The organism is Paraburkholderia steynii (assembly GCF_900100565.1).
GTDB classification, from domain to species: domain Bacteria; phylum Pseudomonadota; class Gammaproteobacteria; order Burkholderiales; family Burkholderiaceae; genus Paraburkholderia; species Paraburkholderia terrae.
This window is the reverse complement of record NZ_FNDI01000003.1, coordinates 472828-515730: the sequence shown is the minus strand read 5'-3', so window position 1 is coordinate 515730 and position 42903 is coordinate 472828. Positions and strand designations below refer to the sequence as shown.

Sequence of the window (42903 nt, the reverse complement as noted above, 5' to 3'; positions counted from 1 at the left end):
CCACCGCCGAATGCGGCGTTCACGTTGCCGACGTTGTAGTTGCTGCCGCCACGCACGGAGGCGAGTGCTTCGACGGAAAGTTCTTCGTTATGCGAAAGGTCTTTGATGGTCAGCGTAGCCATGGTCAATCTCCTGGATCAGTTGCTTCGGGTTGGAAGAGCACGATTTGTTTGCGCTCGCTGCTACATATGCACAGGGTGTGCCAGTCATGTGCGGAGCTCCGAAATAGCAAGATAACCATATGAAACTAAAGGAGATTTAATCTTGTAGATTTTTTGAACGCGGATTTTCAGGCGACCAGACGACAAATGAACGTCTGCTGCTGGCAAACAGATAATCGCGCAGCTGTCCGCTTTAACCGAACAGCACGCAATGCCGCCATCTCAATGAGTTCTGCGACTGGCGCTCCGAGGCGCACTTGAGCAGATCATCTCGGCCGTAAGCGATGCGCGACGGTCCCGAACCACTCAGTGATCGCAGCGAGTTCGACTTCCTTGAAGTGCGTCAATTCTCCGGAATTGACCGTTCGCTGCCGAGGATGGAGGATGAGTGCCATGGCTTGGGACGACGAGATTCCGCGGCGTGACATTCGGGAGCGGCACAAAGCCGGGCTGCCGGGACTATCGAGAGAATCAGGTCAGTCCTTTGAAAGCCTGTACCTGATCGCCCGCTGGCGGGTTTAACGATGCCCGGCCTCGTTTGCTTCCCGAGGGAGTAACAGATGGACCAGACTTCCACTACACGTCGCCAGCGTTCAGTCCCTCTGCGTCTGACCCCCGAGTTGGTGTCACTGGTTGCGTGCAAGATGGAAGACAGCGGACCGGCCCCCGGCGTCATCGTCCACACGGATGAAGATTACGAGGCGTCACTGCAGGCGGTACTCCATACGGGTGCCTGGCAAGGAGAGGACATCTGGCTGTTCGCTTATGGTTCGTTGCTGTGGAATCGGCCCTTCGAAGTTGAAGAGCAGGTTGCAGCGGTATTACACGGCTGGCACCGTGCGTTCTGCATTCGGCTAACGCGCTTTCGCGGCACCCCCGACCAGCCGGGGTTGATGATGTCACTCGTTCCAGGTGGCAGCTGCCGTGGCGCCCTATATCGGATTGCTGGGCACCGGGTCCTCGCGGATCTGCACAAGCTATGGCGACGGGAAATGACCGTCAAGCCGCCGACCAGTCCGCCACGATGGGTTACCGCGAAAGCGGGGCAAGCCGCCGTGCGCGCCATTGCGTTTACCGCCGATCGCAAGGGGCGCAACTTTGTGGCCGGGTTGACCGACGAGGAGATCGCGTCCGTGTTGTACAAGGCGGTCGGCCACTGGGGATCGGGTGCCGAATACCTCATGCAGACGGTTGACCACCTTGAACGTCTTGGCATCCGGGACGCCAACCTATGGCGTTTGCAGCGGCTCGTTGCGCAGCGCCTGGTTGAGCTGAAAGCCGCCGGCAGGTAGCGTGGCCCGGCGCCCCGCGGCACCTATGCGGGCCTATGCGGCTCGCCGCGCTCGCCAGGCATGTTTGGGAGTCAGGGGCTGCGACGCCCGCACTTACATTGCGCCTTGAAAAGCACCCTCCCGCAAGGGAATAACCAGCGGCGTTCGCGCGTATACGACCGGTTGCCCATCGGCTGAACGCAGAAGTCTTAGCGAAGGCCATACCGTCAAGCACGGAAAGTTGGCGGAATAAAACAGACGGCCAGAGGGCAACAGGCAAACAGACGCGCGCGCGAACGCGTGCCGCAAGCCATCCGGCAAGCGGCACGTCAAGAGAAAGAAGCGACTGACGAATTCCTTAAAGGCAAGCGCTATTTGCGCAAAAGGCTCTGCGGGGGTATGCGTTCGTCGACAGGTTGGCGCGCAGCCGTAGGGAATCCCACGGGATAGTCGACGACGCGCGTCGCCGCCGGCAACGCCTGCGCGCTGACGCCGAAGAAGCGTCCGCCCGTTCGTGCGCCGCCGACGATAGCGGTCATCGCGGCGCGATCGAGTTCGACACTTTCGGGAAGATCTTTGATGAGTAGCTTGGACATGGCTGTTCCATAAGAAATGTCGCGTGGCGCCGTCGCGATGGCTGCGCGCTTCGGTCGATGACGGCAACGCGTATGTCTCGAACAACCAGTATAGGTAATTCAGGCTCGATGCGGTGTGCGCTGGCGAGCATTGCGGACGCTGTGAGGAGGTTCGGCACCTTGACGCGAGGCCCGACGACGCGTCGAGACGCTGAACAACAGCGTGGTCGGCAGATTTGAAACGAACGCGTTGTTGTCGTTGCTCACGTTGCTGATGTTCAGGCCTTGGTTTACAAGCTGCCGGGCATCGACCGTCTTGCTGTTGTCGAAGTCGAGCTTGATCATGTAGGCGAAGGGGAAAAAAAGACGCTGAGGCCTTCATGTACAGGGCTTCGCGCCAAATGGGGTGGACGGCGAGACGCTGTTGGGCCGGACAACGCGGCCAGGAGCCACACGACGCCCGTCGTGTCGCGGGCCAATCCTGGTTTGCGAAAGGCATACGTGCGGGCTACTATCGAACGAGCACATGTAATTGGTTACGACAGGGAAATCCTCAGACCATCGGGAGCTGCATCGCTTTGAACACATGGCTAGCCTTGCGCACGTGATTCGGGACTTTCAGAGCGGCGCGCTCACGCAGGACGCGTTCGTCGCTCAACTCGACAGCACGCTCACAACGGAAGGCGTCGGTTCGGCACGTCTGCTCGAAATACTCGGCGAAGCGCACATCAGGAAGCCGCTGCCTCCTGCCCTCTACGCGGAAGTGCGCCGCCGAATCGAACAGATGCCCGTTTCGAACCTTGCCGCGGCGGGCGGCGAGGAAACGCGCATGCAAACGGTGGCCGAGCCCCCACCGCCGCCGCCGCCCGCGCGTAGCAGCGATGCAGTTGGGTCCGGACTCGATCAGGTGAAAGGCACGGGCGACACGTTGAACAACCGCTTCGTGCTCGAAGAGTGTCTTGGCGTAGGCGGGATGGGCACCGTCTACAAGGCGCTCGATATGCGCAAGCTCGAAGCGTCGGACCGTAAGCCGTATCTCGCGATCAAGGTGCTGAACACGCAGTTCCGCGGCAACCCGAAGTCGCTGATCGCGTTGCAGCGCGAAGCGCGCAAGGCGCAGGTACTCGCGCACCGCAATATCGTCACCGTCTACGATTTCGACCGCGATGGCGCCATCGTCTATCTGACGATGGAATACCTGTCCGGCAAGCCGCTCAGCCAGATTTTGCGTACGCAGGATTTCAAGGGCATGCCCGTTCAGTCCGCATTGCCGATCGTGCGCGGCATGTCGAGCGCGCTGGCGTACGCGCATGAGCGCGGCTTCGTGCATTGCGACTTCAAACCCGCCAACGTGTTTCTGACCGATACGGGCGAAGTCAAGGTGATCGACTTCGGCATCGCGCGCGTCTTTCAGCGGCCTGAAGAAGAAAGCGACGCAACCGTGTTCGATCCCGGCAGCCTCGGCGCATTGACGCCAGCCTATGCAAGCCCGGAAATGCTCGAGCATCTCGAACCCGATCCACGCGACGACATCTACGCGCTAGGCTGCATCACCTACGAGCTTTTGACGGGCCGTCATCCGTTCGACCGTCAGTCGGCGACACAGGCGCGCGCGTCGAACCGGCAACCGCAGCGGCCCGAGAACCTGAGCAACCGACAATGGCGCGCGTTGCGTGCGACGCTCGCCTTCGACCGCAAGTCGCGCACGCCGACGGTGTCGCGCTTCGTCGAAGAATTCGGCGCGCAGGAACGCGCGTCGGCGTCGAAGTCGTCAGGGCGCAATGTCGATCGCACCGGCATGCTGATGAAGTCGGGTGTTGCGGGACTCGCGCTCGCTTGCGCGGCAGGCGGCGCGCTGTACTTCTATCGTGCTTCGCGGACTCTGGAGCAGGAGAATGCGGCGCTACAGGTGAGCCCGGCATCCGAGGCCAGCGCCGCCGCGCCCGTTCAGCCCATCACACCTGTTACCCCGTCGCCGCCTGCCGTTACATCCGCACCGCCAGCGCCCGTCACGCCAGCCCCGCCGACGCTCGCCGCCGTCACTTCGGCGCTCGCGACATTGCCGTGCTCGGCGCTTGCCGCTTCGATTCAGGATCGCGCGGTACAGGTGCGCGGATTCGTGCCGCAACACGGCGAGGCGCAGGTCAACGAGCGTCTTGCAACATTGCCCGGCGTGGCGTCGACCAAGGTCGACGTGCAGCACGTGAGCAGCGACAAATGCGAGGTGCTAAAGGAACTCGGTTCTTACTGGACGCGCAACTGGCAGGCGGGGCATATCGCGTCGCTGACCGCGCGTATGCCGAACGGCGTGTTGACGGAAGGCGATCCTCTCGTGGTCGACGTGCGAACGCCCGGCTTCGACTCGTATGTGAACATCGACTACTACGTGCTCGACGGCAGCGTCGTACACATGGTGCCGGGGCCGCGCGCGAAGGATAACCAGGCGCCCGCGCATTACTCGGCGACGATCGGCAGCGGCGGCGACTGGGTCGTCTCGAAGCCGTTCGGTCAGGAACTGGTCGTTCTGCTGATCACGCCCGCGCCGCTCTTCGATACGCCACGGCCCGAAAGCGAGTCGCGCACGGACTATCTGCGCGCGCTCGATACGCGGCTCAAGCAGCTTGCCTCCAAATATGGGCAAGACCGTATCGTCGCGGACTTCGCGCAGATCACGAGCAAGGCGCGCGCGCATTGAAGGGCGCGCGCTTTGCTGCATATCAGGTCACTTGAGTTCTTTCACCACCCGAAAGCCGTCTTGCGACTGGCGCACGCTTTGGCTGTACTTGAAGCGCGTCGAGCTAAGCATGTAGTCGTTGCCTTCCCGCCATGAGCCGCCGCGAATCACGCGCGTGTTGCAGGTGGGTGAATCCCACGCGTGTCCGTCGTTCGGGGCGCCCTGGTACGAGTTATGCCAGCAGTCGCTGACCCATTCCCAGACGCTGCCGTTCATGTCGTACAAGCCGTTCGGATTTGCTGCAAACGTGCCGACGGGCTCGGGCGCTTCCTTGTGATATGGATCGCCGCAGTCCTTGCAGTTCGCCATGCCTTTGCGCATCTGGTCGCCCCACCAGTATTTCGTCGTGGTGCCCGCGCGGTCTGCATATTCCCATTCGGCTTCCGTAGGCAGTCGATACGCTTTGCCCGTGACCTTGCTCAGCCACTTCACGTACGCCTGCGCATCGTCCCAACTGAGATCGCGTGCGGGTGCGTTCTTCACGGAATTGTTTTCGGGCGACAGCTTCGGGCATCCGTTGACGTCGGCGCATGCGTTCCATTGCTCGACCGTCACCTCGTATTTACCGATAGCGAATGGCGCTGAAATGGTCACGTGATGCGGCGGCTTTTCGGACGGGTCGAAATTGCTGCCCATCGTGAACGAGCCTGCGGGCAGTGAAATCATCGCCGGGCAGGCTGCGCAGTCCTTGGTCTCGCCGCCTGTCGCGGCGCGTGCTGGCGCAGGCGTGGGGGCAGGTGCAGGTGCGGGAGCAGGCGTTGCGGCCGCTTTCGGCGCCGGTGTGGGCGCGGGTGCAGGCGCAGGTTGTGGCGCAGGCGCGGCAGCCGCGGCAGGACGCGACGGCGCTGCTGGCGGCGCTGTGTGCGTGGTGGCGGGCGGAGCTGTTTGCCCGGAAGCCTTGATCCTGTCGATCCGAGCCTTCGCGAGCGTCGCAAAGCGGCCATTTGGATACGCCTTCAGGTATGCCTCGTAATCGCTCGCGTAATTGCTGTCCTTGATCGATTCCCAGAACGTCAGCTCGTATTGCTCGTTGCTATCCTTCGGCAGAATGCCGCGGCTATTCAATGCGACGACTGCGTTCGGCTCATCTTCAATATGTTCCGATGCATGACGTGAAGCGAAAAGCCGCACCGGTTCCGTCAACGACGACAAGCGCCACGGCCTTTGCGCGCCATGCGTTTCATCTGCGACTTGTCGCGCCACATGAGCGAACATCGAATCGACGAACGCATCGGGCGCGCGGTGCATCTCGCGCAGCCACGCGCCCGTGAAAATGCCATGACGGGTGCCGTCGGCGGCTTGCGCGCCTTGCGTCGTCGCATAGGCAATCAATGTTTGCGGGGGCAACGGCGTCGCGAGACGGGCCGCCTCGAACGGTTGCGTCAGGCATGCGTCCAGCACGACGAGATTGAGTGCGTTCTTGCGCGGCGCCGCGAGCGTGTCGAGCACCGTCGACAGGTCGATGCTCGCCGTCATCAAGGAAGCAGGCGCACCCGGATCGGCACCGGCGGAAGTGAGCAGCGTGGTGCCTCCCGCCTGCAGGCCGTGCCCTGCAAAATAGAACAGCGCCGTGCCGCCAGGCTGCAGGCGTCGGCCGAACTCGGCAAGCGCATCGCGCATCTGCGGCGCCGTTGCATCGGTGCGCAGGACGACATCGAAGCCTTGCGCGCGCAACAACCCGGCGACGCTTTGCGCATCGCGCGCGGCATTCGGCAGCGCGCCGGCCGGATAGCTGGCGTTGCCGATCACGAGCGCGACCTTGCGGTTGGCCGCATCGGCGGGAAATGCAAAGAGACTATTCGCGGCGGCTTGAGAAGTGGCATCGCTCGCGCCGCGCGGCATCGGTTGAGCGTCGGCTTCTCGCATCTGGAGTGCCCCGATCATGCATACCAGCAGGAGTTTTCGCCACATTTTCAGATCCTGGTTGTTCTGGAAGTTCTGATAGAACCTCGTCATCGGACAAACCGGCCCGAGCTGGACAGTCGCCGCCCGCCATGCCGCCCGATACCCACGTAACGTATTTACCTGGACCACCCTTACAAACGATAGCACGCAGTTAGAACGTCAGAACGTTAACGAGCGTGGCGTTTCTTTTTAACAAGTTACGTCCTAAGCTAAAACGGAAGCAAGCAGCACTGACCCTCCCTGGGAGAATGCGCAATGCAAAGAAGAATAAGGCTCGCGGCTATTGGCGCGCTCTTTCTGGCTTCCGCGCAGGTGTTCGCTGGACCGACGCCTGCGCCGCCTGGCGCCGAGGTCTACATCATCTGGCCGGCGGATGGCACCGTGATCACAGGCGGCAAGCTCTGGGTGCGAATGGGCTTGCGCAACATGGGCGTCTGCCCTAAAGGCGTCAATGTTCCGAACACAGGCCATCACCATCTGCTGATCGACACGGACCTGCCGTCGATGGATCAGGAAATTCCCTCTGACCGGAATCACCTGCATTTTGGCGCAGGCGAAACGGACGCGCGCATTGAGCTGCCGCCCGGCAAGCACACGCTGCAACTGCTGCTCGGCGACTACAACCATGTGCCGCACAATCCGCCCGTCTATTCGAAGAAGATCACCATCATCGTGAAGTGAGCACGCGCGAGCGTTGCGCCGGCGCAAGGGCGCACCAGACGCACGACGCAAGACGGAGAGCATCAGCCATGATCAGGATCGTTGTTGCCGCTGCGGCACTTGCCGCCCTCACCGCCCTCACTTCGATGAACGTGGCATTCGCCGGGCCGACGCCTGCGCCCAAGGATGCCTATGCGTACATCGGCTATCCGAACGACGGACAGGTCGTGCCCGCCAACAAGCCGTTTCGCGTGTGGTTCGGCTTGCGATACATGGGCGTCGCGCCCAAGGGCGTGAAGTATCCGAACACGGGCCATCATCATCTGCTGATCGACACCGACTTGCCGCCGGCGGATCAGGAGATTCCTTCCGACCGCCAGCATCTGCATTTCGGCGCGGGCGAAACGGAAACCATGGTCATCTTGCCGCCCGGCAAGCACACGCTGCAATTGCTGATGGGCGACGAGAACCACATTCCGCACAATCCCCCCGTCTATTCGAAGAAGATCACGGTAATCGCGAAGTGAGCGAACGGATGTGCTCAACATTCGTATTCAGTGCTGTCTTTTTCGAACCAACAGTTTTGAGTCGGATGTTGGCCACATAGCGGCACTAGAGAGCGGGATCGACGCGCATCGAATTCGTATGCGCAAATAGTCTCTGACACGTCGCCCAATGGCAGCAAGGTTTTGCAGGTTTTTCGCGGCGCTGGCAGTGCAACTGGCACAGCCCATGCGTTGTTAGGCCCGAGCAGACAAGATGCTTGAACCTGAACCGAAACACCCTGGCGAAGCCTCGCTTCCCTCTTAGGAGAACTGTCATGAGCGCACTGATGATCAAAGACCTGTCCGTTGCAGAAGAACTCGATTTCAAGGCTATGAAGGCCGTCCACGGCGGCTTCGCTGCCTATCCGAACTTCCCGGCCATCAATCTCGACTTCAGCAAGCGCATCGGCGATGTGCAGCAAATGATCCAGCAGCAAATGAACATCAGCAACGTGAGCGGCGGCAACGCGTTCGCGTCGGGCCTGACCACGACGATCACGCCGACGATGCTGGCCAACAACAACGTCTCCGTGAGCTAAGTACATGGCGATGCCCGCGGAGGTCTGGACCGGCCTCCGCGGGTTCCGGGAAAATCCCGAAGCTGGTCGCGAAGTTTGCTTCGTCACGCATCGTCAAAAAGATCCAGAAGCCAATCGTCCTGTCCACACGACCGCCGCGTCACCGCACGCACTCCACGCCGAACGAAATCCGCCGACATCGATAGAGATGCCGCGCTGGACGTGCTTTACTTGAAAGGCGCGCTCTGCACGTGCAGTACACCCGGAAATGATCGGAGAATATCGTGTCTGCGTTGCCTGATTCGTTTGTCGCCGTCGCTCGCGTCATCTCTGCCGCTGCTGTTTGCACAGCCATGCTGGCCGGTTGCGTCGACGTTCACATGGCTGACTACAAGCGCCCCGATACGCCCGCCAAGCCGTCGTGGTCCGACAAGACAGGCGCGCTCGTTTCACCCGCCGACACCATCGTGCCCGACTGGTGGAAAGGCTTCCAGGACCCGTATCTGAACACGCTGATCGCGAAAGCGATCGAAGGCAACTTCGACATCAAGGTGCTCGCCGCGCGCATCGACGTAGCGGGCGCGCAGATCGGCGAAGCGAAGGCGGGTGCATTGCCGACGGCCGATCTCGGCGCAGGCGCGAACTTCCAGAAAACCACGGGGCAGCCGTTCACTCGGCAGTACAACGTAGCCGCCCAGGTGAACTGGGACATCGACATCTGGGGCAAGGTCGAAAAGGGCGTGCAGGCGCAAAAGGCCGAGTTCCACGCGACGGAAGCCGACTGGCGCGCGGGTTATCTGGAACTCGTGTCGAACGTGGCGACCACGTATTTCCAGATTCTCCAGTTCGACGATCAGATCGACGCGCAACAGAGAATGGTCGACGAGAACAAGAAGATTCTCTCGATCTTCGAAGGCATGAGCCGCAATGGCCTCGTTCCGAAGACGCAGGTGATGCGTCAACAGGCGGAGGTCAATCGTCTAACGAAGGATCTGCTCGATCTGGGCCGTTCGCGGAAAATTGCGAACAACGCGCTGTGTACGCTGATCGGCGTGCCTGCCGGCGAATTCACCGTACCCGTCGGCCATCTGCAGCAGCGCGTGCAACAGCCGCCCGTGCCGGGCGGGCTGCCGTCGCAACTGCTGTCGCGCCGGCCAGATATCGTCGCATCGGAATTGCGCGTGCTCGAAGCGTATAACCTGGTCGGCGAAGCCAAGCTGGCGCAATTGCCGACCATCAGCCTGACGGGCCATGGCGGCACCGCGAGCTTCGCGCTGTCCGATCTTTTGAAGTCGTTCACGTTCGGCTTCATGCCGAGCATCAATATTCCGCTACTCGATCCTGGCGTGCGTGCCCACGTCAAGACCACCGAGGCGCAAACCACCGTCGCCGAGCAGCAGTACCGGCAAACCGTGATGGGCGCATTCGAGGAAGTGGAAAACGCACTCGTCAATCTGGACTCGCACAAGCAGCAGCGCGTCGAATTGCAACAGGAAGTGGAACGTCTGAGCGTCGTCAACGTGCAAATGCAGTCGCAATTGCGCGAAGGCGTGGTGTCTCAACTGGACGTGTTCGAAACGGACCGCACGCTGCTGCAGGCGCAACTCGATCTGCTGACGAATCACCAGCAAATACTGTCCGACACGGTACTGCTTTACAAGGCGCTCGGCGGCGGGTGGCCGGCTGTCGATGTGCAGAAACAAGTGAAGCAATGAGGTCGAGCAATGAAGCGGCAGTACTGCGTGCATGACGCGGGCGAATAGAGGAAAAGCTGGCACGGTTCTTAAAACGAAGTCTGTGAAAACCGTTGCCTGAATATAGACCGCATTAGCCGTACCCATAATTGACTAACACCATGCGTGACTTAAAATTCCTGATTAGCCGCTCATACGGTCAGCATGACGGCTGCGTCGAATATGCTTCAATCGCCGCGTCTGTCGAACGCTCCGTTCGTGTCCACGCTTAGTGATGCAAAGAGATGAATCCCGGCGAAGCTCCGATTGCTGAGATGCGGGCGGCTCTGGACAAGGAGTTCGACGTCCTGTTGCTGCCCGTCTCGCATCCTTCTCTCGGCCCCATTCGGATCGTCGACGATCTGTTTGCGATCGGCCGCAGCGAGGCGCCGTTTGCCGACTATCCGCGTGATCGGGTCATCAGACTTTCGCGGCGTCACGCGCGCATCTTTACTGAGCATGGTGCGGTGTATGTGGCGGATCTCGACAGCAAGAACGGCACGACCGTCAATGGCGTTGCCGTACGGATGACGCCGTCGCGTGTGCGTGCCGGCGATGAGCTGTGCTTCGGCGGTGATCTGACGTATCGCGTCGCAATCGAGCCGCGTCCATTCAGTTCGGCATCCGCGCGCGGCGTGCAGCATCTGACTGTCACGCTGAAGCCGGAGCGCGCGGATCTGGGGCTCGAACCCATCGACCTCATTGCGTTTCCGTTTCTCGTCAGCAAGACGGACGAACTGTTCTCGCGCTACAAGGACCGCTATCCGCATCAGGTCAACTACATCTCGCGGCGCCACGCTCATATCTTCATGAAGGGCGGCGAACCGTGGATCGAAGATCTCGGCAGCACGAACGGCACGTTCCTTAATTACAAGCGTCTCGGCGAATCGGCTGTCGCATTGCAAAACGGCGATGTCGTTGGATTCGGCGGCGATCATTTCGTCTATCAGGTAGCGCTGCAAAAGTCGTTCGAAATCGAGCCTACCGTGACCCAGATGGTGCCGCCCGCCGCCGCGCTGGGCGTTCCCGCAGCGGCTGCGCCCGCGGCTGCTTCACCCGCGGCAGCTGCGCCTGCGGCAGCTGCGCCTGCGGCAGCTGCGCCCGTGGCGGCGATGCCCGCGGAAGATCCCGACAAGACCACGTTTGTCGGCGCGGCGCATTCGTTTCTCGATATCTTCTGCGTCGATCGCGCATTGCAGCGCGAAGACGAAGTGAATGAAAACGCGCCGCCCTTGACGCCGGACGAAGGGACGGAAGCCCAGACACGCCGTCCGCGCCGACGCTGGCAACTGTTGCTGCGCGAACTGACGCGCACCTTCGCGGCCGGCGACCGCACGACGATGCGGCGTGTCGGATGGGGCGGACTGGTGGTGCTGGTTGTCGTTGCGGGACTGGCCGTCACGCTGTACCTGCGCGGCGCGGCGGAGCGCGATATCAAGAGCCTGCTTGCGGCGGGAGAGTACGAGGCGGCGGCGGAAGTTGGCACGTCGTCTTTGCAGCGTCACCCCGCGAGCGACCCGATCCGCGCGCTTGCGAGTGAGGCGCTGATGAAGGCGCGTGTGCCCGGCTGGCTGTCGGCGTTGCAGGTGAAACAGTTCGATCGTGCCGCGGCGTTGATCGAAGGCATGCGCGCGACGAGCCAGAACAATCCCGATGCGCTCGCGCTGATCAATCAGTTGAACTGGGTTGGAGATCTTGAACGTTTTGTCGTCGGCCGGGGCGGCCCGGATGCGCCGATTCGCATCTATAGCGACGAAGGGCGTATCGACAATCTGCTCAAGCGTTGGCAAGACGATGCAAAGGGGCATCAGCGGATTCTGGACCGAATTGCGTCGTACGTGCCTGAATTCACCGAGCCTTATGCGCTTGCGATGAGCCATCTGCGCAAGCTGCAAAGCGACGACTCCGTGTACCTCGCGGCGATCGACCGGCTCAACTCGACCGTGGCGACGGAACTGGGACGCGACAAGCCAGATGCGCTGCCCGCCGTGCTCGACGATTACGCGCAACGCTATCCACGGCTCGCCGGGCTGGATGCTCTGCGTGGCGATTTGCGCCAGTACACGGACATCTTCAACGAAATGACGGCGCGGCACCTCGTTCCGCTGCTCGCATTGATGAAAAAGGCGAACTTCAGGACGCCGCCATTCAAGTCGCAGTACGCGCAATTGAGCGCGAGCCGTCTGCCTTCTGCGGAAGTCGTGGCGAAGCATGACGCGGCGAGCGCCGCATGGCAAAGCGGCGACAGCCAGCAGGCGCTGGCCGGCTTGCAGGCGATACCCGCTGGCCCGTGGTCGGATGTGATCGCAGCGGAGTTCGCGCACAAGAAGGCGCTGCTCGACCAGTTCGCCGACGTGCAGAAAAGCCGTGGTGCGGGAGATCGCGACGACAAACTGCTGTCGTTTTACGCCAGTCTCGATCCCGTCGAAGACGTGTACTTCGTGCGCGCCGTTCAGGGCGACGTCAATGCGCTGCGCGACAAGGCGCTGGCGCGCGCGCAAGATCAGATAGATCGCGCACAGGGATTGTGGCGGCAGTATCGTGCGAATGGCTCGATCGGCGGCACACAGCGCCTGGAATCCGGCATCTCGGGGGGCTTTCGCAGTCAGGCGCTTCTGCTGGCGGGCGCCAATACGGCGGCGCAACAGGGCATGCGCGTTTATACGCAACTGAAGGCGCCGCATCCGGCAGGCTCGGATCAGTTGCTCGAAGACATCGAAGCGGAAACGCAATTGCAGCGCCGCTCGCTGCAGGAATTGCGGATGGTGCTCGAACCCGGCTTGCTGAAATCGAAGCTTGCGTTGATTGGAGGCAGTGACGAAAGTGAAGCGCGACAATCACCCTGAGCCGCTTTACAAAGCGCTCGAAGATCACAGCGCCGAAGGCGTTGCGATTCTCACGGCGGAACCCGTGCGCATCGCGCAGGCGCTCGTGCTGACCCTGGTCGCGCTCGTTGTCGCGGGCCTGATGTGGTCGTTCTTCGGACGCGCTGACGTGATCGTCACGGCGCAAGGCACGCTCGCACCGGAATCGGACGTGCGGCGCATTTATGCGCCGATCGACGGCGAACTCACTGATCTCTATATCGCCGAAGGGCAACCCGTATCGAAGGGCGATGTGCTCGCGCGGCTCAATGCACGCGGCGCAATCGAAGCGGCAACCAACGCGCTGCAGGCACAGTTGAAGCTCGACGACGCCGAGCGCGAATGGAAAGAGTTTCCGCAGAAGAAGGAATTGATGGAGCGCAAGGCGACCGCGCTCAAGGATCAGCTCGAAGTGGAAGAGCGTCTGCACGAGAATCGTATTTCGGAAGGCACGAGCAAGCTCGCGGAAGGCCAGAAAGCGCAACTCGAAGAAGCGCGCAGCACGCTCGACAATGCACGCCGCGCGCGCGATGCGTCGCGCCAGGAAGCGGACAAATACACGCGTCTGTTCGCGCAGCCAGGTGGCGGCGGCGTCGCCGAGTTGCAGGTTGAAGCGAAGCGCAACACCGCTCTGGAAGCGGAAAATGCGTACCGTGTCGCGCAATCGCGGCTCGCCGAACTCGACTTCAAGCTGAGTCACGAATACGCGGAGGCCAACGCGCAACTCGAAACGAGTGGCCAGCAGTCGACGAAGCTGCAGCTTGAATACGACGATCTGATCCGCGACATCACCAGCACTGAAGAGAAACTGCGCCTGCAATTGCAGACGGCACGCCTCGTCGCCGACGCGGCTGCGCGCATCCGCTTCGAGAACATCGACAAGGACAACTTTCTGCTGATACTCGCGCCGACTTCGGGTGTGATTACCGACGTGACGTCGACGCAAACGGGCGACAAGATCCAGGCGAATGCGCCGCTCGGCGGCATCGCGCCGAAGGACGCGCGCCCCGTGCTGAAGATCGAGATCGCCGAGCGCGACCGCGCGTTTCTACACGAAGGCATGGCCGTCAAGATGAAATTCAACGCGTTTCCGTATCAGCGGTATGGGCTGATCAACGGCACGCTCGCGTACATCTCGCCGGCAACCAAGCCATCGGCGCAGGACAAGCAGCCTGTCTACGAAGGCCGCGTCCAGCTCGACAGGAATTATTACCAGATCGCGGAAAACCGCTATCCGCTGCGATACGGCATGACGGCGAGCGCCGAAATCGTCGTGCGCGAGCGGCGGTTGATCGATCTTGGGCTGGACCCGTTCAGGCAACTGGCCGGATAGCTTCAAAAGAACTCACTGCAATGCAAGCGTAGCCGAAAGTACAACCGCCAGCCGCCCGTTCGTTCGGGCCGTCACTAGAGGAGCGGACGAGATGACCGCGATCGTACGAATCGATGATGAAGTCGTGGATGTCGGCGAATTCATACGTCTACTGAAACTCACGGGCCAGTTCGAAAGCCTGATCGAGCAGATGGTGCGCGACAAGCTGACCGTACACGCCGCGAAGAAGCATGGCGTGACCGTGAGCGCCGACGAGATACAGGAGCGCGCCGACCAGTTCCGGCGCGTGCGCGGGCTGCATCGCGCGGCGGATATGAACCAGTATCTCGACACGCTGAAGGTCGGTCTCGACGAGTTCGAGACGTTCGTCACCGACAGCCTGTATCAGGAGAAGATGCTCGACAAGGTGGGTAGCGAAGGCGAGATCGAAGAGTACTTTTCGATGAATTCGCCGAAGTTCGATGCCATCGAGGTCAGCCACATTCTGCTCGACGACGAAGGCAAGGCGAAGGAAATGATCTCCTATCTGCGCGACGATCCCGATGCGTTCGCGGAAATGGCGCGCGAGCATTCGATTGCCGATACGAAAGACTCGGGCGGCGTGATCGGCAAAGTACTGCGTGGGTCGCTGAAGCCCGATATCGAGGCGAAGATCTTCAACGCGGCAGTCGGCGATCTGCTCGGGCCGTTTGCGTCGCTGGACCGCTCGTGCTTCGAGATCTTTGCGGTGACGGCGAAATATCCGGCACAACTCGACGAGGATGTCGCGTCGGAAATCAAGCGGCTGTTGCGCGAACAATGGCTGATGACACGCGCGCAGGAACACATCATCGAAGCGCTCTGATCGACGCGCGCTGCTGACGGGGACCCCAAGCATCATGGATGCACCGCAAACCACGCCTTCCATCGCCGACTTTCTTTCGACGGTCGAGATTCTGTCGCCGTTCACGCGCGAAGAACTCGAACGCCTCGCGGAGCATGTGCAATCGCGCTTCTATTCGTTTGGCGAAACGGTGTGCAACGCGGGTGATCCCGCCGATGGCCTGTGTGTGATCAAGTCCGGCTCAGTGCGCATCTTCACCGAAGAGCACGGCAAAGAGATCAGCATGGGCGTGCGCAAAGCGGGCGAAGTATTCGCCGACATTGCGATGCTGCGCGCGTACTCGCATGAATCGTCGGTACGCTCTTCGGGGAAGACCGAGCTGCTGTTCATTCCGCGCGCCGCGATGGAGCCGATCATCGCCGGCAATCAGGCGGCGCTGGCGTTCGTCGCGAGCTATGTGGCGATCAACTCGGCGGGCGGTTTCGTCGCGCAGTTATTCGATTTGCGCGGCAAGCTGAACAAGCAGGAGCTCGAAGAATACGTGCGCAGCGTCGGCGTCAAGAAAGTCAGCGCGGGCAAGGAGATTCTCAAGCAGGACGCGCGCGACGACCGACGGCTGTATGTCGTCCGGCAAGGCGAAGTGCGCATCGTGCGCAATGAGGACGGCACCGACTACACGCTCGCGACGCTGCGCGAAGGCGAAATTTTCGGCGAGAAGGCCTGCCTGATGCGACAGGAGCAGACGGCATCGGCGATTGCGACGACGGACACACGGCTGCTCGTGATTCCCGAGCGCACCGTGCATTTCATCCTGGAGCGCAATCCGAAGCTGCGCGAAGTGCTCGACGAGCGCATCAAATACGCCGACCGCGAACTGGACCGGCAAAAACGCATCGAGCAGCGCCGCAAGCGTCCGTTGCGGCTCGACCTGCATACGAAGCCCGAACTCGGCGAACGCGTGATTCGGCGCTTCGGGCTCGTCGAGCAGGCCGAGGAAATGGATTGCGGCGCCGCATGCCTCGCGATGATCTGCAAGCACTACGGCATTCCGATGACACTCGGCAAGCTGCGCGAACTCGCGAACGTGACGACGCAGGGCGCGACGCTGGACAGCCTGGCGCGCGCGGGTGAGTCGCTCGGCTTCACGGCGCGTGGCGTGCAATGCACGTTCGATTCGCTGCGCGGCTTCGATCTGCCGTTCATCGTGCATTGGGAAGGCTATCACTACATCATCGTGTACGGCGTGTCGAAAAATCGCGTATGGCTCGCCGATCCCGCGCTGGGGTTCCGCAAGCTGAGTCTCGAAGACTTCGAGCGCGGTTGGAGCGGCACCTGCCTGCTGTTTACGCCGGGGCCGAATCTCGTGCAGTTGTCCGCGTCGCGCTCGCCGTGGCTGCGCTTCGTCGGCTATCTGACGCCTTATAAAAAGATTCTGATGAACCTGTTCCTCGCGACCTTCGTGATTCAGGTGCTGGGCGTGATACCGCCATTGATCATTCAGAACATCCTCGACGGCGTGATCGTGCATCAGAACGTCAGCCTGCTGCATCTGCTGATACTCGGTCTGATCATTTCGAACGTGTTCTCGCAATTGATGTCGATGGTTCGCGCGTACCTGTCGAACTTCATGGTACGCAACATGGACTTTGCGATGATGTCGCAGTTCTTCAGGCACACGATGTCGCTGCCATTCTCGTTCTTTGCCAAGCGCAAGACGGGTGACATTTTTGCGCGCTTCCAGGAGAACCAGACGATACGCGCCTTCCTCACCGAATCGACGGTGACGACGGCACTCAATCTGCTGATGGTGTTCATCTACTTCGCGATCATGTTCTTCTATAACGCGAAGATGACATTCGTGCTGATCGCCTTCGTCATTCCCATCCTGGCACTCACGTTGATTGCGACGCCGAAGATCAAAAACTACGCGCGCGACACGTTCGCGGCCGGGACGGATTCGAAATCGTTCCTGATGGAAGCGTTGTCCGGCGTCGAAACAGTGAAGGGTATGGGCATCGAGCGGCCCGTGCGCTTGCGCTGGGAAAAGAAATACGCGAAGGCACTCGAAGTGCAATACCGCGCTCACGCTTTCAACATTTTGATTGGCTTTATCAGCCAGTTGCTGAATGCTGCGACCACGATTGCGATTCTGTGGGTCGGCGCGAATCTCGTGCTCGCCCGCGAAATGACGATCGGGCAGTTGATTGCGTTCAACGCTTTCATGGGCAGTGTGCTGACGCCGTTGATGGGACTCGTCAGCTTGTGGAGCATGCTCAACGACGCGGGCGTCGCGATGGAGCGTCTGGGCGACGTGCTCGATATCGAACCCGAGCAGAAGCCCCAGGACCTGCCTTCGCGCGTGATGCTGCCCGACCTGCAAGGCGAGATCAGCCTGAGCGGCGTCTACTTCCGCTATAGCGACGACGACAGCGCCTATGTGCTGGAGAACATCAGCTTCGATATCAAGCCGGGTGAACTGGTGGCGATCGTCGGGCGCAGCGGTTCGGGCAAGACCACGCTCGCGAAGCTGCTGGTCGGTTTTTATGCACCGAGCGACGGCAAGATGACGGTCGACGGATACGACATCAGCGTGATCGACAAGGCATTCTTCCGCGCGCAGATCGGTTATGTCATGCAATCGAACCTGCTGTTTTCCGGCACGATCGCCGAGAACATCGCAAGCGGCGACGACACGCCGGATCGCCGACGCATCGAGGAAGTGGCCAAGATGGCCGACGCGCACGCGTTCATCGCCAAGCTGCCGCTCGGCTACGAACAGGTGGTCGGCGAGCGCGGCATTGGTTTGTCGGGTGGGCAAATTCAACGGCTGTGCATTGCGCGCGCGCTGTATCACGATCCGCGCCTTCTGGTGTTCGACGAGGCGACTTCCGCACTCGATACGCAATCGGAGAGCAATATCCTCGGCAACATGCAGGAAATCCTCAAGGGACGCACGGCCGTCATCATCGCGCACCGGCTCAGTACGATCATGCGTGCCGACAAGATTCTCGTGCTCTATGAAGGGGCGATCGTCGAGCAGGGGCGTCACGAGGAACTGGTCAACCGGAAGGGCATGTACTACCAGCTCGTCCAGAAACAATTGAGCGCCTGATGAAAATACTTGACCAGCAGCCTGACGAAGCCGGCTCCGCCATCTCTTACGCAGGGTTGATCGAGAAGATCGAGATCCTGCGCTCGACGCTGCGCTGGTCGTCGCGGCTCGAACGCGCGGATATCGAAAAGCTCCTGAAACAGGCGAGTTCGTTGCGCGACGAAGTCATGCAGATGTCGCACAAGGAGCGCTTCGTTCAGGCGGCTGTGGTCGAGCCGATGCGCGGCGACCTGTCGCGCGGCGCGCGGCGGCAGGCGTTGCTCGCGCGCAGCTTCATTTTCGAAGGCACGTTCGGCGATAACCCGAAACTGCTGGAATCGCTCGAAATCGCGGAGAAAGCGGCGCCGACCGATCTGCCCGTTCTGATCGACGGCGAAAGCGGCACGGGCAAGGAGCTGATGGCGAAGGTCATCCATGCGAACGGCAGCCGCTCTGACAAGCCGTTCATCTCCGTGAACTGCGGTGCGATTCCGGAGAACCTGCTGGAATCGGAACTGTTCGGCCACAGAAAAGGCGCATTCACGGGCGCGACGAACGACCGTAAAGGCAAGTTCGAAAGCGCGCATACGGGGACGATCTTTCTCGACGAAATCGGCGAATTGCCTTTGACGGGGCAGGTGAAACTGCTGCGCGTGCTGGAGGCGCATGAAATACAGCGCGTGGGCTCGGACGAGCCGATCGGCGTCGATACGCGGATCGTCGCCGCGACCAATCGCAACCTGCGCAAGCTGAGCGAGCAGGGCACGTTCCGCGAAGATCTCTTTTACCGGTTGAGCGTCATTCATGTGACCTTGCCGCCGCTGCGCGAAAGGCGCGATGAAATTCCGCTTCTGATCCAGTACTTCGGTGACGAGGCGGCGGGCGCGCTCAAGCGGCGCCCAGTGAGAATTACCCCTAAATTGCGGGACTTTCTGCTGACCTATGCATATCCGGGCAATATCCGCGAATTGCGCAACGTGATGTACCGCATCTCGTGCCTCGCGGGCGACATCGCGGATGTGGATCATTTGCCGGTGGATATGCGGCCCACGGCACCCGTGTCGGTGTCGATATTCGGCGCAGCGACCGAGGCCGCGAACGGCGCGGCGAGCGTGACCAATCTGTTGTCGTTGAGCGATGCGAAGCGCGCCGCCAGCGACGAAGCCGAAAAGGCTTTCTTGCAACGCGGCTTGCAGGAAGTGGGCGGCACGGTCGCCGAACTGGCGCGCCGCGTCGACATGAACCGTTCACATCTTCAGATGCTGCTGAAGAAGCACGGACTGCATTCTAAGGACTTTCGCCGCGCACATGCGCAGGCGAATGCGCGCAAGGACGACACGGAAGAGGATGACGAAGCCGAGATGCATTGAAGCAACGGCTAGTGGAACGGATCAGGGCGACGGGTTCAGCAAGGTCTTGTCGGTTGCTTGCGGGTCTTCTGCCTGCACGACCACCGCCGTGATGTTGTCGCGGCCGCCGCGCGAGAGTGCGATGTCGACGAGTTCGCCGGGCGCATGCAGACAATCGACGCTCGCGAGCGTCTGCTGGATTTCTTCGTTGGTCAATTCATTGCTGAGGCCGTCGCTGCACAGCAGGAACACGTCGCCGTCCACGACTTCGATTGCGTCTTCGTCGAGTTCGAGTTGATCGGTTGCGCCGACCGCGCGCGTGATGATGTTGTGCGCGGGATGATGGCGGGCTTCTTCCTCGGTCAGATAACCGGACTGCCGGAGCGCTTCCACCTGGCTGTGATCGCGCGTCAACTGTCGCAATTGCCCTTGCCGCAGCAGATAGATACGACTGTCGCCCGCCCATAGATAGCCGCAAAAGCGGTCGCACGCGAGCAGCACGACGACGGTCGTGCCGATGCGCTGCACCTGCCGGCGGCTCGCTTCGTCGCGCAACTGGCGGTTCGCGTCCTGCAGACGCGTGCGCGCCTCGGCGATGCAATGCTTGATGCCCGCCTGCGCCGGCAACTGGCCTAGCGTTTCGACCACGAGCTGGCTGGCGAGATCGCCGACGTCGTGTCCGCCCATGCCGTCAGCCACGGCCCAGCGGCCGCGCTGCGGCTGATCGAGACAGGCGTCTTCATTGATCTCGCGTACCCGGCCCGTGTCCGTACGCGCCGCCGACGCCCACCGGAATTGACTGGTACAGGTCACGGCATCTAAGCCCGGTTCGTGCTGCGTGCGTCAGGAGAAACGGTGATGTTCGAGTTGTTGCCCGTGTTGTTCACATCAACCGTCTGGAACTGATTGATCATCTGGTTAGCATAGAAGTTGTTCGTGATGTCGTACAGGTTTACGACGGGTCCGACGCTCGGCGTGTCATGCACGTACGGCGTGATCCAGCCGAATACCCACGGCGCACCGCCGCCGCCGCTGATCGCGGACATCGCCTTGCGATCCAGAGCGAGGTTGTGCGATAGGTCGCTGATGGTGATGGAAGCCATGGCGTGTCTCCAGAATGGCCGCCGCGTCGCGTGGCCGGAAGTCAAAGGAAGTTGCGACATAACTTGCAAGGGCTGTGCCAATGCGCGGCGGGCATGTGCGCTTTCTCGTGCGTCCTTGCTGGGCGCGGAATAGAGCGGACACGCGCGTGCGCGCGTCGCGCGCGAGCGCGTCGGGACGTTGGCGGTCGTCCAACAGCGCGCCGCTGCGAAAGACGGGGCAACCAACACATTTTTGCAGCGTAATGCACTGGAGCGTGGACCTGAAAGTGATGGTGTGTGCGCAACACAACCGCTCGAAATTCTGTTGGGTGTGACCCTACACAGACCCCCTGAAAAGTACGCGTCTGCTTGAAATGTATCGATAAATCAATGGCTTATATAGCCTGGTCCGGATGATGCGAAAGAGTCGGCAACAGTGTTGGCCTTTTGAACCGGAACCCAGAGCAAAGCCATGAACCGCAACCTCCAACAATCTCGCAATGAACAAGGTGCAAACCGCGCGGCTGCTTACGCATCGGCTGATGTGGTGCTCGACGGTTCCAGCGACGAACCCGCCCTCGGTGCCCATCTGATCACCCAACGCCGCGGCTACGAACATCACGGCATTTACGTCGGTGGCGGCAAGGTCATTCACTACGCAGGTTTCGCGAAGTCCGCGCATCGCGGCCCCGTCGAAGAAGTGGCGCTCGAAGCCTTCGCCGACGGTCACGCAGTCGCCGTTCGCCCGCATCCGTTCCCGAAGTACACCGCTGAACAAACCGTGCTGCGCGCCCGTTCGCGCCTCGGCGAAAACCACTATCGCCTGCTGACGAACAACTGCGAGCACTTCTGCGCATGGTGCCTGCTCGGCGAAAGCCGCAGCGAACAAGTCCATGCATGCCTCACGCATCCGCGCACCGGCATGCATGCGCTGCTGTGCCTCGCCAGCGCTTTTGTCGGTAACCGGATGAAAATCGGCCGCTCCGTTGTTAACGCAGCATGAGCATTGGAATTTGAACCCCGGCGATTGAAGTTCGAAACGTCGAATGCCGTAAAAGCAGTCAGGAAAGCGAAGGAGACCACCATGAGCCCGACCGGAAAAACACTGCACTGGGCCGTCGACAAATGGCTTGCACCGACACCCGCGATGCCCGCGCGCGTGGTGCGCTTCTGCCGCACGCAGATGCATCGTCGCTGCGTGTGCGTCGAGGCGGTGCGCCCCAACGGGCTGCTGTCGATCTTCTTTTTCCGTCACGACGACGGATCGTGGAATGTGTTTCCGCCCGCCAAAACAGGGCCGGCGATGTCTGCGTGGAGGACTGCGTGATGAAAAACGGCAACCCGGCGTCCAGCGCCCGCGGCAAGCGAATCGAACGCCTTGCGCTGTGCGGCGCGCAAGCTATCCGCCAGGCTGGCAGAAGCGCCGCCCCGGCACGTGCGACATTACGGCTTCGGCAATCTGACGAGGCGTGCTCTCGGCAGGCACGACGCGCCGGAAGGATTCAACGTCGTGCCTGAAGGTCCATTCGACGAGCCGGAACGAACGGCCCCACGGGTGCTGCATCGGCGGCGAGACGGTGCAGCTGCGGATGGTCAGCGTCTGAGCGTTGCCGTGCAGCGCGCGTAAATGTTCGAACACCGTGTCTTCAACCATCGTGTGTCTCCGGTCGGGGAGGCCCCACTGGTGGATAAAAAAGCGCCGCCGGTAGGCGAGCGGCACAACAGTCCTGCATGGGACAGGGATGTTGAGCGGCATGTTCACAGGAAAGAATTAAACGAGACTTAAGACTCGTGGCGCCATGCTTTGCGGTCCGTCAAAACGGCTCGCTGGGGCAAGGCGGCATGTCGTTGTACTTCTCGGGCTTGCCGTCGGCGTCGCGGAGTTTTAGCGGCTGTGATCGCTTTAGATGCGATTGCCCTTTAAATCAGAGGGCAAACTGGACGGGATTGTGTTGGGCGAGGGATTGATGGGACGGCTTTAAACGACGCATGAACGACCGCGCACGATGCATCCATCGGTCGCTATCGCTTCGGCACTTGACGATTCTTTACGACAGGCCGCGCCGTTAGTCAGAGAATGTCTGACTCGGCGCGCCAGGCGCGGCCGACGCAATGCATCGTTCAACTCGTCACTTCGCCTTTATGCCGCCAACCTTCGATCCATTTCTGACCTTCCTTCGCCGTGCGCTCGCTGCGCAGTCCGAGGGCGATGTGCGCGCGAGTGCATTGTGGCTCGAAGCGGCGTCATATCTGTACCCGACGGATAGCGTGTCGATCGACCGGTTGATGCTTGAACTACTCGAACAGCAAGACATCGCGCAAGCCATCGCGCTCGTCGAAACGGTCGCGCAACTCGAACCGCACAGCGCGGCGGCGAGCGTGCGGCTCGGCTACGCGCTGCAGATGGCGAACCGGCATCGCGATGCGCTCGCGCCGTATCGCCAGGCGCTTGCGATCGAGCCCGCGTTTCCCCAACTGCGCAAGAACCTCGCGATCGCACTGAACCGCACAGGCGGCGATCCCGCCGAAGAACGGCAATTGCTCGAAGCGGCCGTCGCAGCGGACCCATCGGACTTCGCACTGTGGATCAACCTGGTGAGCGCGCGGCGCGCATGCTTCGATCTCGACGGTGCGCTCGCGGCCGCCAGGTGCGCCGTCGAGATCGATCCGAACAGCGCCGTGGCGCATAGCAACCTCGCGCAGGCGCTAAAGGAAGCGCAACGTTGGGACGACGCGCTGACGCATGCGGCGATAGCATGTGAACTCGCGCCCGACAACGCATCGCTGCGCACAGGGCTTGGCGTGCTGCACCTGCTGCGCGGCAACTATGCCGAAGGCTGGCCCGCGCACGAGGCGCGCTGGAACGATCCCGCCAGCATGCTGACGAACGGCCGTCCGCCATTCGGCAGGCCGCAGTGGCGCGGCGAATCGCTCAAGGGCAAGACCTTGCTCGTGTGGGGTGAGCAGGGCATGGGCGACGTGCTGCAGTTTTGCCGCTTCATGCCGCTGCTCGCGCAGCGCGTGCATCGCGAGGGCGGGCGTATCGTGTGGAATTCGTTTGGGCAGATGGGCGCGCTGTTGCCGCGCAGCTTCGGCGAACATGTCGATGCGTATTCCGCCGCGCGTGAAGTCGAAGCACTGCCCCCGTTCGACTTCGAATTGCCGCTCGTCAGCGCGCCGCTGATGTTGGGTACGCGCATCGAATCGATTCCGCCCGTGGTGCCGTACCTGCGCGCGGACGCAGATTTGCGCGATGCATGGCGCGCGCGGCTCGCCAGTGAAAAGCGCCTGAAGGTCGGGCTTGCGTGGACGGGCAGCCTGAATCACGGACGCAACCGTTTTCGACGCGTCGGCGCGCAGCGCTATGCGCAGGCGTTTCGCGAAATCGACGGCGTGGCGTTTTATTCGCTGCAGCCCGGCGCAACGGCCGACGTCGAAGCGGCTCGTGCAGCGGGCCTGCCAATGCAAGACTTCACGCACGAATGGCGCAGCTTCGACGATACGGCCGCGTTCGTCAGCGAACTCGATCTGGTGATCAGTGTGTGTACGTCGGCGGCGCATCTGGCGGGCGCGCTCGGTCAGCACACGTGGGTGTTGCTCGACGTGAATCCGTACTGGACGTGGATGATCGGCAGGCGCGACAGCCCGTGGTATCCGACGGCCACGCTTTATAGACAGCGCCAGTTCGCGCAATGGCAGCCGGTGCTGGACGACGTCGCGCGCGATCTGCACGCGCTGGCAAAGCTCGGCGCATGAGTTGCCGCGCTACACGCCGGGCGCGTGCGCCACTTCCGAAGCAGGGGTAGTCACAGGCGCATCGGGCGGCACGCCGAGCAGCTGCAACGAGCCGCCTGTCACCGCGCTGAATACCGGACCCGCCACGGTGCCGCCATAGAACGCGCGTCCCGCAGGATCGTCGATCATCACGGCAACGACCAGGCGCGGATCGCTCATCGGCGCCATGCCGACGAACAGCGACCGGTAGCGCCCCTTCGCATACCCCGCGCCGACCTGCTTGCGCGCCGTGCCCGTCTTGCCGCCAATCCGATAACCGTCGACATTCGCCGCGCGGCCCGTGCCGCCTTCGCTCGTCGCCATTTCGAGCATCGAGCGGATCGCGGCGGCCGTGGCCGGCGTCGTCACGCGCTGGCCGTCCGACGCGGCGCGCGTGGGATCGATCAACAGCGTGGCGGGGTGCAGCGTGCCGTCGCCCGCATACACCGTGTACACCTGCGCGATCTGCAGCAGCGACGCCGACAGGCCGTAGCCGTAGGCCATCGTCGCCTGCTCGATGGGCCGCCAGCGCGCGAACGGACGCACGCGGCCCGCCGCGACGCCCGGAAACGTCAGCTCCGGCGCGCGGCCCAGTCCGTACTCCTGATACTTGTTCCAGATGGTTTCGGCGGGCAGGTTCAGCGCGAGTTTGGCGAGCGCGATATTGCTCGACTTCTGCAACGCTTCCGCAATCGTCATGCGTCCATGGTTCGACGTGTCGTGGATCACGCTCGGGCCGATCTTGTACCAGCCGGGCGCCGTGTCGATCATCGTGCCGGGCCGCACCAGACCGCGATCGAGCGACAGCGCGACCACCAGCGGCTTGATCGTCGAGCCCGGCTCGAACGTATCGACCACCGCGCGGTTGCGCAACTCGCGGCCCGTGAGCCGCGAGCGGTCGTTCGGGTCGAAGCTCGGGTAGTTTGCGAGCGCGAGAATCTCGCCGTTGCGCGCATCGAGCACGACGACGCTGCCCGCCTGCGCGCTGTGCTTCGCGACGGCCGCCTTGAGTTGCGCATACGCGAGCTGCTGGATGCGGCGGTCGACGGTCAGATGCACGGTCGCGCCGTGTTGCGCCGGCGTGAGCGGGCGCGTGTCCAACACCACGCGGCCCAGCCGGTCGCGGATCACCTCGCGCTCGCCCGGTTCGCCCGTGAGCAGGTCGTTGGCGGCGAGCTCGATGCCTTCCTGGCCGTTGTCCTCGATGTCGGTGAAGCCGACCACGTGCGCCGCCGATTCGCCCTCGGGATAAAAGCGCTTCGAATCCGCAATGCGCGTGATGCCCGCGAGGTTGAGCTTGTCGATATGCGTGGCCGTTTCCGCATCGACCTGGCGCTTGAGCAGCACGAAGCTCTTGTCGCCGGATACGCGGTGCGTGAGCTCGGCAAGCGGCATGTCGAGGAGCTTCGCCAGTGGCGGATACGCGGCATCGCCGAGCAGCTTCGGCGATGCCCAGATTTCGTAAGTGGCGAGACTGACGGCCAGCATCGCGCCATTGCGGTCGACGATCCGCCCGCGCGTCGCGTCGAGCTCGATGGTGCGCTGATAGCGCTTTTGCCCCTGTTCGACGTAGAAGTCCTGATTGACGATCTGCACCCAGAACGCGCGGCCGATCAGCGCAGCGAACGCCGCGAACACGAGGATCACGATCAGCTTCGAGCGCCACATCGGCAGACGCGCGACGAGGACGGGATTCTTCGCGACGGGCGCGTACGGATCGTGATTTTTCTTGCGGATCATGAGGGCGAAGCCGGCCGTTCTGACAACCGGTCCACAGTGAACGTGGATCAGATTGTAATAAGAACGTAATATCTGTGCGAGCTTCGCGAAAGGTTTTTGCGTGGCGGGCGTGTCGAATGTTGCTTTGCGCACGCAGCCCGCAGGGCCGCGTTGAAAAAGCCGTCGCCGTCGCCCGTTCAACTAATGCGTCGTCTCCGACGCGGCGTGTTAACGAGGCGCTCGATGAGCGCCTTCTTTTTGTTTTTGCCGCGCGGGGCCGCGCGCGATCAGGCGGGCAGGGAGAAGCTCGAAATTGCCTCGCGCAGTCCGCCGACCTGGTCTTTCAGCGAATGCGCGGCTGCGGCTGCCTGCTCGACGAGCGCCGCGTTCTGCTGCGTGACCTGATCCATTTCGCCGACGGCGCGGTTCACCTGCTCGATGCCCGCGCTCTGCTCGCGCGACGCATGGCTGATTTCCTCGAGAATCTCGTTCACGCGGCGCACGGATGCGACGATCTCGCCCATCGTCGAACCGGCGTTCGCGACGAGCGCTGCGCCTTCCTCGACGCTGCCCGTCGACGTTTCGATCAACGCCTTGATTTCCTTCGCCGCCGTTGCCGAGCGCTGCGCGAGGCTGCGCACTTCCGCTGCGACGACTGCGAAGCCGCGGCCCTGTTCGCCCGCGCGCGCTGCTTCGACGGCGGCATTCAGCGCGAGGATGTTGGTCTGGAACGCGATGCCGTCGATCACGCCGATGATGTCGCCGATCTGCTTCGAGCTGCTCGTGATGTCGCCCATCGTGCGGACCACGTCGTCGACCACACGGCTGCCGCGTTTGGCGATATCGGCGGCTTCGCTTGCGAGCCCGGCGGCCGTTGCGGCGCTTTCGGCGTTCTGTTTCACGTTCGACGTCATCTCGTCCATGCTCGATGCCGTCTGCACGAGCGCGGCCGCCTGTTCTTCCGTGCGTTGCGACAGATCGGTGTTGCCGGCGGCGATTTCGCTTGCGCCGATGTTGATGTTCTCGGTGCCGGCGCGTACCCGCGAGACGGTATCGACGAGGCCGCGTTGCATCGTATGCAGCGCATGCAGCAGGCTCGCGCGGTCGTTGTGCGCGAGCGGCACGGGCGTCGCGAGGTCGCCGCGCGCGATCCGCTGGGTCGCTTCGACAGCCACTTCGAGGTCGCCACCGAGCGTGCGTTTCACGCTGCGCAGCACGAGCACCATCACGAGTGTCGCGATGCCGCCCAGCACGAAGGTGATGACGAGCCAGCGCCCGAGATCGACGTAGAAGGCTTTCTGCACGTCGTCCATGTACATGCCCGTGACGAGCACCCAGTCCCACGGCGTAAAGCGCGTCGCGTAGCTGGTCTTCGGGACGGGCGTGTCGCTGCCCGGCTTCGACCAGAGGTAGTCGACGAAACCGCCTTTGCCCTGGTTCGATGCGTTGACGATATCGACGAACAGATGGTTGCCCGCAGGGTCCGTGAAGCCCGACAGGTTCTTGCCGACCAGCGCCGGCTTGAACGGATGCATCAGCATGACGGGCTGCGAATCGTTGACGGACAGATAGCCGTCGGTGCCGTAGCGCAGCGCGGACAGCGTGTCGAGCGCCTGCTTCTTCGCGTCGGCTTCGCTCATCGCGTGCTGCTGTGACAGCGTGTAGTAGCGGTTGACGATCGAATTGGCCTGCTCGACGAGCGATGTCAGCTGATCGCGGCGGTCGGCAATCATCGACGAGCGGCTTTGCCACGCGCCGAACGCGCCGATGAGAACGAGGCCGATCCACAGGATCGCGATCATCGAGGCGAGTTTCTTGTTCAGGGTCATGGTGTGTTTGGCTTGCGGCGGCTGGGGGTTGCGTGTGGCGGTCTTCGGCTTTTTGCGGGATCGATGGCGGCAGATACAGGCGATGCCTGACAGGGTTTACGACCGCCGCAAACGGTTGCAGCAGGCGGGGAAACCCCTAATGAGCACGGCGTGTATTGGTATGAGGAGAAGATGGGCGCGAGCGCGCCCGACTTGATGGAGGCGTTGCGCGGGATCAGAAGGGCCGGTCGCGTTTGAGCGCTTTCAGCCAGGTTTTCGTTTTCTTGATGTCGTCGAACGTGTGCAGATCTTTTTCTATTTCGCGCACCATGTGCTGACGGTGTTCGAGTTCAGCGTCGAGATCCTGCATGGCGCGTTCAGGTATCGTGAGCGGGCCGTACGGAAAGCCGTAAGTTCCTCGGAACCGGTCGCCTATGTCCGAGAGTTCGCGGTCCAGTTCACCCAATTGCTCTCTCAACACGCTGTTGTAGTGGTTGAGTCTTTCTTCGCTGATACCGTCGATGGTTTTCTGATCGATATGTTCGAGTTCCAGTTGCAACTCGAGCAATTGCAGAAGATTGCGTTTCGCGTACGCCTCGTTGACCCGCTGCATCAGCGCGGTTTTGCGCGTACGTTCCTCAGCGTCGGGTTCGCGATCGGGATGCAGCGCGCTCGCCAGCTTGCGATAGACCTCGCGCACTGACTGGCTGATTTCTGCTTGCGCCGCTTCCTTGCGTGCATCGGCGGCAAGCTGTTTTGGCGTCTTCTTGCGCTTTGCGCGGCGCTCTTCGCGGGCCCGTGCTTTTGCGTCGGCGTGGGCACGCAGTTCGTCGAACTTCTCTGACGCGTGCTTCAAGAACTCTTCTGGCGAGCTCGTATCGAGGTCCTCAGCGAATTCGTCGCCGAGCATTTCTCGCATCATCGCTTTCATGCCTTCCATGTCGACCTCGGCTTGCCTGTCGTACGCCGTGTCGGCATGCCGGTCGTGAATCGGCTTCAGCATGGGGTCGCCGTGCGCGCCGATCAGCTGTTGCGTCAGTTCGAGGATCAGTTGCGAGATCATGCGGCGCTCGATGGCATTGAAGTTTTTGTCGCCATGCAACGCGTCGAGGCGGTGAACGAGCTTCACCTGTGCATCCATCGAAGCCTGCTTCAGCGGGATCAGCTCATCAACATACCGCTTCTGGAAAACGGGTGTAAAGGCTTCCCACTGCGCGAGCCAGCCACGCCGATTTTCGATCTGCTTGACGAGCGAATTGAAGTACCTCTGGCCTTTCGATCGATGCGCCTGATGCTTTTCCGGCGCAATGGTCACTGACCGGCCCGCTGCTTTGCTCATGAAACCCGTGCCTCCCATTTACTGAAAATGCAGCATACCGTGTCATCGGCTGAAGCAGGCGAATCAGCCTCCTTTTCAAACAAAATCACCACATTTTTCAAACTAATTCCATCAATTGCCAAAAGCGGCGCGGCTGGTCTGCAATCCGTTCTCAATTCCGATATAGTCGCCATTTTTGGCTCGCCGGGACGCCTTCGCGCGCAGCGCGGAAGCCATTTCGAATGCCCGATTAAAAGAGCCAATAAACCATTTATCCTTTCCCTGGAAATCGAATGCGAGCGATCATTCTTGCCGCAGGCCTCGGCTTGCGACTCCAGCAACCGCCGGGGGAGCAGTTTCCAAAATGTCTGTTGCGCTTTGACGGCGTCACGCTGCTGGAGCGCCATTTGCAGATGCTCGAAGCCGTCGGCGTCGATGAGGTCGTCCTCGCGCTCGGCTTCCAGCCGGAACAGGTCGAAGCCGAACTGACGCGCGCCGGCCGCAAGGTGCCCGAGATCAAGCTCAATCCGCGTTTCGATCTGGGCAGCGTGCTGACCGTGCATACCGTCGCCGATGCCCTCACGCGCGGTGGCGACGTGCTGCTGATGGACGCCGACGTGCTGTACGACGAGCGCATGCTGGCCGCGCTCGTGGCGGGCGAGCAAGCGAACCGGCTGCTGATCGACCGCGACTTCGAGGCCGGCGACGAACCCGTCAAGCTGTGCCTGAAACAGGGCGTGCCCATCGAGTTGCGCAAGCAACTGGCCGTCGGCCTCGACTACGACACGATCGGCGAATCGGTCGGCTTTTTCCGCTTCACCGAGGCCGCTGCGCGGCGCTTCGCGGAGATCGTGGCGGGCTACGTCGATAGCGGCCGCGCGAACCTGCCGCATGAGGAGGCCGTGCGCGACCTGCTGCTCGAACGCAGCCATGCATTCGATACGGCCGATGTCACCAGCCTGCCCTGGATTGAAATCGATTTTCCCAACGACGTTGCGCGAGCAACTAAAGAAGTCCTGCCGCAACTGCAGCGGCCGGCTTTGCAAGAAGCGCTGAAGCGCTAACTCGGGCCGACCTAGGAGCCAAACAATGAACGCACGCGAACCCTCTTTCGTTTCTACTCTGTCGCGCAGCGCACGCCTGCGCCAGATGCTCACCAGCAACGAGCTCGAATTCCTGATGGAAGCGCACAACGGCATCTCCGCACGCATTGCGCGCGAAGCCGGCTTCAAGGGCATCTGGGGCTCGGGCCTCGCGATCTCCGCGCAATACGGCGTGCGCGACAACAACGAAGCAAGCTGGACGCAAGTTGTCGATACGCTCGAATTCATGGCCGACGCGAGCGACCTGCCCATTCTGCTCGACGGCGACACCGGCTACGGCAACTTCAACAACGTGCGCCGCCTCGTGCGCAAGCTGGAGCAGCGCGGCATCGCGGGTGTCTGTATCGAAGACAAGGTGTTCCCGAAAACCAACAGTTTCATCAAGGGCGAAGCGCAGCCGCTCGCCGATATCGACGAGTTCTGCGGCAAGATCAAGGCGGGCAAGGACTCGCAGACGGACGAGCATTTCTCGATCGTCGCGCGCGTCGAAGCGTTGATCGCGGGCTGGGGCATGGACGAAGCGTTGAAGCGCGCCGAGGCGTATCGCCAGGCGGGCGCGGACGCGATCCTGATTCACAGCAAGCTGTCGCGCCCCGATGAGATCCTCGAGTTCGCGCGCGAATGGGCAGGCCGCGGTCCGCTCGTGATCGTGCCGACCAAGTACTACAGCACGCCGACGGAAGTATTCCGCAAGGCGGGCATCAGCACGGTGATCTGGGCGAACCATCAGATTCGTGCGGCGACGTCCGCGATGCAGGCTGTCGTCAAGGAAATCTACGAGAGCCAGACGCTCGTCAACGTCGAAGACCGGATTGCGACCGTCAACGAAATCTTCCGTTTGCAGGATGCCGACGAGTACTCGGTAGCGGAAGAGCGCTACCTGTCGTCGTCGCGCGTGGCGGGTTCGGCTGTCGTGCTCGCCGCGAGCCGCGGCAAGGGCCTCGAAGCCGTGACGACGGACCGTCCGAAGGTCATGCTGCCCATCGCGGGCAAGCCGCTGCTGCGCTGGCTCGTCGACGCATTCAAGAAGCAGGGCGTCAACGACATCACGGTCGTGGGCGGCTATCGCGCCGACGCGATCGACACGGCGGGCATCAAGCTGGTCGTCAACGAGCGCCACGAACAGACGGGCGAACTGGCGTCGCTCGCGTGCGCCGTCGACGGCTTGCAGAACGACACGGTGATCTCGTACGGCGACCTGCTGTTCCGCAGCTACATCGTGCGCGATCTGGTGGACAGCGAAGCGCTGTTCAGCGTGGTCGTCGATTCGACGACAGTTGCCGAAGCGGGCGCGACGAACCAGAGCGTGCGCGATTTCGCGTGGTGCTCGGCCGCCGACGATCGCGGCCTGTTCGGCAACAAGGTGCTGCTGCGCCGCGTGGCGAACAACGAAGCTGACGTGAAGGGCGAAGTGCCGAATGGCCGCTGGATCGGTCTGCTGAACGTGCGCGGCGCTGGCCGCGAGCGTCTGCAAGCCGTGATGAACACGCTGCGCACGCGCCCCGATTTCGATTCGCTCGACATGCCTGCGCTGTTGAATGCGCTGATCGAAGCCGGTGAAGAAATCGAAGTGCAATACGTACATGGCCACTGGCGCGGTGTGAACGACCTCGAAGACTTCCGTCGTGCGGGCGACTTCGCGCACGAAGCGACGCCGCTCGCGAAGAGCGAGGCAGCGGGAGGCGCGGCGCAATGATCGAGGCAGCACAGTTTGTCGAGGCGGCGCGCGAGCGCGGCTTCGACTGGTACGCGGGCGTGCCGTGCTCGTATCTGACGCCGTTCATCAACTACGTGCTGCAGGATTCGAAGCTGCATTACGTGTCGGCCGCGAACGAAGGTGATGCCGTCGCGTTCATCGCGGGCGTGACGCTCGGCGCGCAAAACGGTCGTCGCGGCGTGACGATGATGCAGAACTCGGGCCTCGGCAACGCGGTGAGTCCGCTCACGTCGCTGACGTGGACGTTCCGTTTGCCGCAACTGCTGATCGTGACGTGGCGCGGCCAGCCCGGCGTCGCAGACGAGCCGCAGCATCAATTGATGGGCCCCATCACGCCGGCGATGCTCGACACGATGGAGATTCCGTGGGAGACGTTCCCGACGGAAGCGGAAGCGATCGGCCCCGCGCTGGACCGCGCGCTTGCGCACATGGACGCGACGGGCCGCCCGTATGCACTCGTGATGCAGAAGGGCAGCGTCGCGCCGTACGAACTGAAGGACTCGGGCCGCGCGGCAAAGCGCGAAGTGCGCGCTGCGCGTGATGTTTCGCGCGCGGTCGCCGCCGACGCCTTGCCGACGCGGAATGAAGCCTTGCAGCGTGTGATTGCTCATACGCCGGTGAACTCGACGGTCGTGCTGGCGTCGACTGGTTTTTGCGGCCGCGAGCTTTACGCAATCGACGACCGGCCGAACCAGTTGTACATGGTCGGCTCGATGGGCTGCATTACGCCGTTCGCGCTGGGTCTTGCGCTGACACGGCCGGACCTGCATGTTGTCGCGCTCGACGGCGACGGCGCGGCGCTGATGCGTATGGGCGTGTTTGCGACGCTGGGCGCGTATGGTCCGTCGAATCTCACGCACATTCTGCTCGACAACGGCGCGCACGATTCGACGGGTGGTCAGTCGACGGTTTCGCCGCAGGTGTCGTTCGCGGGTGTCGCGGCGGCGTGCGGCTATGCGTCCGCTGTCGAAGGCGACGATGTGGGGTTGATCGACGAACTGTTCGCGTCGCCGCTGCTTGACGGCCCGCGCTTCGTGCGCGTCGCGATCCGCCGTGGCACGCCCGACGGCTTGCCGCGCCCGACCATTACGCCGCCCGATGTGAAGACGCGCCTGATGCGCCACATCGCCACTGCCGGCACGAACGAAGGAGCACGGTGATGCTGCTGATGAATCCAGGCCCCGTCACGCTGACCGAGCGCGTGCGTAATAGCCTGCTGCAAACGGACTTGTGTCATCGCGAGAGCGAGTTTTTCGACTTGCAGGACGAAGCGCGCTCGCGTCTGGTGAAGCTGTACGACCTCGATCCCGCGCAATGGAGCGCCGTGTTGATGACGGGCTCGGGGACGGCGGCTGTCGAGAGCATGATCGCGGCGCTCGTGCCGGAGAATGGCAAGCTGCTGATCGTCGAGAATGGCGTGTATGGCGAGCGTATTTCGCAGATTGCGGCGCAGTATCGCATTGCGCATAGCGTCGTGAAGCATGAGTGGATGCAGGCGCCTGATCTGGCGCGTATCGCGGCTGCGCTCGATGCCGATAAGGCGATTACGCATGTTGCTGTGATTCATCATGAGACGACGACCGGGCGGTTGAATGATCTCAAGGCGCTGGCAGCGGTTTGCCGCGAGCGCAACGTGAAGATGCTGGTTGATGGTGTGAGCAGCTTTGGCGCTGAAGAGATCGACTTCGCTGAAGGCACGATTGCGGCTGTTGCGGCGACGGCGAATAAGTGTCTGCATGGCGTGCCGGGTGCCGCTTTTGTTATCGTGAAACGGGATGCTTTAGCGGCTGCTGCGAGCCGGACTTATTACCTTGGGCTTGTGCGGCTTGCCAGTTTGCAGGATCAGCGGAATACGCCGTTTACGCCTTCTGTTCATGCTTACTATGCGCTTGTTGAAGCGCTGCGTGAGCTTGATGAGGAAGGTGGTTGGCGAGCACGGCATGCTCGGTATCTGGCTCTGGCCGAGCAGGCTCGTGAGGGGCTTTTGGCGCGTGGTATTGGGAGTGCTCTGCCGGCGGATGAGTCTTCTGTCGTGCTGAGGGCTTATAAGTTGCCGGACGGCGTCTCTTATGAGCGGTTGCATGATGCGCTTAAAGCGCACGGCTTTGTGATCTATGCAGGGCAGGGTGGGCTGTCTAAAGAGCTTTTCCGGATTTCCACTATGGGCAATATTCACTCTGCCGATATTGAGCGGCTGCTCGTGAGTTTTGATGAGTTGATGCGGTAGCGCTCTTTTTTGCCTTTGCGGCGTAGTTTGGTTTGATAGTGTTTGTTCTGGCATCCGCGGTTTGTTAGCTCACTTCAGGCGTCGCCCATGTGCGGGTGGCACCTGCTTTTGGTTGTCTGCGACGCTGGGTAGCTTGTTTTGGGTTTGCGCTGGCATCCGCGATTACGTTAGCGTGCTTCAAGCGTCGCCCCTGTGCGGGGCGGCACCTACTTTTCTTTGCCGCCGCAAAGAAAAGTAGGCAAAAGAAAGCGGCTAACACCGCCAGTTCTTCTCCCTGCCTGAGGGCCCACAACCGGTCCCTCACTTCACACGGCAACTTTCCTGTTCGCGTTCGTTGCCAACGCTCCAAGCCAGCGCATCACCCGCTTCACACACCCGCGTTGCAGCACGCCGTGCCAGATAGTCCACGGCCGCCCAGGTGGCAAACTGTGTGTAGGCCGTGGTGCCACACACGCCACACTTCGGACCGATAGCGCGCGCCACCCTGTAATAGCGCCAAGCTATACGACGCGACAACCTACACACAGTTTGCCACCTGGGCGGCACATACCATTCGCTGCCGCTTGCCCGAGTACGGGTATTTGAAGCGGGTGAGGCGTTCATTCAAAGCGTTGGCAACGCACGCGAACAGATAGGCTGCCGTGTGAAGGGTGGGGACGTTGGGGGCCCGTGGATAAGAACACGGGCTGGCGGTGTGAGCCGCTTTCTTTTGCCTACTTTTCTTTGCGGCGGCAAAGAAAAGTAGGTGCCGCCCCGCACAGGGGCGACGCCTGAAGCACGCTAACGAATCGCGGATGCCAGCGCAACCACAGGCAAACCACCATAACGCGGATGCCAGCGCAACCACAGGCAAACCACCATAACGCGGATGCCAGCGCAAAAACAAGCAAACCACCCGCGCCGCAGACAACAAAAAAAAACTCAGAAATTGTGCTTCAGCCCAACAGTCACAGACACCTGCTTATCCGTAGTGGAATTCGGCAGATTAGGAATCTGCGCATAATTCACACTCTGTCCTGTGACAGGATCAGTCCCAATCCCACTGCCAGCGGCTTTCTGGAAGATCCCAACCGCATACAACGACGTCCGCTTGGACAAACTATACGTCGCCCCAAGATTGACCTGATGAAATTTCGGCGACCCGCTGACATCGGTCTTCATCGAGTTATAGATATACGCGGCCCCAAGCGTAAAAGCCGGCGACAACGCATAAGTCGCATTCACCTCAACGATATCGAACCGCACATCCGCGCCTTGCGGCAGTGTGGCGCTCGCAAAATACTGGCTATCGTCGAGCTTCGTGTGGGTATAAACGATGCCGAAAGTTGCCGGTCCGAACGCGTACGAACCGCCAACACCAACTGCCTTCAACGAATGCGCATTCTGCAACTCGCAATACATCGCAGTCGGATTCGAACACGCGAAATCGCCGATATAACCCTGCTCACCACCCAACGCAGCATCGAGCGGATTGTTCAGATCGAGATAACCGACGCCGAACGAGAACGGCGCGTTGTTATAGCTCGCTGATACAGCCCAGCCGCGCTTCTGCGAAAAATCACCCGCAACGCCGCCCAGCGAATACGTGCCGCTCACAGAAAAGCCCGCAATCGTAGGACTCACATACTGCACTGCATTGTTCAGATTAAGCGCGGCGTTAAGATTATCGACGTCGCCGATATGCGACCCATACAACGTGGCCCACGCGTTACTGGAAGCATACGGCGCGAGCGCATTCGTGTACGAGTCGAACTGGCGGCCAAACGTCAGCGTGCCGTACCGCTCATTGGTCAACCCAACCCACGCGTTCTGATTGAAGAGCGTGCCGCCCTGCACGAAACTACCGCTCCCCGTAAAGAAGCTGTTTTCGAGCTTGAAGACCACCGACGTGCCGCCGCCAAGATCTTCACTCCCAGTCAACCCAAAACGCGAAGGCGCGGAATTCCCGCCCGTGAACTGAAAATTGTGTCCGCCGCCGACACTGCCATCCGCATGCGTGACCTGCTGGTTGTTCGTGTACGTGATGCCCGCGTCGACATCGCCATACAACGTGACGCTGCTCTCCGCATGCGCCATGCCGGGCGCGGCGATCGCAGCCATTGCGCCGGCGAGCGCGGCCACCGCCGCCGCGATGGTGCGCGGCGTCGTCCGATGTTTCATTTCTCTTCCCCTTTGTCTTATGCGTCTGCTTCGTGAGCGTGCGATCCGGTTGCCTTGCCGATGCGTGAAGCCCAAAGCTAAATATGCTTCGGCAAGGCAGTTCGCGAACGCTTACGCGTAATTGATCATCACGGACTTGCTTTCCGTGTACTGCTCGATGACAGCGCGTCCCAGTTCACGGCCAAAGCCCGATTGCTTCATGCCGCCGAACGGCAGCGCGTTGTCGAGCAGCGAGTGGCAATTGACCCACACCGTGCCCGCCGCAATGCGCGGAATCAGTTTGTGAACGGCCGACATGTCGTTCGACCAGATGCTCGCGCCGAGGCCATACGGTGTGTCGTTGGCGAGTTGCACGGCGCTGTCGATATCGTCGAAGGGCATTGCGACCAGCACCGGCCCGAAGATCTCTTCGCGCACCACGCGCATCGTGTGGTTCGTGTCGACCATCACGGTCGGCTCGACGAAGAAGCCCGGCTTGTCGATGATCTTGCCGCCCGCCGCGGCGCGCGCGCCTTCGGCGAAGCCCGAGTCGATATAGCCGCACACGCGCTCGCGCTGTTTCGCGGAGACGAGCGGGCCAATGAGCGTCGACGGGTCCATGCCCGCGCCGACCTTCAGGCTCTTCGTGATCTGCGCAACAGCGTCGATCACCTTGTCGAACACCTTGCTGTGGATATAGACGCGCGAGCCCGCCGTACACACCTGGCCCGAGTTGAAGAAGATCGCGTTCGCGACGCCTTGCGCAGCCTTGTCGATATCGACATCGGGCAGCACGATCACAGGCGACTTGCCGCCCAGTTCGAGCGACATGCGCGTCATGTTGTCGAGCGCCGCGTGGCCGATCAGCTTGCCCGTCTGCGTCGAGCCGGTGAACGCAATTTTGTCGATGCGCGGATCGCGCGAGAGCGCCGCGCCCGCCGTATGCCCATAACCCGTGACGATGTTGACGACGCCTTCCGGATAGCCTGCCTCGCGGATCAGCTCGCCAAGGCGCAGCGCGGTAAGCGGTGTATCTTCTGCGGGTTTCAGCACGATGGTGCAGCCCGTCGCGAGCGCGGGCGCAAGCTTCCACGCGGCCATCAGCAGCGGGAAATTCCACGGAATAATCGCGCCGACCACGCCGACGGGTTCCTTGCGCGTGTACGCGAATATTTCGCTGTTCGGCATGTACGGCATGCCCGCATCGATCACGCTGCCTTCGATCTTCGTCGCCCAGCCGGCCATGTAGCGAAAGCACTGCGCAGCCATCGATACGTCGAGACCTTGCGCAACCATCACCGGTTTGCCGTTATCGAGCGATTCGATTTCCGCGAGTTCGCGCGCATTCGCTTCGACGAGATCGGCGAGCTTCAGCAGCAGACGTTCGCGGTCGGTGGTTTTCATCGTACGCCACGGGCCGGCATCGAATGCGCGGCGCGCGGCGGCTACGGCTTGCTGCACGTCGTGCTCGTTCGCTTCAGGCACGCGCGTGAGCACGCTGCCGTCGGCGGGATTCACGACGTCGATCGTGCGGCCCGACGATGCATCCGTCCACTCCGCGCCGATCAGCATCTTCTTCGGCTTCGCGATGAACGCCTGCGTTGCGGCGAGCAGCGGAAAGGTGTTGTTCGTCTCCATGTTCGATTCCTTTGATTGGGGATGTTCAGTAGCGGTCCGCGACACCCTTGATGCCGCGCTCGTGCAGATCCCGGATCAGTCCGGCGCGCACGGTCGCGACATCGGAGAGAGCGGGGCGGCGTTGTGCAGAGACTTCAGCGGCCGTGTAGGGCTTGAAGTCTTTCGGCAGCGCTTCGTGGTTCATCGTCGTGAGCAGCCAGTTCAGCACGTCAGCGAGTTCCTGATCGGAGAGCGCCGAGTTCGAGGCGCCCGGCACGCGCATCACATACTCGCGCCCGGCGGGCAGATGCTCGAAGTAGCCAAGCGAGTGCGCGAGCGGCGGCACCTTGCCGGGAATGCCGCCGCCCGTTGCCGTGTGACAGCCCATGCAGTTGAGCACCCAGTGCTGCTGCGCGAGCGACAAGTCCGCGCTGCTTTGCGCATTGGCGGGCGAGGGCGGTACGTAAGTCGCGGCGCACGCGATGAGCAGCATCGACATGCGCCGCGCTGCGTCGATCCACAACGTCACCGCTGAAGCCGCGCGCGCGCCGCGCGCGGGCTGTTGCGCGGGCACGCGGTCGCCGGCACGAGACACGCGAGCGGCGTTCATAGGCCGAGTCCCTTCGTGACGACGGCGCGTTGCGTGTGGACGGCTGAGCTGTCCATCGTCTGCGCGCGCGCTGCCTTTATGTCGGCGGCCGTGAACGGCTTCGCGTCGCCGTGCTGTGCGTTCAGATCGAACACGACGTAGTTCAACACCTGCGCCAGGTCTTCGTCGCTCGCGCTTGCGAAGCTCGGCATCTTGAAGTTGTAGCTCTTGTCGTGGACCTTGATCTCGCCGAACATGCCGTGTACCACAGTCGCCGTCAGCTGCGCGCGGCCCGGCGCGGTCGTCGAGTACTTGCCCGGATACTCGGTAAGAGGCGGCGCGAGTCCATCCTGGCCCTTGCCACCTGCCTGATGGCACACCGCGCACTGTGCGTCGAACATGCTCTTGCCGGCGGGGTAATGCACGTTCTGCGCGAACGCGACCCCCGGCATCGTCAACGACGCAGCCGCCGCAAGGCAGGCGGCCGCGATTTTTCCAGCGTGATTCACTTTCATTGCTTTGCTGCTCCGAGCAGGACCGAAACCGAACAGTGATAGTTCGAATTGCCGTTCGCCATGCACCAGTTGATGTCGTTGTCGAGGGACAGCTTGTAGAGCGGCTTCTCGCGTTCGTTGCGGTTGCAGAAGCACTTGCCGCACGAGGTTTTGCCGCAGCAGTCGTTGTACGAGACGATGTAGTCGGTGCCGTCGTGCGGATTGCGGCAGGTGCCGATCCACGTAATCGGCGAAGGCGTCGTGCCCGGCGGGCAGCTGCTCGACGTGCCGCCGCAGCAGCTGCAGAGCCAGCCGTCGATTGCGCAGTACTTCCAGTAATCGCAGCTCATCGGATCGTCGCTGGCGCCGGATGCCGCAGCGCCCGATGCGCCCGACGCTGCCGATGCCGCATCCGCTGCATATGCGGTGCGATCGACGGGCAGCAGCGGCAGCATCGCCGAGCCGACCAGCACGCGGCCGAGCTTCGCCATCGCGCTGCGCCGCGAACTGTGCTGCGCGACGCCACGCGCCGACTTCTCGAACCATGAATCAAAAACGCCCATGTGATTGTTCTCCGCTCAGGTTTGTAATCGGTTCGGCGCTTTAAGCGTGCTGCTCGTGGCGATGATCGCCATGCACGAACTCCTGGAGCGACGCGACGCCGCGTTCCTTCGCTTCGAACAGGCTTTCCAGATGCTCGCGCGTGTTGACGAGACCCTTCGCGCGCACCTTGCCGCTGTCGTCGAGCAGCACGGCATACGGCAGCTTGCCGATCTGGTACGCCATGCCCAGTTCCTGCGACAGCACATACGGGAAGCGATCGAGGTTCTGCTTCTGCGCGAAGCGCTGGTGTTCGGCGAGTTCGCCGTCGCTGGCGAGCACGATGTTGACGGGCGTGGTTTCGCTCGATTGCAGCGAAGGCAGCAGCGGCAGCAGCTTCTTGCAGACGGGGCACGTCGGCGACAGGAAGAACAGCAGCGTGGCCTTGCCTTGTGCGTCGATACCGCCCACCTTCACGTTCTGGCCGCGAATGTCGGCCAGTTCGAAGGTCGGTGCGATCGCGCCGACAGCGGGGCCCTTGTCGATCATCAACGCGCCTGCGGGCATGATGCGTTCGTACAGAATGCCGACCTGGCGAACCAGCGCAAGACAGATCGCGCCGAGCGCGAGAACAGCGATCCACAGGAGCGCGGTGGAAACGGTGAGAGCGGTTTGCATCATGAATTCCTCAAGTGGGACAGGCGCGGCACGTTGGCCAGCAGCACATCGAAAGTGAGCAGTGCGCAGACGATCAGCAGCACGGCGAAGAACAGCGTCAGGTAGTCGAACCACACGATCGAACGCGTTGCGGGTTCGATGAACGCGGTCGCGGCGAGCGCAGCGAGCAGCACGGCGCGCGCGACATGAAACCAGCCGATGCCGCGTGGCGCGTTCGCCTGGTTTGCTGCTTGCGTCGCGGCAAAGCCCGAGCAGCCGCAGTCGATATCGGTGTGGCCGCGCAGGATGTTGAACGCGAGCCCCGCTGCGAACGCGAGCAGCAACGCGACCAGCACGATTGCGCCGATTACGCGTGTATCGGGGAACAGCAGCGCGGCTGCGCCCACCGTTTCCGCTGTCGTGATCGCGATGGCGGCGGGCGCCGTCAACGCTTCGGGCAACAGGCGGTAATCGCCGAGCGCCTGACGGAACGCGGCAGGACGCCGCCATTTGGCGACGGCGCCGAGCAGCACGGCAATCGCCGTGCTGGCTTGCGCGCCCGTCGCGAGTACAGGATCGAGCATCATGTCGGCCTCACGGATTGACGAGCAGCGACGACGTATTGCCGACCTGCTTTTCGACGTGCTGCAGCTTGCCCGTGCGCGCATCCATCACGACCAGATCCGACGTGCCCGTGATGCCGTAGAACAGCGGCTTGTCGTCGTCGCTGACCTGGATCGAGGCGATCGGGTCGATCTTCTGCTGTGACAGATCCCAGCGCGCGATGCGCTTTTTCGTCTGCAGGTCGTACACCCAGACTTCGGTGCCGGGGTCCTTGTGTGTGCCTTCGCCGCCCTTGTGCATCGCCACGTAGTAGCGATGCAGCTTCGCGTGAACGGCGGTCTGCTGCATGCCGCCGGGACGCCAGCCTTCGGCGCGCTCGGCGTCCGTCAGCAGCGACCACGGCTTGCCGAACACGGGCTTGTCGCCGCGGAAGTCGGCCGTGCGCACCATGCCGTGGAAAGTCGTGAACAGGTAGCCGCCCTGATAGGGCGATGCGTTGATGTACGCGGGGTCCTTGTCGACGTCGATAAACGCGTCGGACATCGTGCGCTTCGATTCCTTGCCGTTCGCATCGAGCGTGATGGTGAGCGCCTTGCCGCTTTCGCACAGACCCGTGAAACGGTCGTTGCCCGACGGAAACGCGAGCACGCAGGCCGCCATGTCGACTTCCGACAGCACCTTCTTCGATGCGACGTCGATCACCGTCACCGATGCAGCAGGCGTGATGTTCGTCACGTAGAGACGCTTGCCGTCCGCGCTGAACGTCGTGTTGTACGGCGACGGCACGTGCTGGCCGTGCTTCGGCGGAATCACGATTTCGCCCGTGTGATCGAGCGTCGCGTTGTCGGTCATCTCGACGACGTCGGTGCGCGTGCCGTGCGAGCCGCGTGCAAAGTACGTGGTCGCGACGAAGCTCGTCTTGTGATCCGGCGAAATGGCGAAGCCCGGCGCGAAGCCGGCGTCGATCTGGCCGAGCAGCTTTTTCGCATCGGCGTCGTACAGGTAGATGCGTGCGTCCGTCATCGACGGCATCGAAATATCGACGACGAACACCTCATGCGGATGCCACGCGGGCAGCTTCTGCACGGTCAGTTCTTCGGGTTTTTCGATCGCGTGCGCGCTGCCGATGCATGCCGCCGCAAATGACAGCGTCGCCGCGATGGACGCGGTTCGTCGCCTTATTCTCATGTCGCCTCCGTTAGAGATTCACGTTGTGTGGGGCGACTGTAGATCGACGAAAAATCGGGCCAACGCCGAAACCGGCAAGGCGTGCGTGCCGATTTGGGATATTGGTAGTCTTGCTGAAAGGGATGTAGGGCGGGTGTTGGGTTACGCGCCGTGCGGCTGTTGGGGGTTAGGGTTTGTTTCTAGGAGTGGAAATGGGGCTTGCTTTCGCGAAAACGCGGAGTTTCGACAAAATTGTGCCTACGTGATTTTCCACAGCATGAAAAGTCGGCCTGTTAACTGCGTCGCTTCCGCCGGTCGCCCGGTCAGGCGTTCAATGGCAGCTAACAGATGCGGACCTGACATCGAAACGAGCGTGACCCGATTTGCACCAAGGGCCTCCGGTGACCCGCTGAGCGCGCCTTGGCCAAAGCACGCAAACGCCTCGGTGGCGCCCCAATACTCAGCGTTTGAGATCGCCTCAAGCTCAGCTAGCGATGGTTCGAACCCGCCGTGATGCTGCACGCATTCGTCGACACTTCTGCTTTTCCAACCATTGCAACGACTCTTGCACGACCTCAGGTGGGACTTCGTTGAATGACGCGCTGCGAATCAGGGTCTCACTTGCGGCAATGTCGTTGAACTGTCCCAGCTTGTTTTGCACGGACGTCAATTCTTTGATCGTGCGACCGTGCGCGCCTTTGATAAAGGGTTGAAAAAACTCGAGCAGGTACCTCAGCTTCTTGCCCGCCTTTCGAACATCGTGAAGATTTTCCTCGTGGGCGGCCTCGCTGCGCGCTGCACGCCTGCTTCGCTTTCGAAGTGCGCG

General features: G+C 62.0%; 37 protein-coding genes (1 of these 37 only partly in view). 19 read left to right on the top strand and 18 right to left on the bottom strand.

Features of this window, described 5'->3' with window-relative positions:
* Positions 1-554: 554 nt before the first annotated feature.
* Together BLT65_RS48385 and BLT65_RS08745 are read left to right on the top strand one after the other, a co-directional pair.
* Positions 555-683 (top strand): hypothetical protein, encoded by a 129-nt coding sequence (locus tag BLT65_RS48385; RefSeq protein WP_279634444.1) that lies wholly within the window; start codon positions 555-557, stop codon positions 681-683.
* Between the two features lie 38 nt (positions 684-721).
* The gene (locus BLT65_RS08745) at positions 722-1453 is read left to right on the top strand and encodes a gamma-glutamylcyclotransferase (RefSeq protein ID WP_091776940.1); all 732 of its coding nucleotides are present in this window, start codon (positions 722-724) and stop codon (positions 1451-1453) included.
* Positions 1454-1803: 350 nt separating this feature from the next.
* On the opposite strand, the gene BLT65_RS08740 is transcribed toward BLT65_RS08745, so the two are convergent.
* Both BLT65_RS08740 and BLT65_RS08735 read right to left on the bottom strand, forming a co-directional pair.
* A complete protein-coding gene (locus BLT65_RS08740; protein WP_042315242.1) occupies positions 1804-2028 on the bottom strand; it encodes a hypothetical protein in 225 nt (74 codons plus the stop codon).
* Between the two features lie 99 nt (positions 2029-2127).
* Positions 2128-2352, bottom strand: a complete 225-nt coding sequence (locus BLT65_RS08735; RefSeq protein ID WP_091776938.1) for a hypothetical protein — start codon at positions 2350-2352, stop codon at positions 2128-2130.
* 241 nt (positions 2353-2593) lie between these two features.
* Here BLT65_RS08735 and BLT65_RS08730 point away from each other — a divergent pair, with 241 nt between their 5' ends.
* On the top strand, positions 2594-4702 hold the full coding sequence (locus BLT65_RS08730) for a serine/threonine protein kinase (protein ID WP_091776936.1): 2109 nt from the start codon (positions 2594-2596) through the stop codon (positions 4700-4702).
* A 27-nt stretch (positions 4703-4729) separates the two neighbouring features.
* Here the strand turns inward: BLT65_RS08730 and BLT65_RS08725 are convergent, their stop codons facing one another.
* On the bottom strand, positions 4730-6652 hold the full coding sequence (locus BLT65_RS08725; protein WP_244186457.1) for an SUMF1/EgtB/PvdO family nonheme iron enzyme: 1923 nt from the start codon (positions 6650-6652) through the stop codon (positions 4730-4732).
* Positions 6653-6901: 249 nt separating this feature from the next.
* On the opposite strand from BLT65_RS08725, the gene BLT65_RS08720 reads away from it, so the two are divergent.
* The 9 genes from BLT65_RS08720 to BLT65_RS08680 all read left to right on the top strand — a co-directional run bounded on the left by BLT65_RS08720 (position 6902) and on the right by BLT65_RS08680 (position 19583).
* Positions 6902-7327, top strand: coding sequence for a DUF4399 domain-containing protein (locus BLT65_RS08720; protein ID WP_007733396.1), 426 nt, complete (start codon positions 6902-6904; stop codon positions 7325-7327).
* Positions 7328-7395: 68 nt separating this feature from the next.
* Positions 7396-7833 (top strand): DUF4399 domain-containing protein, encoded by a 438-nt coding sequence (locus BLT65_RS08715; RefSeq protein WP_091776932.1) that lies wholly within the window; start codon positions 7396-7398, stop codon positions 7831-7833.
* A 293-nt stretch (positions 7834-8126) separates the two neighbouring features.
* The gene (locus tag BLT65_RS08710; protein ID WP_042315237.1) at positions 8127-8390 is read left to right on the top strand and encodes a hypothetical protein; all 264 of its coding nucleotides are present in this window, start codon (positions 8127-8129) and stop codon (positions 8388-8390) included.
* Positions 8391-8722: 332 nt separating this feature from the next.
* Positions 8723-10084: an efflux transporter outer membrane subunit gene (locus BLT65_RS08705; RefSeq protein ID WP_244186462.1), complete on the top strand. Its 1362-nt coding sequence runs from the start codon at positions 8723-8725 to the stop codon at positions 10082-10084.
* Between the two features lie 263 nt (positions 10085-10347).
* Positions 10348-12948, top strand: coding sequence for an FHA domain-containing protein (locus BLT65_RS08700; RefSeq protein ID WP_091776926.1), 2601 nt, complete (start codon positions 10348-10350; stop codon positions 12946-12948).
* Positions 12926-14299: a beta-barrel domain-containing protein gene (locus BLT65_RS08695; protein ID WP_091776923.1), complete on the top strand. Its 1374-nt coding sequence runs from the start codon at positions 12926-12928 to the stop codon at positions 14297-14299. The genes BLT65_RS08700 and BLT65_RS08695 overlap by 23 nt, the downstream gene beginning before the upstream one ends.
* A gap of 91 nt (positions 14300-14390) precedes the next feature.
* Positions 14391-15143 carry a peptidylprolyl isomerase gene (locus BLT65_RS08690; protein WP_042315233.1) on the top strand — a complete coding sequence of 251 codons (753 nt, stop codon included), beginning with the start codon at positions 14391-14393 and terminating at the stop codon, positions 15141-15143.
* Between the two features lie 34 nt (positions 15144-15177).
* The gene (locus BLT65_RS08685; protein ID WP_091776920.1) at positions 15178-18234 is read left to right on the top strand and encodes a peptidase domain-containing ABC transporter; all 3057 of its coding nucleotides are present in this window, start codon (positions 15178-15180) and stop codon (positions 18232-18234) included.
* Entirely contained in the window at positions 18231-19583 is a 1353-nt protein-coding gene (locus BLT65_RS08680) for a sigma-54 interaction domain-containing protein (protein ID WP_042315230.1), read from the top strand. The genes BLT65_RS08685 and BLT65_RS08680 overlap by 4 nt, the downstream gene beginning before the upstream one ends.
* A 21-nt stretch (positions 19584-19604) precedes the next feature.
* On the opposite strand, the gene BLT65_RS08675 is transcribed toward BLT65_RS08680, so the two are convergent.
* Both BLT65_RS08675 and BLT65_RS08670 read right to left on the bottom strand, forming a co-directional pair.
* On the bottom strand, positions 19605-20375 hold the full coding sequence (locus BLT65_RS08675) for a PP2C family protein-serine/threonine phosphatase (protein WP_042315229.1): 771 nt from the start codon (positions 20373-20375) through the stop codon (positions 19605-19607).
* A gap of 5 nt (positions 20376-20380) precedes the next feature.
* The gene (locus BLT65_RS08670; protein ID WP_042315227.1) at positions 20381-20665 is read right to left on the bottom strand and encodes a hypothetical protein; all 285 of its coding nucleotides are present in this window, start codon (positions 20663-20665) and stop codon (positions 20381-20383) included.
* Between the two features lie 451 nt (positions 20666-21116).
* On the opposite strand from BLT65_RS08670, the gene BLT65_RS08665 reads away from it, so the two are divergent.
* Both BLT65_RS08665 and BLT65_RS08660 read left to right on the top strand, forming a co-directional pair.
* Positions 21117-21647, top strand: a complete 531-nt coding sequence (locus BLT65_RS08665; protein WP_091776918.1) for a lecithin retinol acyltransferase family protein — start codon at positions 21117-21119, stop codon at positions 21645-21647.
* A gap of 81 nt (positions 21648-21728) precedes the next feature.
* Positions 21729-21971, top strand: coding sequence for a hypothetical protein (locus BLT65_RS08660; RefSeq protein ID WP_042315245.1), 243 nt, complete (start codon positions 21729-21731; stop codon positions 21969-21971).
* 72 nt (positions 21972-22043) lie between these two features.
* Here BLT65_RS08660 and BLT65_RS08655 read toward each other — a convergent pair whose 3' ends face one another.
* A complete protein-coding gene (locus BLT65_RS08655) occupies positions 22044-22298 on the bottom strand; it encodes a DUF2866 domain-containing protein (protein WP_007581331.1) in 255 nt (84 codons plus the stop codon).
* Positions 22299-22756: 458 nt separating this feature from the next.
* Here BLT65_RS08655 and BLT65_RS08650 point away from each other — a divergent pair, with 458 nt between their 5' ends.
* A complete protein-coding gene (locus BLT65_RS08650) occupies positions 22757-24400 on the top strand; it encodes a tetratricopeptide repeat protein (protein ID WP_425273109.1) in 1644 nt (547 codons plus the stop codon).
* Positions 24401-24409: 9 nt separating this feature from the next.
* Here BLT65_RS08650 and BLT65_RS08645 read toward each other — a convergent pair whose 3' ends face one another.
* The 3 genes from BLT65_RS08645 to BLT65_RS08635 all read right to left on the bottom strand — a co-directional run bounded on the left by BLT65_RS08645 (position 24410) and on the right by BLT65_RS08635 (position 29284).
* Complete coding sequence (locus BLT65_RS08645; RefSeq protein ID WP_091776914.1) at positions 24410-26158, bottom strand: peptidoglycan D,D-transpeptidase FtsI family protein; 1749 nt, start codon at positions 26156-26158, stop codon at positions 24410-24412.
* Positions 26159-26424: 266 nt separating this feature from the next.
* The gene (locus tag BLT65_RS08640) at positions 26425-27966 is read right to left on the bottom strand and encodes a methyl-accepting chemotaxis protein (protein WP_091776912.1); all 1542 of its coding nucleotides are present in this window, start codon (positions 27964-27966) and stop codon (positions 26425-26427) included.
* 214 nt (positions 27967-28180) lie between these two features.
* Positions 28181-29284: a molecular chaperone DnaJ gene (locus BLT65_RS08635; protein WP_091776910.1), complete on the bottom strand. Its 1104-nt coding sequence runs from the start codon at positions 29282-29284 to the stop codon at positions 28181-28183.
* Positions 29285-29556: 272 nt separating this feature from the next.
* Here BLT65_RS08635 and BLT65_RS08630 point away from each other — a divergent pair, with 272 nt between their 5' ends.
* The 4 genes from BLT65_RS08630 to BLT65_RS08615 are packed head-to-tail and all read left to right on the top strand — an operon-like array spanning position 29557 to position 34310.
* Positions 29557-30327 carry a phosphocholine cytidylyltransferase family protein gene (locus tag BLT65_RS08630; RefSeq protein WP_091776908.1) on the top strand — a complete coding sequence of 257 codons (771 nt, stop codon included), beginning with the start codon at positions 29557-29559 and terminating at the stop codon, positions 30325-30327.
* A gap of 25 nt (positions 30328-30352) precedes the next feature.
* On the top strand, positions 30353-32062 hold the full coding sequence (aepX, locus tag BLT65_RS08625; protein WP_091776906.1) for a phosphoenolpyruvate mutase: 1710 nt from the start codon (positions 30353-30355) through the stop codon (positions 32060-32062).
* Positions 32059-33243: a phosphonopyruvate decarboxylase gene (aepY, locus tag BLT65_RS08620; RefSeq protein WP_091776904.1), complete on the top strand. Its 1185-nt coding sequence runs from the start codon at positions 32059-32061 to the stop codon at positions 33241-33243. The genes aepX and aepY overlap by 4 nt, the downstream gene beginning before the upstream one ends.
* Positions 33243-34310, top strand: coding sequence for a 2-aminoethylphosphonate aminotransferase (locus BLT65_RS08615; protein WP_091776902.1), 1068 nt, complete (start codon positions 33243-33245; stop codon positions 34308-34310). The genes aepY and BLT65_RS08615 overlap by 1 nt, the downstream gene beginning before the upstream one ends.
* A gap of 921 nt (positions 34311-35231) precedes the next feature.
* Here the strand turns inward: BLT65_RS08615 and BLT65_RS08610 are convergent.
* The 9 genes from BLT65_RS08610 to BLT65_RS08570 all read right to left on the bottom strand — a co-directional run.
* Positions 35232-36470: a porin gene (locus BLT65_RS08610; RefSeq protein ID WP_091776900.1), complete on the bottom strand. Its 1239-nt coding sequence runs from the start codon at positions 36468-36470 to the stop codon at positions 35232-35234.
* 111 nt (positions 36471-36581) lie between these two features.
* On the bottom strand, positions 36582-38087 hold the full coding sequence (locus tag BLT65_RS08605; protein WP_091776898.1) for an aldehyde dehydrogenase family protein: 1506 nt from the start codon (positions 38085-38087) through the stop codon (positions 36582-36584).
* A gap of 25 nt (positions 38088-38112) precedes the next feature.
* Positions 38113-38676, bottom strand: coding sequence for a c-type cytochrome (locus tag BLT65_RS08600; protein ID WP_091776895.1), 564 nt, complete (start codon positions 38674-38676; stop codon positions 38113-38115).
* A complete protein-coding gene (locus BLT65_RS08595; protein ID WP_091776893.1) occupies positions 38673-39170 on the bottom strand; it encodes a c-type cytochrome in 498 nt (165 codons plus the stop codon). The genes BLT65_RS08600 and BLT65_RS08595 overlap by 4 nt, the downstream gene beginning before the upstream one ends.
* The gene (locus tag BLT65_RS08590; protein ID WP_007743160.1) at positions 39167-39712 is read right to left on the bottom strand and encodes a methylamine dehydrogenase light chain; all 546 of its coding nucleotides are present in this window, start codon (positions 39710-39712) and stop codon (positions 39167-39169) included. Before BLT65_RS08590 ends, BLT65_RS08595 begins: the two co-directional genes overlap by 4 nt.
* Before the next feature lie 40 nt (positions 39713-39752).
* A complete protein-coding gene (gene mauD, locus BLT65_RS08585; protein ID WP_042307545.1) occupies positions 39753-40370 on the bottom strand; it encodes a methylamine dehydrogenase accessory protein MauD in 618 nt (205 codons plus the stop codon).
* Complete coding sequence (locus BLT65_RS08580) at positions 40367-40933, bottom strand: MauE/DoxX family redox-associated membrane protein (RefSeq protein ID WP_091776891.1); 567 nt, start codon at positions 40931-40933, stop codon at positions 40367-40369. Before BLT65_RS08580 ends, mauD begins: the two co-directional genes overlap by 4 nt.
* A gap of 7 nt (positions 40934-40940) precedes the next feature.
* Positions 40941-42098 (bottom strand): amine dehydrogenase large subunit, encoded by a 1158-nt coding sequence (locus BLT65_RS08575; RefSeq protein WP_091776888.1) that lies wholly within the window; start codon positions 42096-42098, stop codon positions 40941-40943.
* Between the two features lie 463 nt (positions 42099-42561).
* Positions 42562-42903 carry the 3' portion of a CHAD domain-containing protein gene (locus BLT65_RS08570; protein WP_167306465.1) on the bottom strand. 570 nt of this gene lie beyond the right edge of the window, so only the last 342 of its 912 coding nucleotides appear in the window; its start codon lies beyond the right edge, outside the window — the gene reads right to left on this strand; the stop codon is at positions 42562-42564.

Excerpts from the sequence above, each read along its gene's own strand:
- BLT65_RS48385 (WP_279634444.1), top strand. The coding sequence starts at position 555 with ATGGCTTGGGACGACGAGATTCCGCGGCGTGACATTCGGGAGCGGCAC.
- BLT65_RS08745 (WP_091776940.1), top strand. The coding sequence starts at position 722 with ATGGACCAGACTTCCACTACACGTCGCCAGCGTTCAGTCCCTCTGCGT.
- BLT65_RS08740 (WP_042315242.1), bottom strand. The coding sequence starts at position 2,028 with ATGTCCAAGCTACTCATCAAAGATCTTCCCGAAAGTGTCGAACTCGAT.
- BLT65_RS08735 (WP_091776938.1), bottom strand. The coding sequence starts at position 2,352 with ATGATCAAGCTCGACTTCGACAACAGCAAGACGGTCGATGCCCGGCAG.
- BLT65_RS08730 (WP_091776936.1), top strand. The coding sequence starts at position 2,594 with ATGGCTAGCCTTGCGCACGTGATTCGGGACTTTCAGAGCGGCGCGCTC.
- BLT65_RS08725 (WP_244186457.1), bottom strand. The coding sequence starts at position 6,652 with ATGTGGCGAAAACTCCTGCTGGTATGCATGATCGGGGCACTCCAGATG.
- BLT65_RS08720 (WP_007733396.1), top strand. The coding sequence starts at position 6,902 with ATGCAAAGAAGAATAAGGCTCGCGGCTATTGGCGCGCTCTTTCTGGCT.
- BLT65_RS08715 (WP_091776932.1), top strand. The coding sequence starts at position 7,396 with ATGATCAGGATCGTTGTTGCCGCTGCGGCACTTGCCGCCCTCACCGCC.
- BLT65_RS08710 (WP_042315237.1), top strand. The coding sequence starts at position 8,127 with ATGAGCGCACTGATGATCAAAGACCTGTCCGTTGCAGAAGAACTCGAT.
- BLT65_RS08705 (WP_244186462.1), top strand. The coding sequence starts at position 8,723 with ATGCTGGCCGGTTGCGTCGACGTTCACATGGCTGACTACAAGCGCCCC.
- BLT65_RS08700 (WP_091776926.1), top strand. The coding sequence starts at position 10,348 with ATGAATCCCGGCGAAGCTCCGATTGCTGAGATGCGGGCGGCTCTGGAC.
- BLT65_RS08690 (WP_042315233.1), top strand. The coding sequence starts at position 14,391 with ATGACCGCGATCGTACGAATCGATGATGAAGTCGTGGATGTCGGCGAA.
- BLT65_RS08685 (WP_091776920.1), top strand. The coding sequence starts at position 15,178 with ATGGATGCACCGCAAACCACGCCTTCCATCGCCGACTTTCTTTCGACG.
- BLT65_RS08670 (WP_042315227.1), bottom strand. The coding sequence starts at position 20,665 with ATGGCTTCCATCACCATCAGCGACCTATCGCACAACCTCGCTCTGGAT.
- BLT65_RS08665 (WP_091776918.1), top strand. The coding sequence starts at position 21,117 with ATGAACCGCAACCTCCAACAATCTCGCAATGAACAAGGTGCAAACCGC.
- BLT65_RS08660 (WP_042315245.1), top strand. The coding sequence starts at position 21,729 with ATGAGCCCGACCGGAAAAACACTGCACTGGGCCGTCGACAAATGGCTT.
- BLT65_RS08655 (WP_007581331.1), bottom strand. The coding sequence starts at position 22,298 with ATGGTTGAAGACACGGTGTTCGAACATTTACGCGCGCTGCACGGCAAC.
- BLT65_RS08650 (WP_425273109.1), top strand. The coding sequence starts at position 22,757 with ATGCATCGTTCAACTCGTCACTTCGCCTTTATGCCGCCAACCTTCGAT.
- BLT65_RS08645 (WP_091776914.1), bottom strand. The coding sequence starts at position 26,158 with ATGATCCGCAAGAAAAATCACGATCCGTACGCGCCCGTCGCGAAGAAT.
- BLT65_RS08640 (WP_091776912.1), bottom strand. The coding sequence starts at position 27,966 with ATGACCCTGAACAAGAAACTCGCCTCGATGATCGCGATCCTGTGGATC.
- BLT65_RS08635 (WP_091776910.1), bottom strand. The coding sequence starts at position 29,284 with ATGAGCAAAGCAGCGGGCCGGTCAGTGACCATTGCGCCGGAAAAGCAT.
- BLT65_RS08630 (WP_091776908.1), top strand. The coding sequence starts at position 29,557 with ATGCGAGCGATCATTCTTGCCGCAGGCCTCGGCTTGCGACTCCAGCAA.
- aepX (WP_091776906.1), top strand. The coding sequence starts at position 30,353 with ATGAACGCACGCGAACCCTCTTTCGTTTCTACTCTGTCGCGCAGCGCA.
- aepY (WP_091776904.1), top strand. The coding sequence starts at position 32,059 with ATGATCGAGGCAGCACAGTTTGTCGAGGCGGCGCGCGAGCGCGGCTTC.
- BLT65_RS08615 (WP_091776902.1), top strand. The coding sequence starts at position 33,243 with ATGCTGCTGATGAATCCAGGCCCCGTCACGCTGACCGAGCGCGTGCGT.
- BLT65_RS08610 (WP_091776900.1), bottom strand. The coding sequence starts at position 36,470 with ATGAAACATCGGACGACGCCGCGCACCATCGCGGCGGCGGTGGCCGCG.
- BLT65_RS08605 (WP_091776898.1), bottom strand. The coding sequence starts at position 38,087 with ATGGAGACGAACAACACCTTTCCGCTGCTCGCCGCAACGCAGGCGTTC.
- BLT65_RS08600 (WP_091776895.1), bottom strand. The coding sequence starts at position 38,676 with ATGAACGCCGCTCGCGTGTCTCGTGCCGGCGACCGCGTGCCCGCGCAA.
- BLT65_RS08595 (WP_091776893.1), bottom strand. The coding sequence starts at position 39,170 with ATGAAAGTGAATCACGCTGGAAAAATCGCGGCCGCCTGCCTTGCGGCG.
- BLT65_RS08590 (WP_007743160.1), bottom strand. The coding sequence starts at position 39,712 with ATGGGCGTTTTTGATTCATGGTTCGAGAAGTCGGCGCGTGGCGTCGCG.
- mauD (WP_042307545.1), bottom strand. The coding sequence starts at position 40,370 with ATGATGCAAACCGCTCTCACCGTTTCCACCGCGCTCCTGTGGATCGCT.
- BLT65_RS08580 (WP_091776891.1), bottom strand. The coding sequence starts at position 40,933 with ATGATGCTCGATCCTGTACTCGCGACGGGCGCGCAAGCCAGCACGGCG.
- BLT65_RS08575 (WP_091776888.1), bottom strand. The coding sequence starts at position 42,098 with ATGAGAATAAGGCGACGAACCGCGTCCATCGCGGCGACGCTGTCATTT.